The 57,671-nt window shown below is 71.2% G+C and carries 44 protein-coding genes (1 of these 44 running past the window's edge); 21 read left to right on the plus strand and 23 right to left on the minus strand.

What is annotated here, in order from left to right:
• The 7 genes from ACIQPT_RS35600 to ACIQPT_RS35630 all read left to right on the plus strand — a co-directional run.
• Nucleotides 1-368, plus strand: a 368-nt coding sequence (locus ACIQPT_RS35600) for a DUF6507 family protein (RefSeq protein WP_401162222.1), incomplete at its 5' end; no start/stop codon positions are given.
• Complete coding sequence (locus ACIQPT_RS35605; protein WP_401162223.1) at nucleotides 365-3,412, plus strand: hypothetical protein; 3,048 nt, start codon at nucleotides 365-367, stop codon at nucleotides 3,410-3,412. The genes ACIQPT_RS35600 and ACIQPT_RS35605, both read left to right, overlap by 4 nt.
• Nucleotides 3,409-4,263 (plus strand): immunity 49 family protein, encoded by an 855-nt coding sequence (locus tag ACIQPT_RS35610; protein WP_401162225.1) that lies wholly within the window; start codon nucleotides 3,409-3,411, stop codon nucleotides 4,261-4,263. Before ACIQPT_RS35605 ends, ACIQPT_RS35610 begins: the two co-directional genes overlap by 4 nt.
• Nucleotides 4,264-4,398: 135 nt before the next feature.
• Nucleotides 4,399-5,262 (plus strand): immunity 49 family protein, encoded by an 864-nt coding sequence (locus ACIQPT_RS35615; RefSeq protein ID WP_401162227.1) that lies wholly within the window; start codon nucleotides 4,399-4,401, stop codon nucleotides 5,260-5,262.
• Nucleotides 5,263-5,610: 348 nt separating this feature from the next.
• Complete coding sequence (locus tag ACIQPT_RS35620) at nucleotides 5,611-7,122, plus strand: DUF4246 domain-containing protein (RefSeq protein WP_401162229.1); 1,512 nt, start codon at nucleotides 5,611-5,613, stop codon at nucleotides 7,120-7,122.
• Nucleotides 7,123-7,386: 264 nt separating this feature from the next.
• Entirely contained in the window at nucleotides 7,387-8,946 is a 1,560-nt protein-coding gene (locus ACIQPT_RS35625) for a hypothetical protein (RefSeq protein ID WP_401162231.1), read from the plus strand.
• A 114-nt stretch (nucleotides 8,947-9,060) separates the two neighbouring features.
• Nucleotides 9,061-10,512, plus strand: coding sequence for an amidase (locus ACIQPT_RS35630; protein WP_401162232.1), 1,452 nt, complete (start codon nucleotides 9,061-9,063; stop codon nucleotides 10,510-10,512).
• Nucleotides 10,513-10,569: 57 nt separating this feature from the next.
• On the opposite strand, the gene ACIQPT_RS35635 is transcribed toward ACIQPT_RS35630, so the two are convergent.
• A complete protein-coding gene (locus ACIQPT_RS35635; protein WP_401162304.1) occupies nucleotides 10,570-11,517 on the minus strand; it encodes an ArsR/SmtB family transcription factor in 948 nt (315 codons plus the stop codon).
• Nucleotides 11,518-11,874: 357 nt separating this feature from the next.
• Between ACIQPT_RS35635 and ACIQPT_RS35640 the strand changes: the two genes are divergently transcribed.
• Both ACIQPT_RS35640 and ACIQPT_RS35645 read left to right on the plus strand, forming a co-directional pair.
• Nucleotides 11,875-12,300, plus strand: a complete 426-nt coding sequence (locus ACIQPT_RS35640) for a hypothetical protein (RefSeq protein ID WP_401162234.1) — start codon at nucleotides 11,875-11,877, stop codon at nucleotides 12,298-12,300.
• A gap of 97 nt (nucleotides 12,301-12,397) precedes the next feature.
• On the plus strand, nucleotides 12,398-13,321 hold the full coding sequence (locus ACIQPT_RS35645; protein WP_401162236.1) for an aldo/keto reductase: 924 nt from the start codon (nucleotides 12,398-12,400) through the stop codon (nucleotides 13,319-13,321).
• 43 nt (nucleotides 13,322-13,364) lie between these two features.
• On the opposite strand, the gene ACIQPT_RS35650 is transcribed toward ACIQPT_RS35645, so the two are convergent.
• The 3 genes from ACIQPT_RS35650 to ACIQPT_RS35660 all read right to left on the minus strand — a co-directional run bounded on the left by ACIQPT_RS35650 (nucleotide 13,365) and on the right by ACIQPT_RS35660 (nucleotide 16,820).
• Entirely contained in the window at nucleotides 13,365-14,054 is a 690-nt protein-coding gene (locus ACIQPT_RS35650; protein ID WP_401162238.1) for a haloacid dehalogenase type II, read from the minus strand.
• A gap of 65 nt (nucleotides 14,055-14,119) precedes the next feature.
• Nucleotides 14,120-14,677: a hypothetical protein gene (locus ACIQPT_RS35655; RefSeq protein WP_401162239.1), complete on the minus strand. Its 558-nt coding sequence runs from the start codon at nucleotides 14,675-14,677 to the stop codon at nucleotides 14,120-14,122.
• A gap of 121 nt (nucleotides 14,678-14,798) precedes the next feature.
• Nucleotides 14,799-16,820 (minus strand): hypothetical protein, encoded by a 2,022-nt coding sequence (locus ACIQPT_RS35660; RefSeq protein ID WP_401162241.1) that lies wholly within the window; start codon nucleotides 16,818-16,820, stop codon nucleotides 14,799-14,801.
• A 275-nt stretch (nucleotides 16,821-17,095) separates the two neighbouring features.
• Between ACIQPT_RS35660 and ACIQPT_RS35665 the strand changes: the two genes are divergently transcribed.
• Together ACIQPT_RS35665 and ACIQPT_RS35670 are read left to right on the plus strand one after the other, a co-directional pair.
• Nucleotides 17,096-17,689, plus strand: a complete 594-nt coding sequence (locus ACIQPT_RS35665) for a hypothetical protein (RefSeq protein WP_401162243.1) — start codon at nucleotides 17,096-17,098, stop codon at nucleotides 17,687-17,689.
• An 86-nt stretch (nucleotides 17,690-17,775) separates the two neighbouring features.
• Complete coding sequence (locus ACIQPT_RS35670) at nucleotides 17,776-18,975, plus strand: hypothetical protein (RefSeq protein ID WP_401162245.1); 1,200 nt, start codon at nucleotides 17,776-17,778, stop codon at nucleotides 18,973-18,975.
• 48 nt (nucleotides 18,976-19,023) lie between these two features.
• On the opposite strand, the gene ACIQPT_RS35675 is transcribed toward ACIQPT_RS35670, so the two are convergent.
• On the minus strand, nucleotides 19,024-19,461 hold the full coding sequence (locus ACIQPT_RS35675) for a DUF192 domain-containing protein (RefSeq protein WP_401162246.1): 438 nt from the start codon (nucleotides 19,459-19,461) through the stop codon (nucleotides 19,024-19,026).
• A 125-nt stretch (nucleotides 19,462-19,586) separates the two neighbouring features.
• On the opposite strand from ACIQPT_RS35675, the gene ACIQPT_RS35680 reads away from it, so the two are divergent.
• The 3 genes from ACIQPT_RS35680 (at nucleotide 19,587) to ACIQPT_RS35690 (ending at nucleotide 21,809) form a co-directional block, all read left to right on the plus strand.
• Nucleotides 19,587-20,333 carry a prepilin peptidase gene (locus tag ACIQPT_RS35680; RefSeq protein ID WP_401162248.1) on the plus strand — a complete coding sequence of 249 codons (747 nt, stop codon included), beginning with the start codon at nucleotides 19,587-19,589 and terminating at the stop codon, nucleotides 20,331-20,333.
• 67 nt (nucleotides 20,334-20,400) lie between these two features.
• Nucleotides 20,401-21,225 (plus strand): class I SAM-dependent methyltransferase, encoded by an 825-nt coding sequence (locus ACIQPT_RS35685; protein WP_401162250.1) that lies wholly within the window; start codon nucleotides 20,401-20,403, stop codon nucleotides 21,223-21,225.
• 137 nt (nucleotides 21,226-21,362) lie between these two features.
• Nucleotides 21,363-21,809 carry a hypothetical protein gene (locus ACIQPT_RS35690; protein WP_401162252.1) on the plus strand — a complete coding sequence of 149 codons (447 nt, stop codon included), beginning with the start codon at nucleotides 21,363-21,365 and terminating at the stop codon, nucleotides 21,807-21,809.
• Nucleotides 21,810-21,910: 101 nt separating this feature from the next.
• On the opposite strand, the gene ACIQPT_RS35695 is transcribed toward ACIQPT_RS35690, so the two are convergent.
• Together ACIQPT_RS35695 and mgrA are read right to left on the minus strand one after the other, a co-directional pair.
• Nucleotides 21,911-23,116, minus strand: a complete 1,206-nt coding sequence (locus ACIQPT_RS35695) for a winged helix DNA-binding domain-containing protein (protein WP_401162254.1) — start codon at nucleotides 23,114-23,116, stop codon at nucleotides 21,911-21,913.
• Between the two features lie 410 nt (nucleotides 23,117-23,526).
• Nucleotides 23,527-24,576 (minus strand): L-glyceraldehyde 3-phosphate reductase, encoded by a 1,050-nt coding sequence (gene mgrA / locus ACIQPT_RS35700; RefSeq protein ID WP_401162256.1) that lies wholly within the window; start codon nucleotides 24,574-24,576, stop codon nucleotides 23,527-23,529.
• Between the two features lie 263 nt (nucleotides 24,577-24,839).
• Between mgrA and ACIQPT_RS35705 the strand changes: the two genes are divergently transcribed.
• The 4 genes from ACIQPT_RS35705 (at nucleotide 24,840) to ACIQPT_RS35720 (ending at nucleotide 29,974) form a co-directional block, all read left to right on the plus strand.
• Nucleotides 24,840-25,601 (plus strand): isoprenyl transferase, encoded by a 762-nt coding sequence (locus ACIQPT_RS35705; protein ID WP_401162306.1) that lies wholly within the window; start codon nucleotides 24,840-24,842, stop codon nucleotides 25,599-25,601.
• A 362-nt stretch (nucleotides 25,602-25,963) separates the two neighbouring features.
• Nucleotides 25,964-27,286 carry a PhoH family protein gene (locus tag ACIQPT_RS35710; RefSeq protein ID WP_401162258.1) on the plus strand — a complete coding sequence of 441 codons (1,323 nt, stop codon included), beginning with the start codon at nucleotides 25,964-25,966 and terminating at the stop codon, nucleotides 27,284-27,286.
• A gap of 389 nt (nucleotides 27,287-27,675) precedes the next feature.
• Entirely contained in the window at nucleotides 27,676-28,401 is a 726-nt protein-coding gene (locus ACIQPT_RS35715; protein WP_401162260.1) for a transglycosylase SLT domain-containing protein, read from the plus strand.
• A gap of 175 nt (nucleotides 28,402-28,576) precedes the next feature.
• Complete coding sequence (locus ACIQPT_RS35720) at nucleotides 28,577-29,974, plus strand: AI-2E family transporter (protein WP_401162262.1); 1,398 nt, start codon at nucleotides 28,577-28,579, stop codon at nucleotides 29,972-29,974.
• A gap of 108 nt (nucleotides 29,975-30,082) precedes the next feature.
• Here the strand turns inward: ACIQPT_RS35720 and ACIQPT_RS35725 are convergent, their stop codons facing one another.
• Complete coding sequence (locus ACIQPT_RS35725) at nucleotides 30,083-30,616, minus strand: alkyl hydroperoxide reductase (RefSeq protein ID WP_401162264.1); 534 nt, start codon at nucleotides 30,614-30,616, stop codon at nucleotides 30,083-30,085.
• A gap of 12 nt (nucleotides 30,617-30,628) precedes the next feature.
• The gene (locus ACIQPT_RS35730; RefSeq protein ID WP_007452441.1) at nucleotides 30,629-31,183 is read right to left on the minus strand and encodes a peroxiredoxin; all 555 of its coding nucleotides are present in this window, start codon (nucleotides 31,181-31,183) and stop codon (nucleotides 30,629-30,631) included.
• Nucleotides 31,184-31,316: 133 nt separating this feature from the next.
• On the opposite strand from ACIQPT_RS35730, the gene ACIQPT_RS35735 reads away from it, so the two are divergent.
• Nucleotides 31,317-32,303 (plus strand): LysR substrate-binding domain-containing protein, encoded by a 987-nt coding sequence (locus tag ACIQPT_RS35735; RefSeq protein WP_401162266.1) that lies wholly within the window; start codon nucleotides 31,317-31,319, stop codon nucleotides 32,301-32,303.
• A 73-nt stretch (nucleotides 32,304-32,376) separates the two neighbouring features.
• On the opposite strand, the gene ACIQPT_RS35740 is transcribed toward ACIQPT_RS35735, so the two are convergent.
• From ACIQPT_RS35740 to ACIQPT_RS35760, 5 genes are all read right to left on the minus strand, one after another.
• Entirely contained in the window at nucleotides 32,377-34,776 is a 2,400-nt protein-coding gene (locus tag ACIQPT_RS35740) for an FtsX-like permease family protein (RefSeq protein WP_401162268.1), read from the minus strand.
• Nucleotides 34,773-35,459: an ABC transporter ATP-binding protein gene (locus ACIQPT_RS35745; RefSeq protein WP_401162270.1), complete on the minus strand. Its 687-nt coding sequence runs from the start codon at nucleotides 35,457-35,459 to the stop codon at nucleotides 34,773-34,775. Before ACIQPT_RS35745 ends, ACIQPT_RS35740 begins: the two co-directional genes overlap by 4 nt.
• Complete coding sequence (locus ACIQPT_RS35750) at nucleotides 35,456-35,980, minus strand: PadR family transcriptional regulator (protein WP_401162272.1); 525 nt, start codon at nucleotides 35,978-35,980, stop codon at nucleotides 35,456-35,458. Before ACIQPT_RS35750 ends, ACIQPT_RS35745 begins: the two co-directional genes overlap by 4 nt.
• 123 nt (nucleotides 35,981-36,103) lie before the next feature.
• The gene (locus tag ACIQPT_RS35755; protein ID WP_401162274.1) at nucleotides 36,104-36,415 is read right to left on the minus strand and encodes a hypothetical protein; all 312 of its coding nucleotides are present in this window, start codon (nucleotides 36,413-36,415) and stop codon (nucleotides 36,104-36,106) included.
• Nucleotides 36,412-37,383, minus strand: coding sequence for an SPFH domain-containing protein (locus ACIQPT_RS35760; protein ID WP_401162276.1), 972 nt, complete (start codon nucleotides 37,381-37,383; stop codon nucleotides 36,412-36,414). The genes ACIQPT_RS35755 and ACIQPT_RS35760 overlap by 4 nt, the downstream gene beginning before the upstream one ends.
• A 239-nt stretch (nucleotides 37,384-37,622) precedes the next feature.
• Between ACIQPT_RS35760 and ACIQPT_RS35765 the strand changes: the two genes are divergently transcribed.
• The gene (locus ACIQPT_RS35765; protein WP_401162278.1) at nucleotides 37,623-39,857 is read left to right on the plus strand and encodes a transglycosylase domain-containing protein; all 2,235 of its coding nucleotides are present in this window, start codon (nucleotides 37,623-37,625) and stop codon (nucleotides 39,855-39,857) included.
• A gap of 72 nt (nucleotides 39,858-39,929) precedes the next feature.
• Here the strand turns inward: ACIQPT_RS35765 and ACIQPT_RS35770 are convergent, their stop codons facing one another.
• From ACIQPT_RS35770 to ACIQPT_RS35780, 3 genes are all read right to left on the minus strand, one after another.
• On the minus strand, nucleotides 39,930-41,840 hold the full coding sequence (locus tag ACIQPT_RS35770; protein WP_401162280.1) for a SpoIIE family protein phosphatase: 1,911 nt from the start codon (nucleotides 41,838-41,840) through the stop codon (nucleotides 39,930-39,932).
• A gap of 384 nt (nucleotides 41,841-42,224) precedes the next feature.
• Nucleotides 42,225-42,926, minus strand: coding sequence for a DUF402 domain-containing protein (locus ACIQPT_RS35775; RefSeq protein ID WP_401162282.1), 702 nt, complete (start codon nucleotides 42,924-42,926; stop codon nucleotides 42,225-42,227).
• Between the two features lie 79 nt (nucleotides 42,927-43,005).
• Nucleotides 43,006-44,421, minus strand: a complete 1,416-nt coding sequence (locus ACIQPT_RS35780) for a class II fumarate hydratase (protein WP_401162284.1) — start codon at nucleotides 44,419-44,421, stop codon at nucleotides 43,006-43,008.
• A 106-nt stretch (nucleotides 44,422-44,527) separates the two neighbouring features.
• On the opposite strand from ACIQPT_RS35780, the gene ACIQPT_RS35785 reads away from it, so the two are divergent.
• Nucleotides 44,528-46,081 carry a ricin-type beta-trefoil lectin domain protein gene (locus ACIQPT_RS35785; RefSeq protein WP_401162286.1) on the plus strand — a complete coding sequence of 518 codons (1,554 nt, stop codon included), beginning with the start codon at nucleotides 44,528-44,530 and terminating at the stop codon, nucleotides 46,079-46,081.
• Between the two features lie 101 nt (nucleotides 46,082-46,182).
• Here the strand turns inward: ACIQPT_RS35785 and ACIQPT_RS35790 are convergent, their stop codons facing one another.
• The 6 genes from ACIQPT_RS35790 to ACIQPT_RS35815 all read right to left on the minus strand — a co-directional run.
• Nucleotides 46,183-48,765, minus strand: a complete 2,583-nt coding sequence (locus ACIQPT_RS35790; RefSeq protein WP_401162288.1) for an amino acid adenylation domain-containing protein — start codon at nucleotides 48,763-48,765, stop codon at nucleotides 46,183-46,185.
• Between the two features lie 46 nt (nucleotides 48,766-48,811).
• On the minus strand, nucleotides 48,812-49,660 hold the full coding sequence (locus ACIQPT_RS35795; RefSeq protein ID WP_401162290.1) for a mycofactocin-coupled SDR family oxidoreductase: 849 nt from the start codon (nucleotides 49,658-49,660) through the stop codon (nucleotides 48,812-48,814).
• Nucleotides 49,657-50,382, minus strand: coding sequence for a thioesterase II family protein (locus tag ACIQPT_RS35800; protein ID WP_401162291.1), 726 nt, complete (start codon nucleotides 50,380-50,382; stop codon nucleotides 49,657-49,659). Before ACIQPT_RS35800 ends, ACIQPT_RS35795 begins: the two co-directional genes overlap by 4 nt.
• 86 nt (nucleotides 50,383-50,468) lie before the next feature.
• Complete coding sequence (locus tag ACIQPT_RS35805) at nucleotides 50,469-51,770, minus strand: M18 family aminopeptidase (protein ID WP_401162293.1); 1,302 nt, start codon at nucleotides 51,768-51,770, stop codon at nucleotides 50,469-50,471.
• Entirely contained in the window at nucleotides 51,767-57,451 is a 5,685-nt protein-coding gene (locus tag ACIQPT_RS35810; RefSeq protein ID WP_401162295.1) for a MupA/Atu3671 family FMN-dependent luciferase-like monooxygenase, read from the minus strand. Before ACIQPT_RS35810 ends, ACIQPT_RS35805 begins: the two co-directional genes overlap by 4 nt.
• Nucleotides 57,448-57,671, minus strand: partial view of a type I polyketide synthase gene (locus tag ACIQPT_RS35815; protein ID WP_401162296.1) — the end only. 3,037 nt of this gene lie beyond the right edge of the window; only the last 224 of its 3,261 coding nucleotides appear in the window; its start codon lies off the right edge, out of view; the stop codon is at nucleotides 57,448-57,450. Before ACIQPT_RS35815 ends, ACIQPT_RS35810 begins: the two co-directional genes overlap by 4 nt.

Here is a 57,671-nt window from a genome sequence, read left to right on the forward strand (position 1 = left end):
TGGAGAAGGCGCTGAACGCGATGCTGGCGGATCTGGGGGCGGCGGCGCGGGCGGCGGGGACGGTGGCGGTGGGTGGCACGAAGTCGGGTGCGTCGATGGGTCCGGTGGCTCCGGGGCGGGAGCAGGGCCCGGTCGCGGCGATCGCGCCGCCTGCGATGGGTCCGGTGGCGGCGGCGCTGGGTGAGTACGCACAGGCGCGGAAGCCGCAGCTGAAGTCGATGTCGCAGCGGGTCCAGGCGGCGGTTCTGGGTGCGGCGACGGCGACGAACGAGTACATGGAGGGCGACCTCGACACGGCGAAGCAGGCGCAGAACGCGGCGAGGGCGGTCCGGCTGGACCTGCTGAAGGAACTGCGGGGCAAGAAGTGAGCGGCGGCAAGGAGCCGGTCGACCCGTACGGCATACCGGTGTTCACCGGCAATCTGACGGTGCTGGACCAGCAGGTGAGGGCCCTGGCCAAGGACGGGGCGAGGATCGCCACGGCCACGGGCGACATCCACAGCAGCTTCGGCGGCCTGCAGGCCTTCTACAAGGCGCCGGAGGCGGATCAGCTGTTCGCGACGACGAAACCGGTCGCGGACCGCGGGGCAGCCTTGAAGTCGGACCTGGCCACCATCACCGGTGCCCTGGGCGCTTACGCGGACGACGCGCAGCCGCTGGTGGCGAAGCTGGAGCGGCTGCGGCAGGAGGCTTCGGCCTTCCGGGACAAGGCGGACGCGGACGACACGTGGCGCGAGGACGGTGACCTGATCGAGGAGAACAGACGCCGCCGCGACGAGATCACCGAGGCCTGGGCTGCGTTCCAGGCGGTGGAGCGGACCTGCTACAACAAGATCATCGCCCTGGTCCCCCATGGCAAGCCGCTCACCGTGAACGACGGGTCCGGCGGCAAGCACATGCATGGCTGGGACCCCGAGGCCCTGAAGCAGGCCAAGGGCCTGCCGTGGGGTGATCCGGTCGAGGAGTCGACGCGCTGGTACCAGGTCCATGAACACGCCTGGGATTTCGTCAAGGGCTTCGCCGTGGACGGTGTCTGGGCCACGGTCAAGGGTCTGGGCACCCTGGTCGGCACCGAGGGCTGGGACAGCATGAAGCAGGCCTGGGGCGGTCTGACGGACCTCTCCATCGGGGTATCCATCACCTTGCTGACCGCAGGTGCCGGGGGGACGTACCTCCTCACCACACCTGAGGAGGAGCTGCCCTCCTGGCTGCGGGACTCGAGCCGGGCGATGAAGGAGACCGGGAAGGCGCTGATCGCCTACGACCAGTGGAGCGTGAACCCGGCGCGTGCCGGTGGTGCGGTCACGTTCAACGCCCTGACGACCATCTTCACCGGCGGCGCCGGGGGCGGGGCATCCGGTGCCGGCAAGGCGGCCCTCGCAGGGAAGGCCCTCTCCTTCGCGAACAAGGCGAGCCGCGCCGTCGACCCGACCGCGTATCTCTTCAAGGGCGCCGGCGCGGGCCTGACGAAGATCAGCGACGTGATGGCCGGCCTGAAGGGCACGGGCAACGTCGAGATCCCGCCGCTGCCCGCGGGGACGGTCACTCTGCCGGACGGGGCGTACAAGGCGGCCGACGGCACGCTGACCCTGCCCAGGGGTGCGACCGTGCCGGATGCCGCGTTCGAGATCCCGAAGAACTCGGTCAAGCTTCCGGACGGGGCACAGATCCCCACCGGAGCGGTCGACCTCGGCGACGGCATCGTCCATCTCCCCGAAGGCATGACCCCACCTGCGGGATCACTGCCGATCCAGGAGGGCACCCTCAAACTCCCCGAAGGCACCACCGCCCTGCCCGAGGGCACCCTCAGGGACTTCGACGCCAACGGCAACGTCACCCACCTCGACCGCCAGGGCAACATCCTCGGCGAGGACGGCACCCTCAAACAACACCACACCGACGCCCGCAAGGAGAACCCGCCCACCGGCGCCTCCACCAGGACGGACGCGCACAGCCCCCTGCCCCGCACCCCCGCCGAACAGCCAGCCCTGGTCGGCGCGGGCGCACGCGGCGGCAGCAACACGACCCGGCTGGACTCGAACCTGGGCGACACAGGCCGGGTCGGCGACGCCCTCGGCCGCACGGGCGACGGTACGTCGAACCCCAACAGGCCACCGGGCGGCACAGCGAACCACCTGCCGACCAACAGCATGGACAACGGGGCCCCTGGCGACACCGGCAATGGTCAGACCGGCGACAACACACCAAAGGGTGGAGGGCACACCTCCACTGCGGACACCTCGTCCAGCGGGAGAGGCGGCAGGGACCTGCCGGGCGGCTCCACGATTGACAACAGCTCCCGCTCCTCGGCTCCACCCGGAACCGGCGGAACCGGAGATGCCGTCGACCAGGCGACCAATGCAGCGGATGAAGCGAGCCGCGCTGGGAATAGCGCACCGACAACGGGCGGAAACACGCACGCCTCGAGCCGAACTCCCTCACCGCCGAGTTTCATGAGGCAGGGCGACAACCCATACGGCCCGCCCGGCTCTCTCACCGCAGAACAGATAAAAGAAATTCAGGCCTACCGGGCAAACCACGAGGATGGGTACTTCAAAGAGTACTACGAGAAGCGCGGACATCGCAGCTATACAGATGTTCCCGATGAAAGCGGATTCCCACCTCCACAGCTGATTCGGGATCCCGCTAATCCAAAGATCTGGATCCCGAAGGATAAGGCTCCACCGGCATTTCCCGCCAAATATCACCCGGATTGGGAACGCCAGGGAATCGCCCGGGACTTGAGTGGTACGCCAGTTAAGTCGACCATGGACGAAGCTGCCAAACATCGACACGAGGCGATTGAAGCCGACAAGATACTGCATGATCCGCTCACCAAAGCAAAGAAGGAATTGATCGCCAATAAGACGCCTGAAAGTAGAGCGATCTATGACTCTCTGAAATCTGAGCACGCGCCGCTTCATAGTGAGATGACAAAAGCCACCGAGGCATACGGAGAGTCCGTCGCCCGCAACCACCTCATCCCTAAGTATTACGAGGGGGCAAAATGGGAGCCTACAGCCGGGCCAAAGAACGGAAATGACCAGTTCGACCAGGTGTGGCGACTCCGGGACGCCGAGAGCTTTGTCATCATAGAGGCTAAAAGCGACATTAGAACGGCGATTAACGAGCGAACCCTGCCCAGCGGCTACAAGGCTAGACAAGGCTCTCGCGAGTATCTACTCGACATTATGAACGAAATGTGGAAGAGAGCGCAGGGCGGAAACGCCGCTGAACTCCGCCTGTACACTGACTTGAAGAAGGCACTCATCGCAGACAAGGTAGAGTACGTACTCGTGAAGGGAATTTCGGACGGGCCGACTTACGGCGGATTTAAGAGTCAAAAATTTAATATCGGGAAATTCACGGAGGAAGATTTCTTCTTCGAACGCACTAGCAGGAGCGATCCATGATGGTGACAGTGGGACGGCATGCGCTGCCCGAGATTGACGAGCGGGTGACCGAGCGTCTGGGTGAAGAGCTCGAGACGAGCATCCAAAACCTGGACGCTTCCCCTGCGATTTTTGGCATGGCACTGAATGAGGCAGTACTCCAGGCGCAAGCACATCAGGCCCTGAACCCTCGAGGTAATCGCTTCGCAACATGGGACGCTACCGTTTCGGCCATGCAGATCGGAGCAGCCGCCTTTGCCGCCGCAGGCTTCAGCAAGGGGCAGATCGAGGCACGCATTGATCACGAAGTGCGGACCATCAAAGCTACGGGCCCACAGTTCTACGCGAACGCAGGCAATTGGCTGACGACACTCTGGTTCACCATCATCTGTCGGGATCAGCCACGGATGGACCAGATGTGTCGCGTCCCACTCGACCTCCTTCGAGCATCTGAGGCAGAAGGAGATGAGTACATTTTCCATTGGGTGGATGCGTTGCAGACATACTGGCTCGAGCAACCAGGGCTACCGGAAAAGCTAACAGCTGCGATCGAGAAGTCTCACCCTGACATTGCCAATATTACGCCGCGCGACCTGCTCCAATGTGTACTATACCCGCCGATCAACTTGTTCTATAAATTTATCCGCAAAGACCATGCCGGATTCAACGAAGCACTCGCCGAGGCTCTGGAACTCCACAAGGCCTACTGGGGGGCTCCGGAGCGCGCTGGGGACATCGCGGGCTTCCTGGCTCTGGGCCCGCTCGCCATCGCATGTCTTGCCTACGACGCCGGATTCCCGATCGAAGTCGAGTCCGACTACCTACCCATTTGCCTCCTGGATCGCTCCTGGGTAGGCGAGTTCGATACGTGATAGGGCTCCTGATGTTCGTTGAGTGATATCCGGAAGAACCCTGCACTCTGAAGGAAGGAGCGGAAACTCGGCGGGTGCGTCAAGGGGGCGAAAGGATGAACTCTGGTAGTTCAAATTCCTCAAGGATGAAATCCAATGGGCGTCACCGTTAAACGTCACATCATCTCGCGGCAGCACCTTCCCGGGCGAGAGTCATCCCTCTCAAAGCACACGGCACTCCTGCTAACGAGGATCGAGAACGCCTCTTCTGCCCTCGAAAGCGTCATGTCCACCGCTTTGGTCACAGCTTACGAGCGGACTGCCGTCGACCCCACCGCCTCATGGATCGAATCATGGGAAGTCTGGGTCACGGCCATGCAGTCCGGATCGGCAATCTTCGCAGCCGCCACGTCGGCTGAATCCAACGTACAGCGCCTGATTCACCATGAGAAGCGCACCGTTTCGGCATTCACACGCCCTGAGTCATTTGTGAATGCCGGCCACTGGCTCGCAGCTTTCTACCTCGCAGCAATCTGTCGTAACAGTCAACGGCTTACAGAACTTTGTAAAGTACCAACATCCAAGCTGCGCGAGTCTGGGGCGGTGTACGACGAGTATCAGTACGCCTGGATCGAAACGCTGCAGTCCTTCTGGCTCGGCCGTGAAGACTTTCCTGACAAACTCATTGAAGCCGCGTCAGGAACCCAGCCGGGCAACCGGTCCAGTGCCAACCAAAACTACATCTCCCGAATCATGTGGCCCCCGATGGAACTTCTTCGTTGGCGTGCGACAGGCCAACATGAAGAGTTTAACCGCGCTCTCGAAAATGCACTTCTCGCCCACAAGGAGCACTGGTCAACCGAACCAGATCTCGCTGACTCCTGTTATGGCTGGGTAGCCTTGGCCCCACTCGCCATGGCCTGTTTCGCACTGGACGCAGAATTCCCTATCGAAGTCGAGTCGGACTACCTCCCCAAGCACCTCCTTCAAGGCACCTGGCTCGGCGAGTTCCCCACCTGACCGTACCCCCAGGTCTCTGAGGGCATATGCCATGAGGTCGTTGATGAGCCCGGTGATGGGGGCGGCCCTCTTGGCCGCCTTGGGCCGACTGCGTCCTGGCCGTTCTTCGACATTGCCGAGCACGTCGACGCCAACATCACGGCCCCATCTCGAGTGACTGAGATCCGGGAGTAACTCCCCAAGGTAACTGCTGGCTTGGCCCCCGGTCTGGGCTCGCTCAAGCCTGGCGAAGCGCGACTGCGTCGAACCTCTGGTTCTCGTACGGACGGTGGCAGGGCTACGGCCGCGGTGTCAGTCCGCTGACGTATCCTTCCCGCCACCACACGCCGCCTGGGAGGATCAAGAGAATTGACTGGCCTGTCTGCTTTCCCGCTGCCCTTTCGTGTTTCCCGTACCACCTCGTTCGCGACACCCCGAACACTGCGGGAACTGCAGATGATGCAGTGCAGCTCACATATACGGGCGAAGCCGGGGTGGTTCGACAAGGTGAACGATGCCGACATCGTCGCCAGATGGACGCGAGAAGCGATCGCCCAAGGGCTCACCGAAGCGCAGGTTCGCTACGTTCTCGCCGAACTTGTGCATTACGCCGCGCTGCGGGACAGCCGGACCGGTATCGAGGTGTCCGCCGTCGACGGGGTGTGGCAGTCGGACACCCTGGTCGACGACGAGCTCAGATCCCGGCTGTGTGCGGCGGTTCAGGTCCTGGAGCAGGTCCCCGAAGCGGAACGGGACTGGCACCCAGGATCCGACGGCCAGGTGCTGGATCTGGTTCACCCCTCGCTGTTCTGCCTGGTACGAGAGGCGAGCGGCGGACCCGAGGGGGCTTGGCGGAACTCGACGGACCGCCACTCGGCGTACGAATTCTCGGAGCGATTCCAGTGGCTGCCCACGGACGTCGACGTCAGTGCCGAGGGCGATGTCACCTTCCGTTCGTACGTGAACAATGTTCACCCCGAGCGTCATCACGCACTGGTCTCCGTCCTGCCGGACCTGTTCGCGCGCTTTCGCCCTCTGCTGGAGAACGTGCTCACCGATCTGCGCCATCCGCGACCCCTGCGGATCGAGGCCGATCCCTTCGGGTGGTACGGCGATTCGGAGCCGGAGTATCCGGACAAGGCTTCCTACAGCGACGACGAGGCCTACGCGGAAGCCCTCGGTGCGTGGGAGGAGGCCCAGGACGACTGGTGGGAGAACCGCAGCCCGGTCATCCCGGACGCCCCGGCCTACACCCCGCCCGAGTTGCCCGACGAGTCGGCCCGAGTCGACCTGCGCTGCCGCAGCCTCCAAGTCATCGTCAAGCTCGCCACCCTTCACCTCACCCCGGACAAGGCCGAATATCACGGCGGCTCCTGGCATGTGGAGGGGATGCTGAACGAGCGGATCGTCTCGACCGGCATCTACTACTGGGACAGCGAGAACATCACGGAAAGCCGGCTGAGCTTCCGGGCGGCACTCGACGACCCGCGCTACGAACAGAACGACGACAACGGTGTGCGTGAGGTCTACGGCCTGGAGGACGAAGACGCGCTGAACCAGACGCTGGGGTCGGCATCGACCCCGTCCGGCCGCTGCCTGGCGTTCCCGAACATCCTGCAGCACCGCGTCAGCCCATTCCGCCTTGCGGATCCCACCCGCCCGGGGCATCGCAAAATTCTCGCGTTCTTCCTGGTCGACCCGTCGAAAAAGATCGTCTCGACATCCGATGTGCCACCGCAACAACCATGGTCCGAAACCGCGACCATGACGCTTGAACAGGCCAGGAACTATCGCGAACAGCTGATGCAGGAACGCAAGTTCTTCGTCGACGAACACAATGAGCAGCTCTACGAGCGGGAATTCTCCCTCTGTGAGCACTGAACCTTGCAGAGAACGAACAGGATGCCCTGCAGGCTGAGCCCGGTCCGACATCGGCCGAGGCCCGGCGACCGCTCGGGCCACGGTCGAGGAGTCCCGCTGCCTGCGGGGGCGGGAAGTGGTTGCGACCCCGACCATGGCAAGAAACCGGCCACATTCTCACCGAGCCCGTCACCCGAACGGCGGACCGTCGTTTGTGTTGTGGGCTCATGTGGCTGGACTGCTGGGTGCCGAGGGACACATACAGCAGGCGTCGAGGAGGGTGTGATGGGTGTGGAGGCCCACGCGACGAACGAACGGGTGACGGGGCGTACGTGGACGGTGCGGCTGGACCCCGTCGGGCGCGGGCGGGCGGATGTGCGTGTCTCGTGCAGCCGGCCGGCCTGTGCCGTGCAGGCGCTGCCCTCCGCGGGCGTCGGCCGCACGGCGGCGGTCGAGCATCTCAAGGCTCATCTGCGTGCGGGGCCGGCCCCCCGTCCCTCGGTGTACTGCGCCTGCCGCGCCGAGGAGTGCCACACACATATCCGGCCCGTCGGTCCGCGTGAGCGTCCCGCGCCCTGGCGGTGCGGGGGTGCGGTCGTCCTGGCCGTCGTCACGGACCGGGAAGGGCGCTGGTGGCGGGTCATGGAGTGCTGCTCGCGCTGCGCGGCCGCCCACCCCACCGCGAAGATCGTCGCCACCGCTCCGGTTCCTGAGAGGCCTGGTCCGGGTGACGGCTTCAGGGCTGCCGCTGCTCCCGCGTCGACCGCATCGACCGTGTCGGCCGTCGGCCCGCACTTCTCGCACAGCGCCCCCGCGGCCGCCGTCCCGCAGCAGGCGCCGGTTCGCCGGTCCGCGAGGCCGGTGCGGCAGCGCGCCCGGCGAGGGCGGATCGCGCAGCGCTTCGTCCCGCACGACCTGCGGCCCGTCGCGCTGCGGGACGAACTCGCCGAACTCGGCGAGCTCTTCCGCGCCTACCAGCAGCGCGACGAACCCGACCTCGCGGTGCTCGCCGACCTCCACGCGCGTAAGGCGAAGGCCTTCTTCGCCTGGGCCGAAGTCACCGCTGACACCGGGTTGCGCCTCGACGCCCAGCGTGCCGAACAGGCCGCCGCCACCGCCCGGCTCCAGCATCTGCATCGCATCGGTGAGGCTCCGGACGGGAGCGGGCCCGCTGTGGCACGCCTGTTGACCGCTACCGCGCAGTGGGATCACGCGCGGGCCGTCCTCACGCATGTGGCCGACCACGCTCCTCTGCCGGGCCCGGACGCACGCCTGCTGGTGGTGATGCTGACGCTGCGCACCGCGCAGTCCGGTGTCGGCAACTTCGTCGGGCAGGACATCAAGGGGCTGCCCCTGCGGGACCCCGAGCACCTCGTGGGGCAGCTGGTGGAGTGCGGCTGGCTGGGTATCGACGGGACCGTCGACGAGCTGATCGCCTCCCGCCCGGAGAACCCCACCCGGATCAGCGTGCCCTCCCTGACGCCCGACGAGAGCGACCCGGGCCCCTTCACCTTCGGCAGGAAGATGCGCCCCAAGCTCAGCGGATGGGCGCAGAGAGTCGTCGGGGAGAAGAAGCTCCGCAAGGCCAAGACCCCGGCCGAGGTGCGGTTGCTCGCCCTGGCCCTGGCCACCGGGGCCGGCGCCGACGGCCGACTGGGGACCCAGGGGCAGGGAATCGCTCGGGAAGCGCTGGTCTCCTGGTGCGCGATCGAGTCCGGTGAACTGCCGGAGCTCGTGGAGCGGCTGACCTCGGCGGACTGGCTGGCCGAGGCGGATGTCACCGATGCTCTCCTCACTGGCCGGCTGACCGAACGCGTCCTCCCGCTCAGTTGCCCCATGGTCTGAGCAACGGAACGCGGGGTCCCCGCTTCACGCGCGGCCTTCGGGCGGAGGAGTCTTTTCGCCGTTGCGTGAATCGGTATTTCCTGCCCTTTCCCGGAGGCGCATACCTTCGCCGGCATGACGTGGAATTTTCTGACGGCCGAAGAAATCGCGGTTGCCCTGCGTGCCGGTGAAGTGACCTCCGCAGAACTGACCGACGATGCGATCACCCGCATCGAGCGGGACGACCAGGCGGTCAACGCTGTCTGCGTGCCGGACTTCGACCGTGCGCGGGCCGCCGCCCGTGAAGCCGACCGGGCGCGGGCCCGCGGCGAGGACCTGCCTCTGCTCGGGATCCCGGTGACGGTGAAGGAGTCGTACAACATCGCCGGACTGCCCACGACGTGGGGCATGCCGCAGCACCGGGACCATCTGCCCGCCGAGGACGCGGTGCAGGTGTCGCGGCTGAAGGCCGCGGGTGCGGTGGTGCTCGGCAAGACCAATGTGCCGCTGGGGCTGCAGGACATACAGAGCTTCAACGAGATCTACGGCACCACCAACAACCCGTGGGATCACGGTCGTACGTCAGGTGGGTCGTCCGGCGGATCGGCGGCGGCCCTGGCGTCCGGGTTCGGCGCGCTGTCCATCGGCTCCGACATCGCCGGTTCGCTGCGCACCCCCGCGCACTTCTGCGGTGTCTACGCGCACAAGCCGACCGTCGGGCTCGCGTCGGACCGGGGCATGGTTTTCCCCACCACGCCCGCGTTGCCGTTCGGGCCGGATCTCGCCGTCGTCGGTCCGATGGCGCGCAGCGCTCGTGACCTCGCGCTCCTCCTCGATGTCATGGCCGGACCCGACCCGCTCACGTCTGGTGTGGCGTACGACCTGAGGCTGCCGCCCGCCCGCCACGAGCGGCTCGAAGACTTCCGGGTCCTGGTCCTCGACGAGCATCCGCTCCTTCCGACCGGGTCCGCCGTACGGGCGGGCGTGGGCCGGGTGGCCGACGCTCTCGCCGACGGCGGCGCGCGCGTCGAGCGGCACAGTCCACTGCTGCCCGATCTGGCCGAAGCCGGGGAGCTCTACACCCAGGTGCTGGTCTCGGGCTCCGTCGCGCGTTTTCCCGTCGAGGCGTACGAGCAGTTGCGGGACCGGGCCGCCGGACTGGGTGCCGACGACCGGAGTCTCGACGCGGCGCGGCTGCGCGCCATGGTGTTCAGCCACCGTGACTGGATCGCGGTGAACTCCCGCCGTGAGCCCCACCGCCACGACTGGCGGCAGTTCTTCGCCGGCTTCGACGCCGTGGTGTGTCCCATCACGCCCACCCCTGCGTTCCCGCACGACCACCACCCCGATCCGATGGCCCGCCGGATCGACATCGACGGCGTCGAGGTCCCGTACTTCGACCAGCTCGTCTGGGCCGGTCTGGCGACCTTGCCCGGTCTGCCGTCCACCGCCGTACCGGCGGGCCGGTCGCCCGAGGGGCTGCCGGTGGGTGTGCAGATCATAGGTCCGATGTTCGAGGACCGCACCCCGCTGCGGCTGGCCGAACTGCTTGAGCAGCGGATCGGCGGCTTCCAGGCGCCGGTGTAGGGGCGCGTACGTACGTACGGGCGAGGCCGTACACGTACGCGTACGTACGGCCTCGCCCTACGCGCGGGCCGCCTCCAGCACCGCCTCGGCGGTGGCGGAGCGCGCGTAGAGCACCGAGCGGCCGGCCCGGTGGGCGCTGACGAGTCCCGCGCCGCGCAGGGCGTTCAGGTGCTGGGAGACACCGGCGGGGGAGAGCCCGGTGCGGCGTGCCAGTTCGGTGGTAGAGGCCGGGGACTCCAGTTCGGTCAGCAGCAGGGTGCGTGACCGGCCGAGTACGGCCGCCAGGGCGGTGGTGCCGGACACCGGGCGCGACTCCCACAGCAGGCCCACACCCCGGGCCGGGTAGACCAGTTGGGGAGGATCGGGCAGCCTCACCCGCGTACGCGGACTCGGACCCGTGAACACCGAGGGGATCAGCAGCAGTCCGGATCCCGCCGTTTCCCGGGGCATGGGCTTCTTGCGGCCGACCAGCAGCAGCGCGCTGTCGTTCCAGCTCACCGAGGCGTGCAGCTCGTTGAAGAAGTGGCCCGTGCCCCGTTCGGCGACCTGACGGGCCCGGTGGAAGACGTCGGCGTCCAGCACGGTGCGCATCCGCGCCCAATAGGGGGCGAGCGCCAGCTCCGTGAAGGTCTCGATCTCCCTGACGACCCTGGGCAGCCGGGCGCGCGGATCGGCGTACAGGGTGCGCAGCCGTGGACCGAGGCCTCCCTGGTGGCGGGCCAGATGGTCGAGGTCCTGACGTACCCGGTCGACGGGTGCGGCCAGGACGGCGGCCCGCTCCGCCGCCGGTGCGGGAGCCGGCCCGTCGGGTGCGGGGGTGAGGAAGTCGGGGACGTAACCCGTGGGAGGGATGAGTTCGGCGAGCCACCCGCGGTCCAGCCCGGCGGCCGCCCACCGGGGCCGTACCTGTTCGACCCACGGGCGGTGCACGGGGTGTGCGGTACGGGAGTTCAGCAGCCGGAAGCCGGGGGCGACCTCCCACAACTGGGAGACGGAGAACCGCATCTGCGCCAGATCGCGTGCAGAGAACGCCAGTTCCGCCAGGACAGCCACGCACGTGATGCTATCGCGGTCCTTCCAGGAGGCCGTCGGGGTCTATCCGTCGGGATCTGTCCGCCGGGGTCTGTCCGCGCGGTCAACTCCCCTGGTGCGGAGTGTGGTTCGGTCGGCGGCAGGGTGCGTGCGGCAGCGTGGGTGGGGGAGTGATGGATCCAGCCGTTCTGGCGGGAAAGTCTTGTACGATCCTCCCGGCAGGCAGTCCGGGGGGATCGGGGAATCACGGTTGCACGGGGTGTCTGTACCCCCGTGTAGCTGTACGTGTACCTGTACCTGTCCCTGTCCTGATGAACGAGAAGGATCCGCATGAAGCTCGCGAAGACCCGCACGAAGACGCGCGTGGCCCTGGTCGCTGTCACCAGCCTGATCGGCTCGATGGCCACGCTGACCATCGCCGCCCCGCCCGCCGCCGCGGCCTGCTCCGGCACGAACTTCACCGTGACGACCACGGGCGCCAAGGTCACGGGCACGAAGTACAGCGGCTGTACCGGCACCAACTACTACAAGGTGACCGCCACGGTCAGTGACACCAGCTGTGACGGGCGGGAGGCCCGGGCGGAGTTCACCACCGTGAACAGCGACTACTACAAGATGATCAAGGCCAGCAACGGCTGCAACTCCAAGTCGACCGCCACCTTCTCCTGGACCCTGAAGAAGGGGCAGCTCGGCAGCATCTGTATCAGCCGCCATGACTGGCGCGGCTACCAGAACACCAAGTGTAAGAAGTACTAGGCCGGCATCTCTGAGCCGTGCCAGCACGGGTACCGGCAATGATTCAGCTATGACTGAATCATTGCCGGTACCGCCGTCGCCCGGAGATCATCCCGGCATGACATCAGAGACGATCACCGCGGCAGCCTCCGGCACCTGGACCCTCGGCGACCTCGTGGTCAACCGGCTCGGGTTCGGGACGATGCGGTTGCCGCAGCAGGGCGGAGCGTTCGACGTCGATGCGGTGCCGGGCGACCGTGACCGTGCGATACGGGTGCTGCGCCGGGCCCACGAGCTCGGCGTGAACCACCTCGACACCGCCGCGTTCTACTTCTCCCGGCTCCGCTCCGCCAACGAACTGATCAACAGCGCGCTGGCCCCCTACCCCGACGACCTGGTCATCACCACCAAGGTCGGGCCGGGCCGCGATCCCTCGGGCGAGTGGCAGACCCACGCCACGCCGGGGCAGTTGCGCGGGCAGGTCGAGGAGAACCTCCGCCAGCTCGGCCGCGACCACCTCGACGTGGTCAACCTGCGCATCGTGGGCCCCGATTCGATCGCCGAGCGTTTTGGTGCGCTGGCCGAACTGCGCGAGGCCGGGCTGATCCGGCACCTCGGCGTCTCCAACGTCGGCCCCGCGCAGCTCGCCGAAGCCCGCGCCATCGCGCCGGTGGTCTGTGTGCAGAACAAGTACGGGATCGGATCCCCGCCGGACCAGGACGCGTTCCTGCGGGACTGCGGTGAGCAGGGCATCGCCTTCGTGCCCTTCTACTCCATCGCGGGCGCCGGACGTGAGGCGGGCGCCTCCCCGGACGCCGACGCCGACGGCGACGTGCTGCTCGCTGTCGCCCGTACGCACGGTGTGAGTACGGCGCAGGTCCGGCTGGCCTGGACGCTGCACCGCGGACCCCATGTGCTCGCCATCCCCGGCACCGGAAACCCGGACCACCTGGCCGCCAACGTCGCCGCCGGAGCCCTGCGGCTGTCCGACGGCGAACTGGCCGCCCTGGAGGCCCTCCATCGCGCCGGCGAGGTGGGCTGACCGGCCCTGATCGCCCCGGCCCGCCCCTCCTACGACACTCCCCCTACGACACTCCCAGTTGCCCCGCCAGATCCGCCAGGTCCTCCGCGTACAGGTCGAACCGGTCCGAGGCCGCGGGCGGGTCGCCGACCGGGCGGGCCACATAGGCCGTGCGCAGGCCCAGCGCCTGCGCACCGCGCAGGTCCCAGGCGTGGGCGGCGACCATCAGCAGGCGCTCCGGCGGCCGCCCGGCGACGGTGACGGCCAGCCGGTAGACCGCGGGGTCCGGCTTGTAGGTGCGGGCGTCCTCGGCGGACAGGGCCTGGTGCCAGCGCAGTCCGGCGTGGGCGTTCAGTTCCAGCAGCGCCGTCCGGCTCGCGTTGGAGAGGCCGATCAGCGGGAAGTGTCCGGCGAGCCGGGCCAGCCCGGCCACGGTGTCGGGCCACGGCGGGAGGCGGCGGGCCGACCGGGCCAGTGCCTCCACCTCAGCCGGATCCGCGACCCCGGCCGCCTCCGCGACGACCCCGGCCGCCTCCCGGTCGAGCGCGTCGCTGGGGAGGTAGGGCCGGTCGCCGTCGAGGATCCGGCGCTGCTCGCGCTCGATGTGCTGCTGCCACAGCAGCAGAAGCCGTTCGGTCCCGGCGGCATCGAGGGACGGACCGAGGGCGCGGATGCCGGCGCGGAGTCCGGCGGGTTCGTCGACGAGTGTGCCGAGCACGTCGAACACGAGGGCGTCGATCTTCAGCTCTGCCATGGCGCGGTCTCCTCCAGTGGGTGGGCGGCAGAGCGAACAACACCGCAACGGCGTCCTCCCATGCCCTACTTCACCGTGATCGACCCCACGAACGCGTCCAGGTCATCCGCGTCGACCGCGTCCTTCACCGCGTTCAGGCGCACCACGAACGGCACGCCCTTCGCGTCCACGCCCGCGACCAGCACCCCGGTCATCGGCGTCCCCGCGTTCGGGGTGTCCTCCTTGCCGTCCGCCGTGAAGTCGTAGTCGATCCGGCGGGCGTCGCGGGCCTCCCCGGCGCTGTCCGGGCCCGCGAGGCGTACGTCCTCCGTGGCCTTCCGGGTGGATCCCAGGCCGATGCCGGCGCCCGCCGCCGCTGCCGCCCCGGCCGCGTCACGCACGCCCGTGGCGAAGTCCAGCTGGACCGAGACCATGCCGGTGCGGATGCCGTCCTTCTCCTGGAGCGCGACGGCCGCGTTGGCCTTGGCGCGCTCGGCCGCGGGCTGTTCCGCGTACCCCGCGCTCTTCGGGTAGCCGACGCGCAGGCTCTTCGTGTCCAGCGTGCCCCAGCCCTCGGGCACGGATGCGGTGTCCTGGTCGCCGCCGCATCCGGTCAGCAGCACGGTCGCTGCCGCGACGGCCACCGCGGCCGCCGTCGTCCGCCGCCAGGCCGTTTGCGTCCTTTGCGTCCTTTGCGTCCTCTGCGTGTTCCGCGTCTTCTGCGTGTTCCGCGTTCTGGTACTCATCGTCTCTGTCACCGCCCGTTCAGTTCGCGCAGTAGCTGTACGGAAGATACGTGCGCGCGTCGCCCTGCGGGGCCCCGAGGAACCGCGCGTCCGCCAGCGTCTCCTTCTTCTCCTCCGTGGAGAGCGAGAACCCGAGGCTCATGCCGAGCGAGATCTCGAAGCCGAACTCCTGGGCGTCGCTCTCGCCGGTGTACCGCAGGGAGCTGGACAGTCCGTCCTCGAACATCAGCTGCTGGAACGGGTCGTTGCCCTCCGGGCGGGTCTCCATGCCGTGGTCGCCGAAGAGGTACTCGAACGGGGCGGTGTTGTTGCCGGAGCCGCCCAGCCACTGTTCGGCGACGGCCCGGTTCGCCTCGGTGGCCGCGTCCGTGTCCTTGCCGAAGACGATCGAGTTCGTGACCACGTCGATGCCGGTCTCGCTCGAGGAGTCGGAGGCGCTGCCCTTGCCGCCGCGCTTGTCCTGGCCGCTCTCGCCGTTGTCGCCGCCGACCTCGACCTTGCCGGACGTCGAGCCGTTCTCCACGGTCTGCGTCATGTCGATGCGGACGATCTTCCCGGTCTTCTGGTCGCGGGTGACGGTGATGGCGCCGGTGCGGTTCTGCTTGCCGCCGACCGTGCCCTTGACCGGGCCTACGTTGCCGCCGACCTTGCCCTCCAGTTCGAGCTTGGCGGTGTACGTGTACGACTCGTTGCCGTTCACGTCGTCCTTGGTGATCGTCACCTCGGGCGAGAACTTCGCCTTGCCGCCCAGTTTGGCGCCGAGTTCGCCCTCGTCGCCGCCCTTGAAGGACAGGCCGCCGTCCGCGTAGGCGTTGAGGCCGACGGTCGAGTAGGAGATCTTCTTGTCGCCGATCTTCTTCTCGATGTCCTCCTTCTTCTCCGCCCACTTCATCGCGGAGTACCAGCCGCCGCCGTAGCCGCCGCTGTGCTTGGTGGAGGTCTCCCACACCTTCATTTCCTCGATGTCGTCCCGCATCTTCTCCGCCTCCTCCTCGCTGGAGAAGATCCAGGTGTCACCGTTGGTGATCTTGATGCCGCCGCCGATGTCGACGTCCGCCTTGCCGAGGCTCCCGAGCTTGACGCCCGGGGTGCTGGCGGTGGCCCCGGCGGAGGCGGCGTCGGTGAACGTCATGGAGACGACCTTGTCGTTGCCGTCGACCTTCCCGTCGCCGTTCACATCGGTGTTCGCCTGCGAGACCTTCTGCTGGAAGCCGTACTCCTCGCCCCACTCGAACCAGCCGATCTTGACCTTGCCGCCCGCCGTGTCCGAGATGCTGGAGATCTGGCACATCTTGGGCTCGTAGTCCGCGTCCGTCTTCGGCTTCGCCTCGGGATCCGGGCCGCCGGAGGAGCAGGAGCCGCCGCCCCCGGCCAGCGAGCTGATCGCGCACCGCAGGCGCTCCCCGATCTTCCCGCCGACCCCGGCCATCGCCATCGCGCCGATCAGCAGGGTGACGAGGACGACGACACCCAGGTACTCCGTCGCCGTCGCACCGCTGTCCCGCCAGTTGTACGAGTAGTGCGGCGGGGGCGGCGGCCGGGTGGCGCGCTCCTCCAGCAGCCGGTCGACGGCCACCCCCGAGGCCGCGCCGGCCGCCAGCGAGACGGCCGGCATGAGGACGCCCTCGATGCCGACGACGTCCCCGGCGACGGCGAAGCCGTACAGCAGACCGGCCAGCGGTATGGCCAGGGCGGCGAGCAGATACAGGGTGCGGGAGGACTCGCGGTGCTCGTCGGGGAGGATCCGGGCGGCGGCCAGGACGGTTAGGAGCGTCACGAGGAGAGCGGGCAGGTGGAACAGTGCCAGCCGCCAGCCGAAGCTCTCCAACCGTGCCTCGGTGCCCAGCAGTTCGACCAGGACCCGGCTCGTGACGAATCCGGCGGCGAGGTAGACGAGCGCGCCCGTCACCCAGCTGCGGGTCAACGCGAAGAAACGGCCGCCCTGTTGGCCGTGACGTGGGGCGCCCGACCCTGCGATGCCGTGGCGCCCCGGCGGTATGTGCCCCGCGCTCCGGTCTCCCCAGCCCCCGCCACCGCTCACGGTGCACCTCTCCTCAGACCTCGCGCGTGTTGCCCGACGGCTGAGAGCGTACGGCCGAAAAGCTGCCCCCACCCGGGCCCCCGGTCCCAAAGCCGGGCCCAAGTGCGGCTGCCGGGAGCCGTGTTGCTTCGGCGGGGCGCGGCGGCCGTTCCGCTTGGGGCCGCCCGTGGGTCCGTGGGCCCACGCGGCCCGGGCCGCCGCTCAGTACGCTCGGAGGTGCCGGGGGCCGCCGACCACGACGCCGCCGCGATGCAGAGCGATGGGGGTGGGCGTCGATGGGTGCCGGATTCTTCTACTCGTACCACCTGGGCTGGACCCGGCTGGACGCCCGGACCCTGCTGGGCGACCTGGAGGCCGAAGGGCTCCGCCCGGCGCACCCGGTGACCGGCCGCGTGGCGCTCGTGAACCTCGACTCCGCGTCTCTGGGGGCCCGTTCACCCGTCACCCGCGAGCAGTTGCTGTCCATCGCCGGCCTCCAGCGGCTGCGCGAGGTCGGATTCCGGTTGTGGGCCGACGACGGCCTCGACCTCCTGGTCCGCATCCGGCGGGCCCGGGCCGGTGTCGTCGCCGTCGAGTTCTCCGTCGGGGAGCTGCCCGAGCCGGAGCGGGAGTGTGCGGTGAACGCCATCCGGCGGACCGTGGGACGGGCCTCCGTGCTGTGCATCGGCTTCGTCGTCGACCGGAGCGGTGCGACGGCCGCCACCGACTGGGACGGTGTCGTCATCGACGGCGCCGCGCACCTCGACGCCTGGCCGGACACCGTCGCCGTACGGGACGAGACGGCGGCCCGGCACCCTCAGCTGGCGGTCATGGACGCGGTGGAGATGTCGCCGTGGAAGGTCTTCGGGAACGAGGTGCTCGGCGTCTGAGCCGGGCCGCCCCGACCTCCCGGGCACAGCACCGCCCCGGCCGCCCGTGGCGGGGAGAGCCCGCCGCCGACGTCATAATCGGCCGTATGTCCGATCACCAGCTCCGCACCCGGACGGCCGCCGGTCCGGCCCCGGGCCCCCGCACTCCCGGGCCCCGTGCCGCCGCCGCGCTCCGGGCCGCCGCGCCCGCGCTCGCGGTCTACGCCGCCGCCCGGGCCCTGGGGCTCCTGGCCTTCTGGGCAGCCGCGTCGGCCGCCGGGAAGGACCCCTTGGGGCCGCTCAGCGGACGCTGGGACTCCGTCTGGTACCAGCGCATCGCCGAGCACGGCTACCGCTACACCGCCACCCTCCCGGACGGCTCCGTCCACTCCGACCTGGCGTTCTTCCCGCTCCTCCCGGCCCTGGAACGCGCCATCTCCGCCGTGACCCCGCTCACCCTGGGCGGGGCCGGCCTCCTGGTCTCCTGGACGGCCGGGCTGCTCGCCGCCTGGGGCATCTTCGCCGTCGGCTCCCATCTGCGCGGACGGCGTACGGGCGTGGTGCTGGCCGCGCTCTGGGGCGTCCACCCGACGGCGTTCGTCCAGTCGATGGCGTACACGGAGACCCTGTTCACCGCGCTCGCGGCCTGGGCGCTGTACGCCGTCCTCAAGGGCCGCTGGATCGTCGCGGCCGCGCTGTCCGTCCTGGCGGGGCTCACCCGGCCCACGGCGGCGGCGCTCATCGCGGCCCTGGCGATCACCGCCGCCGTCACCCTCGTACGGGAGTACCGCGCCGACGGCGGCGTCGGCCCGGTCCTCCGCCGCAACGCCCGGATGATCGCGGGCGTGGCCCTCGCACCGCTCGGCTGGCTGGCGTACGTGGTGTTCGTGGCCGTACGCGAGGGCAGCCCGTTCGCCTACTTCGACGTCCAGGCGCAGTGGGGCAACAACATCGACGGCGGACGCGCGCTCGCCGCCTTCATCGCCGGCCTCCCGTGGCCCGCCGCCCTCGGCCTGTGCGCGGCGCTCGGGCTGCTCGGGTGGCTGGTGGTGCTCTGCGTACGGCAGCGGCAGCCGCTCCCGGTCCTCGTCTACGCGATCACGATCGTCGTCATCTCGCTGATCGGCGCCGGATACTTCGGTTCCCGGCCCCGCCTGATGATGCCCGCGTTCCCGCTGCTGCTCCCGCCCGCCGTCGCCCTGCTGCGGCTGCGCACCACGGGACGCACGGCCGCCGTGCTCGCCGTCCTCGCCTGCGCGTCCGCCGCCTACGGGGCCTGGACCCTGCTGGGCGCGGGCCCGCCGTAGGGAACGGACACGCCGTAGGGAACGGACACGCCTCGTCGCGGGCGCGCACTAAGCCTCGGACGCATCCGACGGCTCTGGTGCGGGGGCCGTCGCCCGCAGTTCCACCCGTACGCCCGGCCGCACCCCCCACCGCTCCATCGCCCCGGCCTCCGCCTCCACCACGTGCCGGGACCGCAGCCGGGGCAGCCCGAGGCGGCCGGGCTTCATCGTGCGGACGGCGAGGACCCGGAACTTCCGGTCCAGGTACGCCACATCGATGGCGAACCGCATCCGGAAGGTGTGCACGCTCCCGGCCGGCGTGAGCAGCAGCGCCCCCTCGATCCCGTCCCGCCCGAGCAGCCCCCGGGTGCGGGCCCGGTACGAGGCCGCTATCCGCAGCGGCACCTCCAGGGCCCCTGCCCCGACTCCGGCCCCTGCCCCGGCCCTGGAGTCCGTGCCGACCGTGCCGACCGTGAGCGTCCCGTCGCCATCGCGCCATGTCCTCATGGGCACCGACCGTAGCCCCGGCCGGACGCCCGTGGTTCCCGAACGCCGACGCCTGGGCCCCGAACGGTCATTCCTGGGTCCCCGGGCCCAAGACCCCTGTTCCCGCGGCCCGTTAGGGTCGTTCCGTGGACGCCGCGCTGCTCGCCGTCGCCGCGGTCTGGGGTGCCGTCACCGGACTGCTGATCCCGCGCGCCGCTTACCGGTTCGCCGTCGAGCCGGAGGAGCCCTGGCGTACGGCGTGCCCCGCGGGCCACCCGCTCACCGGCCCGGTCCGCGGCTGGCTCGGCCCGGCCCGGTGCGCGCCCTGCGCCGCCCCGGGAACGCCGCCCGGCTACGCCCCCGGCGTCCTCGCCCCCCTGGTCACCGCGCTCGCCTGTGTCGCGCTCGCCGCCGCCACCGGGGCCAGGCCCGAGCTCATCGGGTGGCTGGCGCTGACCCCCGTCGCCGTGCTCCTCGCCGTCGTCGACCGGCGGGTCCACCGGCTGCCCGACCCGCTGACCCTGCCCCTGGCGGCCGCGGCCGTCCTGCTGCTCGGCTGTGCCGCGCTGCTTCCCGGGCACGCCGGATCCTGGACCTCCGGGCTGCTGGGCGGACTGGCCCTCGGCGGCTTCTACCTCCTGCTCTTCCTGATCAACCCGAACGGCATGGGCTTCGGCGATGTGAAGCTCGCCCTCGCCCTGGGCGTCGCCCTCGGCTGGTACGGCTGGACCGTGCTGTTCCTGGGCGGGTTCGCCGGGTTCCTGTTCGGGGCGGTGTACGGACTCGGCCTCGTGCTGCTGCGCCGGGCGGGGCGCAGGACCGGCATCCCGTTCGGCCCGTTCATGATCGCCGGGGCGCTGACCGGCCTGCTGCTGGGGGCTCTCGCCGCCTGAGGCGGGGCCCGCCCGGGTGCACCGGAATCCATTCGCGTGTCCCGGGCCCGCCTGACACGATTCCCGTATGTCCGAACCATCCGCTCCCGCCCCCTTGCCCCTCCCCTCGGAGGCCTTCGACTCCGCGGCCTCCCACGACCGCTTCGAGGCCCTCGTCGCCGAGGCCGACGCCGTCTCCGTGGACGGATGGGACTTTTCCTGGCTCGATGGCCGGGCCACCGAGGAGCGCCCCTCCTGGGGGTATGCCCGCGCGATGGCCGACCGGCTCGGCCGGGCCCACGCCGCGCTCGACCTCCAGACCGGCGGCGGCGAGGTGCTGGCCGCCGCCCCGAAGCTCCCGCCGGTCACCGTGGCTACGGAGGCCTGGCCGCCGAACGTCGCCCGCGCCACCGCCCTGCTGCATCCGCTCGGGGCGGTCGTCGTCGCCGACGCGGACGAACCGCCGCTGCCCTTCGGGGACGCCGCCTTCGACCTCGTGGTCAGCCGCCATCCGGTCACCACGTGGTGGGAGGAGATCGCGCGCGTCCTGACCCCCGGCGGTACGTACTTCTCACAGCAGGTCGGCCCCGCCAGCGTCTTCGAGCTCGTGGAGTACTTCCTCGGACCGCAGCCACCGGAGGTCCGGCGCGGCCGGCACCCCGAGGACGCGCGGGCCGCCGCGACGGCGGCCGGTCTCGAGGTGGTGGACCTGCGCTCCGAGACCCTGCGCACCGAGTTCCGCGACATCGGTGCGGTGGTCTACTTCCTGCGCAAGGTGATCTGGATGGTGCCCGGCTTCACCGTTGAGCAGTACCGGCCCCAACTGGCCGCGCTGCACCGGCGGATCGAGGCGGAAGGGCCGTTCGAGGCCCGCACCGCCCGCTTCCTGATCGAGGCCCGAAAGCCCCGGTGACGGTGGCCGGATCCCGTCTCTCCGGTCAACCCGCCTATTCCGTACGCCAGTTCAGGCTTGCCCCGGAGGCAACGGGATCGCGCGGGCGACCGTCCTACTCGGTGGGAGGCACGCACAGCGAAGGAGTGGGAGCCGTCATGACCGTGGAGAGGGAAGACTGTGCGGGGCCTGCCGGGCGCACGCGGCACGGCAACGCCGACTGGCTCACGGGGGCCAGGATCACCGCCGTCCTCGGGGTCTACTACCGGCCCGAGGGCCGGGCGGGCGAACCGGAGGCCGTCGAGTTCGTCCTCGCGGACGACCAGTCCGTCCTGCTGACCTGCGCCTCCGACCGGACGCTGCACGTCACCCCGGGCACCTGGCCGAGGCTGCCCGACTGGTGTGTACCGGCGAGCCGGTGGCAGCACGCCCCACCCGCCCTCCTGCCGCCGGTGCCGTACGGGGGAGCGTGGACGGTCGTGGGCACCCAGGAGCTCAGGGACGCCGGCGGTGAGGTGCTCCAGGCCGTGATCCGGTGCGAGGAAGGGGACTTCGTGGTGGTCGCCGGGGACACGATGGCGGTCCGCTTCGAGCCCCGCCGCTGACCCGCGTACGCCCGGTCCTCGACCCGTACGCCCGGTCCCCGACCCGCACGCCGGTCCTCGACCCGTACGCGCAAGCCCGCCCCTGACCCGTACGCCCCGCCCTACGCGTGCGGTCCCACCGTCACCGGGCCGACCGTCAGTTCCGCCGTCCCCTCCATGACCGCGGCGACCCGCTCCACCTGCTCCTCCAGGTCCCGCAGCCCGGCCGCGGGCAGGGGCTCCAGCGGCTCCACGGTCACCGCGATCCGGCGGCCCGAGCGGCGCTGGTGCCAGACGCCGGCCACCATGCCGTCCACCAGCAGCACCGGGAAGTTCCCCGCCTGCCCGCCCGCGAGGGCCCGCTCGTACGACGCCCCCGGGAACAGCTTCTCGCGGGGCCACGAAGCGATGCCGAACGCGTCGAAGTACGGGAGCAGCCGCACGCCCCGTACCTCCGCCGCCGGGAAGTCCGTGTCGCCCGCGACCACCCACGCCGGCCCCTCGTCCGCGAACGTCACCTCCTCGATCGCCCCCGACGCGGCCAGCTCGGCGAACCGCTCGGCCGCCCAGGCCCTCGGCGCGGCGAGCCAGCGGGCGAAGTGTGCGGGGGTGGCGGGCCCGTACGCGTACAGGTACCGCTCGATCAGGACCGCCAGTGCCCCGGGGCCGGGCAGCGGGGTGCACCCGGGGTTGGTGTACGTCGCCTTCCGGCCCCGGTTCGGGGCGTAGGCGAGGGCGCCCCGGTGGCCCGCCAGGTGCAGGACCTGCCGCCAGCGCGGCCACATCGTCTGGAACCCGGGCATCACCAGGTCCCCGGCCCACGGCCCGGTCCGTGCGACGACCTCCTCGGAGAGTTCGTCGATCGTGAGCTCCGTCCCGGTCAGCGCCGCCGCGACGGCCGCGACGACCTCCTCCACCTGGTCCGGGGTCATCCGGGCGTCCTTGGGGAAGGGGTTCGTGCCCGCGGGCACCGCGGACAGCGCCCCGGTCCACAGGGGCAGGTCCGCCGCGGGCAGCAGGTGGACCGTGCCACGTGGCCCGAACGTCTTGACCAGGGTCCGGTCGCTCCACAGCGCCGTACGGACGTCCGTACGGGTCAGCCCGTCCCCGCGCAGCCCCACGGACAGCTCGGCCGCCGATAGCACCTGGGCGTGCGCGCCGAGCATCGCGGCCACCGCCGTGCCGGGGGAGGTGAAGGGCGACGCGGTGCCGGAGGGGTCCGGGTGGAGATGCTGGCGGGCCAGCCGTCGGGCGTTCGCCCCGGTCCAGGTCACGGTCGTGGTGGCGGTCGCTGCCGCTGTCGCCGCCGCAGGGGATCGTCGCGTCATGGATCGAACCTAGAGCGTCCAGAGGTCAGGTTCTGTCCTCTACCGCGCCCGGCGGCGTCAAGGCGACGGTGCCCGACGACCCCTCGATACGGGGGCCGATATCAGGGTCGGCACGGGGTCGGCACCGGGGCCGGTACCGGGTGTCCGGCCCGGGTGCGGCCTGCTCGGAACGCAGTCCGGCGAATTCGGAGAGTAATGGTGGAGTGGCGTGGCACGCGGCAGCACTTACGAAGGGTTATGGTGGAAACCCCCCCTCGGGCCGGTCCGTATCCCCCCCCACGGACCGGCCCGTTTTTTGTGGGCCGGGGCGGGCACCGGTCTCCGGGCTCCCGCCGCCCCGTTCTTCCCGTACGGAAGTCCGGTTCGGCGGAAGCCCTGTTGAGCTGAGCGGCAGCCCTGGTGAGCCGACGTCAGCTGCGGCCGGCCCAGATGTTCGTGCCCGCCGTGTCCACGGCGAAGGCGTCGATCTCCTTCAGCTCCTCGGCGGTCAGCGCCGGACCCGCGAGGGCCGCCACGTTCTCCTCCAGCTGCTTCACGCTCGACGCGCCGATCAGCGCCGACGTCATCCGGCTGTCGCGCAGCACCCACGCGATGGCGAGCTGGGCGAGCGACTGGCCGCGGCCCCGCGCGATGTCGTTGAGTCCGTTGAGGCGGCGCACCACCTCGTCGGAGAGCAGACCCGGGTCGAGGGACTTGCCCTGGGTGGCGCGCGAGCCCTCCGGGATGCCCTTCAGATACTTGTTGGTGAGCAGGCCCTGCGCGAGCGGCACGAAGGAGATGCAGCCCATCCCGGCCGCCTCCAGGGTGTCGAGCAGCCCGTCGTCCTCGATCCAGCGGTTGATCATGGAGTAGGACGGCTGGTGGATCAGCGCCGGCACACCCATCTCCTTGAGCAGCCCGGCCGCCTCGGCGGTCTGCTCCGCGTTGTACGAGGAGACACCCACGTACAGCGCCTTGCCCTGCTGGACGGCGGACGCCAGGGCGCCCATCGTCTCCTCCAGCGGGGTGTGCGGGTCGAAGCGGTGCGAGTAGAAGACGTCGACGTAATCGAGGCCCATCCGCTTCAGGGAGGCATCGAGGGAGGACAGCAGATACTTCCGCGAGCCCCACTCCCCGTACGGGCCGGGGTGCATCAGATAACCGGCCTTGGTGGAAATGAGCAGTTCGTCACGGTACGGGGCGAAGTCCTGGGCGAAGAGCTTGCCGAAGTTCAGCTCGGCCGAGCCGGGCGGCGGGCCGTAGTTGTTGGCCAGGTCGAAGTGGGTCACCCCGAGGTCGAAGGCGCGGCGCAGGATCGCCCGCTGCGAGTCCAGGGCCCGGTCGTCGCCGAAGTTGTGCCACAGGCCCAGCGAGAGGGCGGGCAGCTTGAGGCCGCTGCGCCCGGTCCTGCGGTACTCCATGGAGTCGTAGCGCGAACCGGCGGCGCGGTAGTAAAGGTCGGGGGAGAGGTAATCAGTCACGTTTCATTCCTTATCACGGAGTTGTGACAGACCGGGTTGGGCCCCCGTGACCCGGTCGCAGTAATGTGGCGGCTTCGGGGAATGCCGATGTGCGGCGCGGCGAAGGCCCGCGTGGCCCGTGCCAGTGGTAGAGGCGCGGACCGCCGAGGGATCGCGCGGGCGGCGCAGGTCGTGCGGCGATCCCCTGCGGGGGACGGCCCCCGGACCCCCGGCGACGGGGAGGACGGGCCCCGGGCCCGTACGGAACCGAGAGGGTGAACGCAGTGAACTTCCGCGACCTGGTGTACAGGCTCTACGCGCGCCGGGTGGGAGGCCGCCTGGACCACGACCAGGTGCCGAAGCACATCGGGGTCATTCTCGACGGCAACCGGCGGTGGGCCAAGGCGTCCGGCGGATCGGCCGTACAGGGCCACCAGGCCGGTGCGGACAAGATCTCCGAGCTGCTCGGCTGGTGCAGTGAGACCGATGTCGAGGTCGTCACCCTCTGGATGCTGTCCACGGACAACTTCGACCGGCCCGAGCACGAGCTGAAGCCGCTGCTCGGCATCATCGAGAACACCGTGCGCAACCTCGCGTCGGACGGGCGCTGGCGCGTCCACCACGTCGGCACGCTCGACCTGCTTCCGGCCGAGACGCAGATCGTTCTCAAGGAGGCCGAGGAGTCGACGTCCGGAATAGACGGAATAATCGTCAATGTCGCGGTCGGCTACGGCGGCCGCCAGGAGATCGCGGACGCGGTGCGCTCCCTGCTCCTGGAGCACTCGGAGAAGGGCACGAGCTTCGAGGAGCTCGCCGAGGTCGTCTCCACCGACCTGATCTCCGAGCATCTCTACACCCGGGGCCAGCCCGACCCCGACCTGGTGATCCGGACGAGCGGCGAGCAGCGGCTCTCGGGCTTCATGCTCTGGCAGAGCGCCCACTCGGAGTACTACTTCTGCGAGGTCTTCTGGCCGGCCTTCCGCAAGGTCGACTTCCTCCGGGCGCTGCGCGACTACGCCGCCCGCCACCGCCGCTACGGCGCCTGAACGGCCCCCTCACCCGTACCGCCCGATGACTCCTCTATATAGGGGAGTCATCGCGCGTCCACCGGGACTTCTCCACACCGTGTCATATGCGGCGGCATGGCTTCGCGCGATAAAGGGAATACCCCTGTCAGGTCGACGTCCGGTCATCAACCAGGCGGATGTCGCATCCAAGTGAGCGGTGCCAAGACCGCTCGCCCGGGAGGCCCTTTGCACACGAAGGACCGTACACAGCGTGCGGCCGACGCGGAGGCCGTGGTCCGGCCCGCGCAGTGGGGCCCGATTCCGGTCCGTCCTCTCCCTTCGGGAAGCTCCGCGACCGTTCGTCGCACTCCCCGACCTCGTCCGAGGGGGTACGTCCTTCCGTGGTGACCAGCACTAAGCGCCGCATGCCCGACAGGCGCACCTACGTTCTCGACACCAGCGTCCTGCTGGCCGACCCAGGCGCCATGGCCCGCTTCGACGAGCACGAAGTCGTGCTGCCGATCGTGGTGGTCACGGAACTGGAGGCCAAACGGCACCATCCCGAGCTCGGCTACTTCGCCCGGCAGGCCCTGCGCCTGCTGGACGACTTCCGGGTCCGGTACGGCCGGCTGGACGCCCCGATCCCGCTCGGGGATCTGGGCGGGACGCTCCGTGTCGAACTCAACCACTCCGATCCCGGCGTCCTGCCCGCCGGCTACCGGTTGGGGGACAACGACTCACGGATTCTCGCGGTCGCACGCAACCTCCAGGCCGAGGGGTACGACGTCACGGTCGTCTCCAAGGACCTGCCGCTCCGCATCAAGGCGTCCTCCGTCGGCCTCCTCGCCGAGGAGTACCGCGCCGAGCTCGCCATCACCGACTCCGGCTGGACCGGCATGAGCGAACTGTCCCTCGCCGGGGAACAGATCGACCTGCTGTTCAGCGAGGAGACGCTGTACGTCCCCGAGGCCGCCGAACTGCCCGTGCACACCGGCCTGGTCCTCCAGTCCGAGCGCGGCAAGGCGCTCGGCCGGGTGACGGCCGAGGGCAATGTGCGGCTCGTGCGGGGCGACCGGGAGGCCTTCGGCATCCACGGGCGCAGCGCCGAGCAGCGGATCGCCCTCGATCTCCTCCTCGACAGCGATGTCGGCATCGTGTCGCTCGGCGGCCGGGCGGGCACCGGGAAGTCGGCGCTGGCCCTCTGCGCGGGCCTGGAGGAGGTGCTGGAGCGCCGGCAGCACAAGAAGGTGATGGTCTTCCGCCCGCTGTACGCGGTGGGCGGACAGGAGCTCGGCTATCTCCCCGGCAGCGAGGCCGAGAAGATGAGCCCCTGGGCGCAGGCGGTCTTCGACACGCTCTCGGCGGTCGCCGGGCGCGAGATCATCGAGGAGGTGCTCGGGCGCGGGATGCTGGAGGTCCTGCCGCTCACCCACATCCGCGGCCGCTCGCTGCACGACGCGTTCGTGATCGTCGACGAGGCGCAGTCGCTCGAACGGAACGTCCTGCTGACCGTGTTGTCCCGAATCGGGGCGAATTCGCGTGTCGTGCTCACTCACGACGTGGCCCAGCGGGACAACCTCCGGGTCGGCCGGTACGACGGAGTCGTCGCCGTCGTCGAGAAACTGAAGGGCCATCCGCTGTTCGCCCACGTCACGCTCACGCGTTCCGAGCGTTCACAGATCGCCGCGCTGGTGACCGAAATGCTGGAGGAAGGCCACATCTGACCTGCATGCCCCATTGATGCCGCCCGGCGAGCCAAGGAGCTTAGCCGGGCGGCATTGTGCTGCGCCGTCATTTCCGGAAAACCAGTGGCCCAAACGGGGTGTGACCTTTCCCACGCAACACAGAATTGCCTCCTGGCGTCCCCGTCCGGCAGAGTCTTGCTTCCGTCAGGCCCCGCATACGGCACTTGGGCACCTCCAGAGGCGCCACGCACCACACAACTCAACACGAGACGCCCGTATGCCGCCCGCGAGCACCACGCGGCAGCCTCCTCACCGGGGTTGCCCAACGGGCCCGCGCCTCCCGTGACCCACGCAGTAGGGAGGCCAGTGCCAGGGGCACGATTGCGCCCGCGAGGTCACCTAAGCGGGCGATGCTGGAAGGACACCATGTGAGCCGGATCTCGGTCCGGGGGTTCGCCGTGGCATCTGCCACCGCGGTCACCACCGTAGGCGCCGTCGTAGGCGTTGCTGCGGGCGGCACACCTGCCGCCGACGACAACAACTTCGAAGCGGCCGCAGCCGACACCACGCTGCTCGCAGACATCCCCGCGGGCCAGCAGGCCGCGGTCCAGACCGCTTCGCTGACGCAGCAGGCCGATGCCCAGGCATCCGCCGCCGACGCCGCCGCGAAGAAGTCGGCCGAGGAATCGGCCCGCATCCAGGCCGCCAAGGACGCCAAGTCCAAGAAGCAGGCGGCCGAGGACCGGGTCGAGGCCGAGCGCAAGGCTGCGGAGCAGGCCGAGAAGGAGAAGAAGGAGGCCGCCGAGCGCGCCAGCCGTTCTTCCGTCCGCGACGCCTCCTCGTTCTCCGCGCAGGGCTCCTACAGCGTGGCCGACGTGCAGGCGATGGCCCGTCAGATGGTCCCCGCGGACCAGTTCCAGTGCTTCAGCAACATCGTGAACCACGAGTCGACCTGGAACTACCGCGCGACCAACCCGTCCTCCGGGGCGTACGGTCTGATGCAGGCGCTCCCGGGTCACAAGATGTCGTCCGCCGGCGCCGACTGGCAGACCAACCCGGCCACCCAGATCAAGTGGGGCCTCAGCTACATGGACAGCCGTTACGGCAGCCCGTGCGGCGCCTGGTCCTTCTGGCAGGCCAACAACTGGTATTAGAGGGAGCGGGCGAAGTCCACGGACCGCGCTCTCAACCTCGCGAGGCCCCTCACCGTCCAGACGGTGGGGGGCCTCGCGCGTGTACGGTCGCATCCCGGCGAACCCGGGGGCGTCGCGAGGCGCCCGGACGGGCCGAGGAGCGCTGGGTGGCGAAGATGGGGGAAGGAAAGCAAGCATGTCGAAACTGCCGGGCTGGCTGGGCCGCTTCGGGTCCGAACTGACGGAGCTGGGAGCACGACTGGACGAGCGGCGGGCGCGCGCCGCCGCCGACGAGGACGAACCCCCCGCGGCGCGGGGGGACTCCGCCGTCCCCGAGGCCGACGACCCCGGGCAGGTGCCCGCGCCGCCCTCGTACGCCCCCTCGGTCGCCGCGAAGCCGGATCCGGTGGCGGCGCTCCCGTGGGGGATGCGGGTCGCCGCCGAGGCCGGCTGGCGGCTCCTCGTCCTCGCGGGGACGCTCTGGGTGCTGATGCAGGTGATCAGCGCGGTCCAGCTCGTGGTGCTGGCCTTCGCCGCCGCGCTGCTCGTCACCGCGATGCTCCAGCCGACCGTCGTCTGGCTCAAGCGGTTCGGGCTGCCCCACGGGCTCGCCACCGCCGTGACCGCCGTCCTCGGGTTCGTCATCATCGGCCTGGTCGGCTGGTTCGTGGTGTGGCAGGTGATGGAGAACCTCGACACGCTCTCCGACCGGGTCCGCGACGGCATCGACGAGTTGAAGCGCTGGCTGCTCGACAGCCCCTTCCACGTCACCGAGCAGCAGATCAACGACATCGCCAAGAACCTCAACGACACCATCGGCACCAACACCGAGGAGATCACCTCCGCCGGGCTCCAGGGCGTCACCGTGATGGTGGAGTTCCTCACCGGGCTGCTGCTGGCGATGTTCTCCACGCTGTTCCTGCTCTACGACGGCAGGCGGATCTGGGAGTGGTCGCTCAAGCTGGTGCCCGCCGCCGCCCGCCCCGGGGTCGCCGGCGCCGGACCGCGCGCCTGGCGCACCCTGACCGCGTATGTGCGCGGCACGGTGCTCGTCGCCCTGATCGACGCCATCTTCATCGGATTCGGCCTCTACATCCTCAATGTGCCGCTCGCGGTGCCGCTGGCCGTCTTCATCTTCCTGTTCGCCTTCATCCCGCTCGTCGGCGCCGTGGTCTCCGGAGCGCTCGCGGTGGTCGTCGCACTGGTCACCGAGGGGGTGTGGACCGCCCTGTGGGCGCTGGTGGTCGTCCTGGCCGTACAGCAGATCGAAGGCCACATCCTGCAGCCGTTCATCCTCGGCCGCGCGGTCCGGGTCCATCCGCTCGCGGTGGTCCTCTCGGTCGCGACCGGCGGGCTGGTCGCGGGCATCGGCGGCGCGGTGGTCGCCGTACCGCTGGTCGCCGTGATCAACACGGTGGTCGGCTATCTGCGCTCGTACGCGGCGCCGGGCGGCCCGGGCGAGAGCGGCGGGCACCACGGGGCCACCGCCCTGTCGATGACCCCGGCGCACGCCACGGCGGCTCCGGCGCCACCGGGCCCGCAGGACGCCCCGGGCGAACGCGCGCCGGAGAACAGGCCGCCGCCGCAGGAGTAGCGGAGCGGAAGCCGCGGGCGGAAGCGGTGGGCGGAACGCAAAAGAAGAGCCCCGGGGACGGTCGGTCGTCCTCGGGGCTCTTCTCGTATCAGGGGTGGTGCGGTGTCACTACTCGGCGAGTACGGCCTCGGCGTCGAGGGTCACACCGACCGCCTGGATCACCGAAGCGACCTTGACGGCTTCCTGAATGGTCTCACGGTCCACGCCGGCCTTGCGCAGCACCTGCTCGTGGGAGTCCAGGCACTGGCCGCAGCCGTTGATCGCGGAGACGGCGAGCGACCACAGCTCGAAGTCGACCTTCTCCACACCCGGGTTGCCGATGACGTTCATCCGCAGGCCCGCGCGGAGCGTGCCGTACTCCGGGTCCGACAGCAGGTGCCGGGTCCGGTAGAAGACGTTGTTCATCGCCATGATCGCGGCCGCCGACTTCGCCGCGGTGTACGCCTCGGCGGAGAGGTTGGCCTTCGCCTCGGGCTCCAGCTCGCGCAGCACCTTCGGCGAACGCGAGGCGATCGCGCAGGCCAGCACGGTGCCCCACAGCTGCTGCTGCGGGAGGTCGCTGTTGCCGATGACCGAGCCGAGGTTCAGCTTCAGGTCCTTGGCGAAGTCCGGCAGGGCGGACTTCAGTTCGTCGAGAGCCATGTCGGTATCAGCTCACTCGCCCGAGAGGAGCGCGACCGGGTCGAGGGTGTTCTCGCCCTTGGTCCAGTTGCACGGGCACAGCTCGTCGGTCTGCAGGGCGTCGAGGACCCGCAGGACCTCCTTGGGGTTACGGCCCACGGAACCGGCGGTCACCATCGTGAACTGGATCTCGTTGTTCTGGTCGACGATGAAGACGGCGCGCTGGGCGAAGCCGTCCTCGCCCTCGATGCCGAGGTCACGCATGAGCTCGTGCTTCGAGTCGGCCAGCATCGGGAAGGGCAGGTCGGTCAGGTCCGGGTGGTCCTTGCGCCAGGCGTGGTGCACGAACTCGGAGTCACCGGAGAAGCCGAGGACCTGGGCGTCACGGTCGGCGAACTCCTCGTTGAGCTTGCCGAAGGCGGCGATCTCGGTGGGGCACACGAAGGTGAAGTCCTTCGGCCACGCGAAGACGATCTTCCACTTGCCCTCGTAGGTCTTGTGGTTGATCTGCTCGAACTCCTTGCCGCTCTCCAGCGAAACACAAGCGGTCAGGTCGAACTCGGGGAACTTGTCACCGACAGTGAGCACGCGCTCTCCTTGCAACGTCTGGAATTCCCTTTTTGAGGGTCTTCCTGAGGGTTGGACGAGCCCCACCATGGCACAGAGTGCATTGATCACGGAAATAGCTACACTCGGTCCAGATGATCGGAGGTGCCTATCAGTGGCGCAGGTAAATCACGGCATACGACCCAAGCAGTCCGGTAAGTCGCCCGGCAAACAGCCGAGCCTGTCGCAGCTGCGCGCCTTCGCGGCCGTGGCGGAGCATCTGCACTTCCGGGACGCGGCGGCAGCAATCGGGATGAGTCAGCCCGCACTCTCCGGAGCGGTGTCCACCCTGGAGGAGGCACTGGGTGTCCAGCTCATCGAGCGTACGACGCGCAAGGTGCTGCTCTCGCCCGCGGGGGAGCGGCTCGCGGTGCGGGCCGGGGCGGTGCTGGAGGCCGTCGCCGCGCTGATGGAGGAGGCGGAGGCGGTCCGCGCCCCGTTCACCGGAGTCCTCCGGCTCGGCGTCATCCCGACCGTCGCCCCGTATCTGCTGCCCACCGTGCTCCGGCTGGTCCATGAGCGCTACCCGGACCTCGACCTCCAGGTCCACGAGGAGCAGACCTCCTCGCTGCTGGAGGGCCTCGCGGCGGGCCGGCTCGATCTGCTGCTGCTCGCGGTGCCGCTCGGGGTGCCGGGCGTCACCGAGATCCCGCTCTTCGACGAGGACTTCGTGCTGGTCATGGAGCAGGAGCACTGGCTCGGCGGCCGGGCGGACATCCCGCGCGACGCGCTGCGCGAACTGCCGCTGCTGCTCCTGGACGAGGGGCACTGCCTGCGCGACCAGGCCCTGGACATCTGCCGCGAGGCCGGCCGCACCGAGGGCGCCCCGGTGACCACGACCGCCGCCGGGCTCTCCACCCTGGTCCAGTTGGTCGCCGGCGGGCTCGGGGTGACGTTGCTGCCCCGGACCGCGGTGACGGTGGAGACCGGCCGCAACGAGGCGCTGGCCACCGGGTACTTCGCGGACCCGGCGCCCGCCCGGCGCGTGGCGCTGGCGATGCGGTCCGGGTCGGCGCGGGGCGGCGAGTTCGAGGAGTTCGCCGCGGCGCTGCGCGAGGCGATGCGGCCACTGCCGGTGCGGCTGGTGGCGGAGGGCACCTGAGAACGTACGTGGGGCGTGTCCGGCCGGGGCCCTGTTCCCAGGAGCCCCGGCCGTTACGCGCGTCGTGCGGGTGTCACTCGGTGCGCAGTCCGTCCGGGCGCATCATGCGCCACAGCGGCGGCAGCGACAGCAGGGTCACCAGCAGGATCAGCGCGCCCCCGATCCCCGCCAGCGGCCAGAACAGCCACCAGTCGGCGACCTGCTTCTCGATCAGCCAGGTGAGCGCCCCGCCGAGCCCCAGACCGCCCACGACCGCCACCGCCAGACCGAGCACCACCGGCACGGCGGTCTGCCACAGCACCGACCAGCCGAGCGTGGAGCGCCGGGTGCCGAAGGCGACCAGCACCGACAGCAGTCGCCTGCGCTCACGCAACTGCTCCAGCTGGGAGACCAGCATCGACGCGGCGATCAGCAGCAGCACCGCGGAGGCCCCCACCTGGAGCCCGGTCTGGATGCTGGCGTACTGGCGGTCGCGCTCCACCGAGTCGAGCGTCACGAAGCGCATCCCGGGGTCGACCTTCGCCGCCGTGTTGCGCACGTACTCGGCGACGTCCGGCACGCTCCGGTCGACCCGGATCTGGACGCTGAACGTCGCGCCGGGCAGCTTGCCCGCGTCGACCGCGCCGGTGGTGGCCATGATCCCGTAGTGGGTCTCGCCCATCGGGTCCTTGCGGCCCTGCACGGTCGCGGAGTCCGCGGGCAGTGTCCACCGCACCGTCCTGCTCCCGGATTCGATCTCGACCTCCTTGCCCTTGCGGGCGGTCTGGTCGACCCAGGCGCTCATGTCCTTGTCGCCCGGCGGGTGGACGACGAAGACGTCGCCGTCCGCGCAGGCGTCGATCCGGGCCAGCTCGCGCAGGGTCGCGCAGGTGCCGACGGTCAGCGAGGTGGTGGGCGGGACGTCCTCCTCGGCGTAGTCGCCGGGCTTGGACGCGTACGCCGCCACCGATCCGATGACCACCTCCACGCCCTTGGTGGCGCGGAACTGCTCGATGGCCGAGGTGGCCGCCTCGCCGGTGACGTCCTCGGAATACCCGGCGAACTGGGCCCGGGTGGGGTCCTGGCCGGTCATCCGGTTGAAGTCGGCGTTCATCGCGGCGAACATCATCTGCAGCGCGATCGCGCCCGCCACCGCCACGGTGACCCCGCTGACCGCGCGGGACGCGGCCCCGCTGCTCAACTGGAGCCTGCGGGTGGCGAGCTGCCAGGGCACCGGGCCGCCGCGCAGCCGGTTCACACACGCCTCGACCAGCCAGGGCAGCAGCAGGGCGAGCCCGACCAGCACCAGCACGGCGCCGGCCGCGATCCCGAAGGGCTTCTCCGGCGCGTACTCGTACGCACTGATCTTGCCGGTGAATCCGAACACCGCCAGCCCCGCGAGCGGCATCAGCAGCCGCCACCAGAGCCGGCGTCCCCGCTCGCGCCCCCGGCGTACGACGCCGAGCGGCTCGATCACCACGGAGCGCATCGCCACCAGGGTGACGAGGACGGCGGTCAGCGGCACCGCCACCACGATCAGCAGGGCCAGCCGGGGATCGGGGACCAGGTCGGCGGGGAACGCGCTGACGTCCCAGATCTCCACCGCGCCGATGAACCGCCGGCCCACCAGGAAGAACGCCAGGCCGAGCAGCAGCCCGAGCAGCGCACCGAACAGCGCCTCGCCTGCGGCGATCCGCCGGGTCGTCCGGATGTCCGCGCCGACCAGGCGCAGCGCGGCCAGTCGGCGGTCGCGGCGGTCGCCGCCGAAGCGCACGGCCGTGGCGATGAAGATCGCGACCGGCAGCAGCAGTACGACGCAGACCATCACGACGAGCACGGTCAGCAGCGGCGGGAGGGGGTCGCCGCCGCGCTCGTCCCCGTACCCGGCGATGCGGTGGCCGCCCGAGGCGGGCGTCAGGGTGTCGCTGCCCGCGTAGTAGAGGAGCTCGCCGGGGGAGCGCAGCCCGGCGTCCCCGATCGTGCCGGTGATCCCGTACGGCAGCCGCTCGCGCAGCAGTTCGTTGCCCGGCTCGGCGAGCAGCTCCCGCAGGGCGGGGGAGACGATCATCTCGTCCGCCCCGGGGAAGCGGGCGACTCCCGGCGGGAGGACGGGCGTCGAGCCGTCCGCGCGCATCAGATATCCCGCGACGGTCCGGTCGTGGTACTCGGTGGTCGTGTTGATCCGCAGCACCGAGCTGTCCGACTTCGGGGCGTTCGCGTCGGGCGAGTCGGAGATCCGCGCCTCGCTGCGGGCCTGTTCGCGGGCGTTCCGCTCGTCGAGCAGATGCGGTACGGAGGAGGCGAGCAGCAGCAGGGCGACGCCGAGGCCGACGCCGACGGCGGTCAGCAGCGTACGGATCCAGCCCTCGCGGCCCCCGGCGGCGGCGAACCGGATGCCGAGGCCGAGGTCGCGGAGGGTCACCGCGCCCCGTGAGGGCGGTGCCGGGCGGGGCGCTTCCGCCACCGGGGCCCGGCTTTTGTCGAGCAGTGTCATACGGCGTGCTCCATGTCGCGGGCCCGGCCGTCGCGCACGGTGACGTCACGGTCGGAGTAGGCGGCGACCCGGGCCTCGTGGGTCACCAGGACCACGGCGACGTTGGCGGAGCGGGCGGCCTCGGTGAGCAGCTCCATCACCCGCTCGCCGTTGAGGGAGTCCAGCGCGCCGGTCGGCTCGTCCGCGAAGATCACCTTCGGCGACGCCGCCAGCGCACGGGCCACGGCGACCCGCTGGCCCTGTCCGCCGGAGACCTCGCCGGGGCGCTTGGCCCCGAGGTCGTCGACCTCCAGACGCTCCATCCACTCCAGGGCGGTGCGCTCGGCGGCCTTGCGCTTGAGCCCGTTCAGCCGGAGCGGCAGGGCGACGTTCTCCACGCAGGTCAGCTCCGGGACGAGCTGGCCGAACTGGAAGACGAAGCCGAAGTCGCTGCGCCGCAGGGCGCTGCGCTCGGCGTCCGACATCGCGGACAGCTCGCGGCCCGCGTAGGTGATGGTGCCGGAGTCGGGCGTGATGATCCCGGCCAGGCAGTGCAGCAGGGTCGACTTGCCGGAGCCGGACGGGCCCATCACGGCGACGACCTCGCCGGGGTGCACGGAGAACGAGGCGCCGTCCAGGGCGGGCGTCGAACCGTAGGTCTTGCGCAGATCGTGCGCGGCGAGCAGGGAGCCTTCGGGAATCACGGAGCCACCACCTTGGCGAGCTGGTCGAGTCGGGCAGTGGTCAGTTCCAGCCAGCGCAGATCGGCTTCGAGGTGGAACAGGGCGTGGTCGCAGATCAACTGGTCGGCGAGGTCGCCCTTGCGCTTGCGGTCGGTCAGGATGCGCATCATCCGCAGATGCGCCGAGCGCTGGGAGTCCAGCAGATCGGCCGCGCTGCGACCGGTCAGGAGTGCGAGGACGACCTTGGTGTAGAGCGTCGACTGGAGGTAGGGCTCCGGCTTCTCGGGCTGTGCCAGCCACTGCGAGACATCGGTGATCCCGGCGTCGGTGATGGCATACCGCTTGCGCTCGGGGCCTCCTTCGCTCTCGACGCCGTCGACCTCGACGAGTCCGTTCTTCAGGAGCCGGGACATCGTCGAATAGACCTGGCCGTAGTGCAGCGGGCGGTCCTGGCCGAACTTCTCGTCGAAGGTCCGCTTCAGGTCGTAACCGTGTCGGGGGCCGGACTCCAGGAGCCCGAGGAGGGTGTGACCGATAGACATGAGGAGCACTCTACACGGTGTGTATACCCGCTGTGTATACGCGTCTGGAAAGCGACCCCGGCCCTTGGGGCGGGCCGGGGTCGCGGTGTCGGGAGTGTGACGGGAGTGGGCCGGGGAGCGCCCTTACGGAGTGCTCCGGGCGTCGGGACCGGGCGGGGATCCGGGCGGGGATCCGGGCGGGGTCCCGGGCTCCTCCGGCGGCTGTTTGGGGGGCCGTCCCCGGCGGGCGATGGGTCGCGCCGCCCCCGGCAGCCGGCCCGCCTCCGCGAGCGCCCGCCGCAGCAGGAACTCGATCTGCGCGTTGGCGCTGCGCAGTTCGTCGGAGGCCCAGCGGGCGAGCGCGTCGTGCACCGCGGGGTCCAGCCGCAGCAGCATCTGCTTGCGCTGTCGCGACCGGGCTGCCGGTGTCCGCCGGGGAGGCGTCGGGTCGGTCACTGGTAGAGGGAGCCCGTGTTGAGGACCGGCTGGGCCGCGCGGTCACCGCACAGCACGACCATCAGATTGCCGACCATGGCCGCCTTCCGCTCGGGGTCCAGCTCCACGATGTCCTGTTCGGCGATCCGGGCCAGGGCCATCTCGACCATGCCCACCGCGCCCTCGACGATCTGCTGGCGGGCCGCGACGACCGCGCCGGCCTGCTGGCGCTGGAGCATCGCGGAGGCGATCTCGGGGGCGTACGCGAGGTGGCTGAAGCGCGACTCGATGATCAGGACGCCCGCGGCCTTCACCCGGGCGGTCAGCTCGACGGCGAGCTTCTCGGTGATCTCCTCCGCGTTGCCGCGCAGCGAGAGGCCGTCCTCCTCGTGGGCGTCGTACGGGTACTCGATGGCGATGTGCCGCACGGCCGCCTCGGTCTGGGTGGCGACGAACTCCAGGAAGTCGTCGACCTCGAAGAGTGCCTGGGCGGTGTCCTCGACCTTCCAGACGACGATCGCGGCCAGCTCGATCGGGTTGCCGTAGGCGTCGTTGACCTTCAGGACGGCGGTCTCGTGGTTGCGGACGCGGGTGGAGATCTTGCGGCTGGAGGTCAGCGGGTTGATCCAGCGCAGCCCGTCGGAGCGGATGGTGCCGACGTACCGGCCGAAGAGCTGGATCACCCGGGCCTCGCCCGGAGCGACCATCTTCACACCGCTCATGCAGAAGAACGAGGTGATCACGAGGAGCACCCCGAGGATGAAGAGCGGGACGCCGACCGCATTGTTACCTCCGGCCCCGATCACCCCGCCGACGATGGCGAGGCCGATCCCCGCGAACACCCCGAGCACCGTCAGAAGCAGTCCGACGCCGCCCGGTATGGAGTGCGCCGTGACCTCCCTGACCTGCGGTGCGGGCATGTCGGGTGCGTCGATCGTCAGGCCCTCCGCCGCGGTCTCCGGTCGGTGGTCGTCGTGCTGTCCGGTCATGGGATCCCCCGTTCGGCGCGGTCTCGCACCGCGCTAGCAATGTGATTACACATTAATGGTTCTCGCAACCTTGTCCACCCCTGAGGAGTCGGTTCCTAGGGAATGGGTGCTGATTGTCACGTCCGTAAAAGACCGGATCGCTTGCCTTTTGTCCCTGTCGGCGGTGTTAGCTGGCAGGTCTGAGCGAACTGAGGAAACCGAGCGAGCCGGTCGAGCAGAGAAGCGGGAGCAACACACCAATGGGTCGAGCGGATGCGCGACGAGCCCAGGCGCAGGAGTCGCGCCGGGCGCCGAAGAGCGGCGGCATACGCAGACTCTTCACGTGGAAGAAGCTGCTGGGCACGTTCTTCGGGATCGTCCTGCTGGGCATGGGCGCCTTCGGAGCGCTCTATCTGTACGTCGACGTCCCCGCCGCCGCCAACGCCATGGCGGAGCGGCAGAGCAACGTCTACAAGTACAGCGACGGCACGGTCCTCGCCCGGACCGGCAAGGGCGTCAACCGCCAGATCGTCGACCTGGAAGAGGTGCCGAAGAAGGTGCAGCACGCCTTCGTCGCCGCCGAGAACAAGACCTTCTACAAGGACCAGGGCGTCGACCTCAAGGGCACCACCCGCGGCCTGTTCAACACGCTCAGCGGCAAGGGCAAGCAGGGTGGCTCGACCATCACCCAGCAGTACGTGAAGAACTACTACCTGACGCAGGACCCCACCGTGAGCCGCAAGCTCAAGGAACTGGTCATCTCGCTCAAGGTCGACCAGCAGGAGTCCAAGGAGACGATCCTCGCCGGGTACATCAACACCGCCTACTACGGACGCGGCGCGAGCGGCATCCAGGCGGCGGCCCAGGCGTACTACGGCATCGACGCCCAGGACCTGAACGTCACCCAGGGCGCCTATCTCGCCTCCCTCCTCCAGGCCCCCAGCCAGTACGACTGGGCCACCGCCACCGACACCGGCAAGAAGCTGGTCAAGGACCGCTGGGCCTACACGCTGAGGAACATGGTCGAGATGGGCTGGCTCACGGAGTCCGAGCGCGCCCAGCAGGAGTTCCCCGTCCCGAAGAAGCCCAAGCCCGCCCCGGGCATGGAGGGCCAGACCGGCTATCTCGTCGAGGCCGCCAACAAGGAGCTGGAGAAGCAGGGCGTCTCCGCCGCGGACCGCGAGGCCGGCGGCTGGACGTTCACGCTCACCGTCGACAAGAAGCGCCAGAAGGCGCTGGAGAAGTCGGTGGACGACCAGCTGGAGTCCAAGCTCGACCGCGAGGGCAACAAGATCGACGCCACCGTCCAGGCCGGGGCCACCTCCGTCGACCCGAAGACCGGCAAGGTCGTCGCGCTGTACGGCGGCGAGGACTACGTCAAGCACTACATCAGCAACGCCACCCGCCAGGACTACCAGCCCGCCTCCACCTTCAAGCCGCTGGTGCTCGCCTCCGCCCTGGAGAACGAGTCGAAGACCCAGGACGGCAGCCTGATCGGGCTCAACACCATCTACGACGGCACGAGCAAGCGGCCCGTCGTCGGCAGCGACACCCCGTTCAACCCGCAGAACGAGGACGACCGCAGCTACGGGCCGATCTCCGTCCAGAAGGCGATGAACAGCTCGGTCAACTCCGTCTTCGCGCAGATGATCGTGGACGTGACGCCCGCCGCCACCAAGGAGACCGCGCTCGCCCTCGGCGTACCGGACAACAACTTCCCCGAGCGCCCCGCCGTCTCGCTCGGCACCATGAACGCCTCGACCTGGGACATGGCCGGCGCGTACGCCACGCTCGACAACCACGGTCAGAAGGTCACCCCGCACATCCTCCAGTCCGCCGAGCACCGCGACCGCACGGTGAACCCCGAGAAGCCCAAGCGGGAGCAGGCCATCAGCCGCGCCTCGGCCGACACCGTGACCAAGGCGCTCACCGGGGTCGTCGACGCCGGGTCCGGCAGTGCGGCCAACACCTCCGCCTACGACGCGGCGGGCAAGACCGGCACCTCCGAGGACAACAAGTCCGCCTGGTTCGCCGGATACACCCCGGAGCTGACCACGGTCGTGGCCCTCTTCGGCGAGGGCGACGGCGGCCGCAAGCAGGTCTCCCTGACCGGTACGGCCAACTCCGGCCGCGCCAACGGCGGCGGCTTCCCGGCCAGGATCTGGGCCGACTACACCCTCGGCGCCCTCGGCGGCGGGTCGGACAAGACGTTCGACCTTGAGGACGTGGAGCGCGGCGAGGTGCCCGCCCCGCCGACGCCGTCCGACACCCCGTCCGACGACCCCACCCCGTCCGAGGACCCGACCCCGTCGGACACGCCCTCCGAGACGCCGAGCGAGACGCCCAGCGAGGACCCGACCACGCCGGCCCCGCCCACCAGCAGCGCCCCGCCCGTCACCCCGCCTCCCACGACCCCGGAGATCCCGCCGCTGCCCGGGGACGGCGACGGCCAGCCGGGCGAACGGCCCGGCGGCAACGGACAGGCCGGACAGTGAGCGCCTGAACGCATGAGCGCATGAGTGAGGGGCGGACCCGGCCGGGTCCGCCCCTCACGGCTTCGTGCCGCCCTACTGCCCCCGGGGCGCCATCTCGAACCAGACGACCTTGCCCGTCGACAGACGCGTCGCGCCCCACCGCCGGGCCAGCCGGTTGACCAGGAACAGCCCGCGGCCGCCCTCGTCCGTCTCCCGCGCCCGGCGCTGCCTCGGCAGCTGCGGGGAGTCGTCGCCGACCTCGCACCGCAGGATGTCGGTCCGCAGCAGCCGCAGCGCCACCGGCCGCTCCGCATAGCGCACGGCATTGGTGACGACCTCGCTGACCAGCAGCTCCACCTCGTCGGCCAGCTCCTCGAGACCCCAGCGGTCCAGCGCCCGCCGGGCCAGCCGGCGCGCCCGGCGCGGGGCCGCGTCCTCCGGTTCCAGATACCAGTACGCCACATCGCTCGGGGCGATCCCGTCGAAGCGGGCGGCGAGCAGCGCGATGTCGTCGTCCCGGTCACCCGGGCCCAGCATGTCCAGCACGTCGTCGCACAGGGCCTCCAGCGGAGGCGCGTGGTCCGGGCCGGTGAGCTGCGCGGTCGCCGCAAGGCGCTCCCGCAGCTGCTCGATGCCCGTCCATACGTCCCGCAGCCGCGACTCCACCAGACCGTCGGTGTAGAGGAGCAGCGTGGCACCGGCCGGGGCGTCCAGCTCGACGGCCTCGAAGTCGACGCCGCCCACCCCGATCGGGGCGCCCGGCGGCACCCGCAGCACTTCGGCCCGCCCGCCCAGATGCAGCAGCACGGGCGGCGGGTGGCCGGCGTTGGCGATGGTGATCCGGTGCGCGACCGGGTCGTACACCGCGTACAGGCAGGTCGCCATCCGGTCGCTGCCCAGGCGCTGCGCCTGTTCGTCCAGGTGGTGCAGCACCTCCTGCGGCGGCAGGTCGAGCTGCGCCAGGGTCTGCGCCGTCGTCCGGAGCTGGCCCATGATCGCCGCCGAGGTCATGGAGTGCCCCATCACATCGCCGACGACCAGCGCGACCCGGCTGCCGGGCAGCGGGATCGCGTCGTACCAGTCGCCGCCGACCCGGGCCGTCTCGGCCGCCGGGAGGTAGCGCGAGGCGAGGCGTACGCCGGTGGGCTGGGGGAGCGAGTCGGGCAGCATCGTGCGCTGCAGCTCGTCGGCGATGTAGGCCTCGCGCCCGTACAGCACGGCCTTGTCGATGCCGAGCGCGGTGTGCGTCGCGAGCTGCGCCGCGACCAGAAGATCACTGGCCTCGAACGGGGTGCGCTCGGTGCCGCGTACGAAGACGGCCGCGCCGATGACCCGGCGGCGGCCGCGCAGCGGGGCCAGGATCGCCCGGTGCCCGGTGGGCACGGACCGGCCGGGGCCGAGCAGCTCCGGCAGGGCCGCCCGGGCCGCCGCGGAGTCGCCGAACACCGGCCGCACCCCGCGCAGCACCTCGGCCAGCGCACCGCCCGCCCGCACCTCGCACAGCTCGGCGGCGGGCATCAGGTCGGCCTGCGGGTCCAGGACCAGCGGACGCAGCCGCTCCGTCTCGGAACCGGCCGCCGCATCGCCGCCCTCCTCGTCGCTGACGCGCAGCCGGTCGCTGCGCCGCAGCCGCAGCACGAACGGGCTCACCGGCCGCTCGTCGCCCACCGGCAGCGGGTCGCGCAGATAGACCAGGATCGCGTCGGAGAACGTCGGCACGCTGGCCCGGCACAGGCCGAGGACGATCTCGTCCAGGTCTATGCCCCGGGCGATCCGCCGGGTCGCCGCGCCGACGAAGCGCAGCCGGTCGCCCTCGCGGCGGGTGGCCGCCTGCGCGTCGGCGACGGCGGCCGCTCCTGGACCCGGGTTCGGCGCGGCGGCCGGAGCCGGTACCGCGGCAGCGGCGGCCGCGGCCGCGGCGTCCTGCTGCCGGGGCCGGGTGCGCTCCTGCTGCCGGGCCGCCAGTGGCTGCCGGCCTTCGTGGGAGGTGGGGTGCTCCGTCACGCGTGGGATTCCGTCCGTCCGGGCCGGTTGTATGAGGCAGTCACCTCGTGGGGCGCTACTGTGCCCCGGCAAGCGCGGGAAGAACAACGGCTGTCACCGGATGCCCCCGATGAAGGGGCCGAAACCGAGCGCCGCGGAGATGGCCGACAGGCGACCCCTCCGGCGACGGACGCGGCGAGCGGGCAGCGGACAGCGTGCACGTCTCCACCCCCTCGTAGTGGCTCCCGCGACCGAGCGGAACGTCCGGGTCCGTGGCCCGTCCCTCCGCACGACCGGTGTGATGACTTGTGGTCAGTTCCGGTGTGGTGCCCGCTGGTTGCGGCGATCAGCCCTCCGTGTGCCCGGACCTGCCGACCGGACCGCCCGAAGGGTCTCTCCAGGGTCTCACGACGGCATACGGGCAGGGGTGCGGTCCCAGTCATCCGGCAGCGGCGGCACCTGCCACCGCGGATCGGGCCGCCAGTGCTCCCAGCCGTCCCGGAACGGCGACCCCCAGCCCGTGATCACCTCGACCGCCGCCAGGCCCGCCTCCCGGACCCGCCGCGCGGTCCGCCGGTCCATCAGACCGACGTGCTGAGCCTGCGCGAACTCGTCCTCGTCGAGCCATTTCCAGCTCCGGTCGGGGTTCACGGAGATGTCGAGAAAGTGATCCTCGGAATCCACCCCTCCGGACCACCGGGTGAGGGGCTCCTCCAGGTTCACGTACCAGTTGCGGAACATCCAGCCCCGGTCCCAGAACAGCCACACCGACCACGGGTCCCCCGGCCGGGCCAGCTTCAGCACCCCGGAGCCGAACCACGTCGAGCGGGCCGTGGTGCGCGGCGCGGTGTAGCGGGTGGCCAGCGGCTCGGCGTGCACCTGGGTGCCGTCGGCCAGCACCGGCCGCACACATTCGGTGCCGGGCGCCATCCAGACGGCCAGCAGCTCGTCGGTGTCCTGGACGACGGTCACCGGACGGCAGATGTGCACGGGCGGGGCGCCGGCCGTCCGGTGGGCCCGGCCGTTGTCGCGGTAGCGCCAGAGGATCCGGTCCCCCGGCGCCCAGCGCGCGCACTCTCCCGTACCTGCCCTGTCCGTACCTGTCATGGAGAGATCTTACGGAGCGCTCCCACCGGCCCGCTGCGACTCAGGTCACCCGGTGGTCACCGGGCGCCCCGCCCGTCGTTCACGGACGCGTCATCCGCAGCACGTCCAGCGCCTCGTCGAGCTGCTCCAGCGTCAGATCGCCGCGCTCCACATAGCCCGAGGCCAGGACCGTCTCGCGGATCGTCGTCCCGTCCTTGAGGGACTTCTTGGCGACCTTCGCCGCCTCCTCGTAGCCGATGTACTTGTTGAGCGGGGTCACCACGGACGGCGAGGACTCGGCGTAGGCGCGGGCCCGCTCCACGTCGGCGGTGATGCCGTCGACCGTACGGTCCGCGAGCAGCCGGGAGGCGTTGGCCAGCAGCCGTACGGACTCCAGCAGGTTCTTCGCGATGACCGGGAGCATCACGTTCAGCTCGAAGTTGCCCGCCGCACCGGCCGTGGCGACCGTCGCGTCGTTGCCGGTGACCTGCGCCGCGACCATCAGGACCGCCTCGGGGATCACCGGGTTGACCTTGCCCGGCATGATCGACGAGCCGGGCTGGAGGTCGGGCAGCGCGATCTCGGCGAGACCGGTGCGCGGGCCCGACGCCATCCATCGCAGGTCGTTGCAGATCTTCGTCAGTGAGACGGCGATGGTCCGCAGCTGGCCCGAGGTCTCCACCAGACCGTCCCGCGCACCCTGCGCCTCGAAGTGGTCGCGGGCCTCGGTGAGCGGCAGCCCGGTGGCGTCCGCGACCTCCGCGATCACGGCCGCGGAGAAGCCGGGCGGGGTGTTGATGCCGGTGCCCACCGCCGTACCGCCCAGCGGCAGTTCGGCGAGCCGGGGCAGGGAGGCGCGCAGCCGCTCCACGCCGTAGCGGATCTGCGCCGCGTAGCCGCCGAACTCCTGGCCGAGGGTGACCGGGGTGGCGTCCATCAGATGCGTACGCCCGGACTTCACGACCTCCGAGAATTCGGCCGATTTCCGCCCCAGGGATTCCGCCAGGTGGTCAAGGGCGGGGATCAGATCGGCGGTGACGGCGGCGGTGGCCGCGATGTGGATGGAGGACGGGAAGACGTCGTTGGAGGACTGCGAGGCGTTCACATGGTCGTTGGGGTGGACCTCGCGGCCGAGGCGCTCGGTGGCGAGGGTGGCGATCACCTCGTTGGTGTTCATGTTGGACGAGGTGCCCGAACCCGTCTGGAACACGTCGACCGGGAAATGCTCGTCCCAGCGGCCCGACGCCACCTCCCCGGCGGCCTCCTGGATCGCGGCGGAGATGTCCGGATCCAGTACCTTCAGCTCGGCGTTGACCTTGGCCGCCGCGCCCTTGATCCGGGCCAGCGCCTCGATGTGCGCCCGCTCCAGACGCTGCCCGGAGACGGGGAAGTTCTCCACCGCCCGCTGGGTCTGCGCGCGCCACTTGGCGTCCGCGGGAACCCGCACCTCACCCATCGAGTCGTGCTCGATCCGGAACCCGGTATCGCCCGACGTGGCACCTGATGTGTCGCCCATGGTGTTTAAACCTCCTGAAAAAGATGAGCACTTCTCTTGTTCTACGTATTCCCAAGTCGCCTACCGGCCAGTAAATACCGGGGGTAACCACTTACCGGGAGGCGCAATGAGGCGCACCAGCACCAGACTTCGAGGGCTCCGAAGCCTTCGCCGGCTCCGCTGTACGGTCGCCGCCACCGTCGCTCTCGCGGCGGCCGTCGGCGGTATGGCCGCCGCCGGACCCGCGGGCGCGACGGAGTCGGGTACCAGCTCTATCGCATCCACCCCTCTCCCGCCCGCACTGGAAGCCGTCCGGGCCGCCGAGGCCACCCAGCTGTACGGGAGCCCCGACGAGCGGCCGCTCGGCGACCGCAAGACCGGGCTGATCTCGCTCGGCGACAGCGAGATCTCCGGCGAGGGCGTCGGCACCTACGACCCCGGCACCAACGGGCCGGACAACTGGTGCCACCGTTCCCCGGAGGCCGCCATCCACCGGACGGGCATCGCGGCGGACGTCACGTACAACGTCTCGTGCTCCGGCGCCTATACCGGGAACATCAAAATCGGCGGAAACCAGCAGTACGCCGACGAGCTCGTGCAGAGCGACAGCCTCGCCATCAAGGCCCGCAACACCCGCATCAAGATGATCGTCCTGGTCGCCGGGGCCAACGACGACCTGCAGTTCGGCCCGGTCATGACCGACTGCGTGGTGCGCTACATCAGCCTCCAGGGCCCCTGCGAGCCGAAGTACGCGGACGGCTGGCAGGCCCGGGTGGACGCCCTGGTCCCCAAGGTCGAGGAGACCGTCCGCGACCTGCGCACCGTCATGACGGACGCCGGGTACGCGAACGACGACTACCAGCTCGTCCTGATGGGCTACCCGAGCCCGATCGGCCCGGACTTCCGCGACAACCCGAAGTTCCCCGGCAAGCTGATCTGCGGCGGACTCGGCTACGACTCCGACACCGTCTGGGGCCGCAACACCGCCGTGCCCGCCTTCCAGGTCGGCATGCGCAAGGCCGCCACCGCCACCGGGGCCACCTACCTCGACAACTCGCGGCTCTTCCACGGCCACGAGGTGTGCACCGAGAACACCTGGGCGCGCGGGCTCTTCATCGACCTGAGCAAGCCGGGCCTGCCCGACGAGAACTCCGTCCGGCAGTCCTTCCACCCCAACGCGGCCGGTCACCGGGCCTTCGCCTCCTGCCTCACCCAGCTGTACGACTCCGGGCTGCGCGAGGCGAGCTGCGCCGACCCGGCGAGCACGGGGAACCCGGTGCTGACGGGGGCGGCCTGGGACGACCTGTTCACCCCGCTGAAGAACGAGGCGACCGGCTCCTGTGTGGACGTGCCCGCCTCGGTCACCCGTAACGGCACGGCCGTCGGCGGCTGGGACTGCCACGGCGGGCGCAACCAGAACTGGTGGTACGACGCCGGTACGCAGACGGCCCGCACCGCGCTCAGCCACGACCGCTGCCTGGACGTGCCGGGCGCGAAGTACGACGCCGGCGCCACGCTCGTCGTGTGGGACTGCTCGGGCGCGGCCAACCAGAAGTTCGTCCAGCAGGCGGGCACGATCCGCCCGGCCGCCGCGACCGGCCTGTGTCTGACGCTGGCGGGGGCCAAGGACCCACTCAGGCTCCAGACGTGCGACGGCGGCGCGAACCAGCGCTTCGTGTAAGCACGGTGGGCGAGGGGGCGGCCGGGGTGTTCCCCGGTCGCCCCTTCGTCATGCCTCCCGCCGCACGCCTTCCGCCCTTCCTCGCGCCTCCCGCCCTTCCTTCACGCCTCCTGGGCCAGCGCCTCGGACAGCGCCCCCAGCGTCGGCGTCAGATACAGCTGACGCAGCGGCACTCCGGGCAGCCCGCGCTCCCGGGCGAGCGTGCCGATCCGGATCGCGTACAGCGAATTGCCGCCCAGGTCCCAGAAGTCGTCGTCCGGGCCGACCGCATCGACGCCGAGCACATCCCGCCAGATGGCGGCGAGGACGGTGACGGCGTCTTCGCCCACGGCTGCGAGAGCTGTGGGAGCTGTGGGAGCTGCGGGAGCTTCGGGAGGTGCGGGCGCTGCGGCAGGGGTCCGGCGGGTGCCGGGCGCGGGCAGCCGGGCCGGGTCCAGTTTGCCGTTCGCGGTGAGGGGGAGGGCCGGCAGCACGGTCACCGTCGCGGGCACCATGTGCGGGGGCAGCAGCCGGGCCGCCCGCTCCCGTACGGGGCCGGGGTCCTCGCCCGCCCCCGGGGCCGGGACCACATACGCGTCGATCCGCACGGCCGCCGCGTCCCCGCCCCCGCCGCCGGTCACGGCGACCGCCGCCGCCGACACCGCCGGGTCCTCCAGCAGCACGTGCCGGATCTCGCCCGGCTCGATCCGGAAGCCCCGCACCTTCACCTGGTCGTCGATCCGGCCCAGGTGTTCCAACGTTCCGTCGGACAGCAGTCGTCCCAGATCACCGCTGCGGTAGAGCCGCCGCCCCGCCGGGTCCAGTACGTCGGGGACGAAGCGTTCGGCGGTCAGGGCGGGCCGGTTCAGATAGCCGAGCGCCACACCCGCCCCGCCCACATGGATCTCCCCGGGCGCACCCGGCGGCACCGGCCGCCCGTGCGCGTCCAGCACCCGCACCGACCAGCCGGGCAGGGCCCGCCCCACCGACCGGGAGCCGGCGAGCGCCTCGCGGCGGGTCACCGTGGCCGCCGTGACATGGACGGTGGTCTCGGTGATCCCGTACATGTTGACCAGCCGGCAGCGGTCCTCCGGGTGCCGGTCGAACCAGTCCAGCAGCGGGCGGGCGTCCAGGGGTTCGCCGCCCAGCACCACCAGCCGCAGGGCGGACAGGTCGCCGCCCGTCCGGTCGGCCGCCGCGAGCTGGGTGAACGCGGAGGGGGTCTGGCTCAGCACGCTCACCCGCTCCCGTACGAGCAGGGCGTGGAAGTCCTCCGGCGCGCGCGTGGTCCAGTGGTCCACGACCACCAGCCGCCCGCCGGTGAGCAGCGCGCCCCAGATCTCCCACACCGAGAAGTCGAACGCCGCCGAGTGGAAGCACGTCCAGGTGTTGTCGGGGGAGAGGCCGAAGTCGTCGCGGACGGCGTCGACCAGAGCCGTGACGTTGGCGTGCGGCACGAGGACCCCCTTGGGGCGGCCGGTCGAGCCCGAGGTGTGGATGACGTAGGCCGGAGCGTCGGCTGTCTGTCGTTGTGCGGCGGGGCGGGGCGGGTGGCCGGTGAGGGCGGCCGGGTCCTCGACGGTCAGCCGGACCCCCGCGTCCCGCGCGGTGCGCTCCCGCCGGTCCGCCGGATGCTCCGGATCCAGCGGTACGTGGACCGCGCCCGCCTTCAGGGCGCCGAGCATCACCGCCACCAGGTCCGTCGAGCGGGGCAGACAGAGGCCGACGAGGTCACCGGGGCGGACACCGTGGGCGTACAGCCCGTCGGCGAACTCCTCGGCCCGGTCGTTCAGTTCGGCGTACGAGAGGGTGGTGGGCCCGGCGGTGAGCGCGGGGGCGTCGGGGCGGGCGACGGCCTGGGCGGCGAAGGCCTCGTCGATACGGAGGGGAGCGGCCGGGGTCGCCTTCGGTGCGACGCCCAGGGTCAGTTGCTCCACCGACTCCGCCTCGCTCAGCGGATCCAGGGCCGAGAGGGGCGTGTTGGGCGGGAGGTTCAGCAACTGCGCTCGTACGCATTCGACCTGGTGCGCCGGTACGGGGAGGGCGTCCGGGGCGTCCGACAGGGCGACGAGATCGCCCTGGTCGCCCTCGGCCGGGTCCGACAGGGCGGTCGGCTCGGTGGCGAGCAGGTCCGCGACCGTGCGGCCGGGCGACAGATCCGCCGCGAACACCGCGTACCCGTCGAGCGCCCCCAGCGCGTACGGCGGCCGGTCCCGGGCCGGTGCGGGGACGGCGACGCGCACGGAGGCCGCGCCGGTGTGCCGCCCGACGGTGAGCGCGAGCGCGGAGGCGTGGAGCCGGGTCTCCTCGTCCAGGCGCAAGTCCCGGGGGAGCGGCCCGTCCAGCGGCGTCACCGCGTCCGCAGCCAGCTCGCCCAGCAGCACCCGGGCGACGAGCCGCAACGCGTGGGCGTCCAGCGCGGATCCGTCGGCGGTCAGGACGACCTCGGGAGCGTGCCCGTCCGCGTACCGCAGCAGCACCGCGCGCAGCCGGTGGCCGGGGGCGACCGGGCGGCGGGCCTCGGCCTCGCGCCGCCGGGCGGCGGCGTCGGATCCGGCCGGTGCGGGCACCCGCTCCGTCCACAGCCGGGGGCGGCGCTCCTCGGGCCACCACAGCTCCGCCGCCGTCGTGAGGGCGACGGCGAGCGCGGTGTCGGTGACGGCCGGCGGCAGGCGGACCGTCAGGGCGTGATGGGCAGGCGGCACGTGCACAACTCCTCGTCCACGGGAAGGGAAGCGGGTGATACGGCTGTCAGCGGGCGGTGAACCCGCCGTCCACGGTGATCACGCTGCCGGTCACCTGCCGGGACGCGTCCGAGGCCAGCCAGAGCACCGCCTCCGCCACATCCCCCGGCTCCACCAGCGCGTTCATCGGCTGGTCCCGGACGAAGGCCGTCTCGTGCCCGGCGACCGGCACCTCCAGCGAGCGGGCGATCTCCGCCAGCATCCGGCCCTCCATCGCCTCGTCGTCCCGCACCGAGCCCGGACACACCGCGTTGACCCGGACCTTCCGGGGCGCGTAGTCCAGGGCCACTGCCTTCGTCAGGCCGACCAGACCGTGCTTGGCCGCGACGTACCCCGCGAAGTGCCGGTAGCCCACCAGGCCCGCCGTCGAGGCGATGTTGACGATCGAACCGGACCCCTGAGCGACCATCCGGCCGCCCACCGCACGGATCGCCCGCCACGCACCGCCCAGATCCACATCGATCATCAACTGCCACTCGGCCTCGGTGATCTCGTGCGCCGGGCGGCCCGAAGGGGCGGCGATCCCCGCGTTGTTGACCAGGACATCGATCTGCCCGAAGCGCTCCTCGGCCGCCTCCGCCACCGACTCCAGCGCCGCCAGGTCCCGGACGTCGGCCTGCCGGGTCAGCACGGCGGACCCCGCCTCGCGGCAGAGGCGCGCGGTGTGTGCGAGCTGCGAGGCCGAGCCGAGCGGATACGGCACCCCGGGCAGCTCGCCCGCCACGTCCAGCAGCACCAGGTCCGCCCCCTCACCGGCGAGGGCCAGCGCACAGGCCCGGCCGAGACCGCGCGCCGCACCCGTGACCAGCGCCGTCCGCCCGGCGAGCCGGCCCCCGCCACCGGTGACGCCGTTCATCGGCCGCGCGCCGCGCGCATCCCGGCGGCCACCAGCTCCAGCAGCTCGCCCGGCCGTTCGGTGAGATACATGTGCCCGCCGTCCAGCTCGGCCACGGTCAGCCCGCCCGTCGTCGCCCGGCCCCACTCGGCCGCCTGCGCCGCCCCGACGAGGGTGTCCTCCCGGCCCCGGACGGATAGGACGGGCACGCCCAACGGCCGGTCGGAGGACGGGGTGTACGACTCGTGGAGCCGGACGTCCGCCCGGAGCGTCGGCAGCAGCAGCTCCCGCATCTCCGGGACCTCCAGCGCCGGGTGGTCGTACCCGGCGAACGTCCGCACCCGGACCGCGAACTCCTCGTCCGGCAGCCCGCCCGCCCGGTCCGTGCGCGGCGTCCAGGGGCCGGGCGAGCCGCTGACGACGAGGGCGTCCAGGCGGGGGGCCGCGCCCGCCCGCTCGATCCGGTGCGCCAGTTCGTACGCGAGGACCGCGCCCATGCTGTGCCCGAACAGCACGACCGGGCCGCCCGCCTCACCCAGCTCCGCCGTCACCTGCGCGTACGCGTCGTCGACGGCCGGGGCCGCCGACGTGTGGGCGGGCTCGGGGAACCGCTTCTCGCGGCCCGGCAGGGACACCGGGAGGATCCGCAGACCCTCCGGCGCCAGTTTCTGCCAGGGCGTGAAGAAGGAGGGGCCCGCCCCGGCGAAGGGCAGGCAGATGAGGACGGTCTCTTCGTCGGCCACGGTCGTTCCTGTTCTGTTTCTCTGCTACCGGAGTCTTCTGCTACCGGAGTTCTCTACTGCCGGAGTTCTCTGCTGCCAGAGTTCGGTCAGTCCCCGACCATGATCGTGGTGAGGACGGCGGCGAGATAGCCCGGGTCGTGCACCCCGCACAGTTCGCGCGCCGAGTGCATCGACAGGCCCGGCACCCCGACGTCCACCGTGGTGACGCCGAGACGGGCCGCCGTGAGCGGGCCGATCGACGTACCGCAGGGCATCGCGTTGTTGGAGACGAACGGCTGCCAGGGAGCCCCGGCCCGCTCGGCGGCCGCCGTGAACAGGGCGATGCCGGTGGAGTCGGTGGCGTACCGCTGGTTGACGTTCACCTTGACCGTCGGGCCGCCGTTGGGGAGCGGGCGGTGATCGGGGTCGTGCCGCTCCGCGTAGTTGGGGTGCACCGCGTGCGCCATGTCGGCGGAGACGCAGAACGCGCCCGCCAGCGCCCGCGACCAGTCCTCGTCGCTGCCGCCGCGCGCCGACACGGAACGCGACAGGATCCGCTCCAGCAGCGGGCTCTGGGCGCCCGTCTCGGAACCGCTGCCGACCTCCTCGTGGTCGAAGGCGGCCAGCACCGGTACGAAGGAGGGCTGCGTGCCCCCCGTCGCCGCGTCCACCAGCGCGGTCACCCCGGCGTGCACCGAGACCTGGTTGTCCAGCCGGGACGCCACCACGAACTCCCGGTCCACGCCCAGGTATCCGGGCGGCTGGATGTCGTGCAGCATCAGGTCCCAGCCCAGCACGTCCGCCGGGTCCTCCCCGGCCGCCGCCGCGACCCGGCGCAGCAGCTCGCCCTCCCGCGGGTCGCCCAGCGCCCAGATCGGCGCGATGTGCCGCTGCCGGTCCAGTGCCACGCCCTCGTTCACCGAACGGTCCAGGTGGATGGCCAACTGGGGGACCCGCAGCAGCGGTTTGTCGATCTGGACGAGCCGGCTGCGCGGGACGCCGTCGGGGCCGCGCAGGGCGAGCCGGCCGGAGATGCCCAGGTCCCGGTCGAGCCAGGTGTTCAGCGGGACCCCGCCGTAGATCTCCACCCCGATCTGCCGCCAGCCCGAAGTCCCGGTGTCCGGTGCGGGTTTGATCCGCAGGTTCGGGGAGTCGGTGTGGGTGCCGACGATCCGGAACGGGGTGTGGGCGGGCGCGCCCTCGGGGACGTACCAGGCGATCAGCGCACCGGCCCGGCTGACGAAGCAGCCGCCGGTCGCCCCCGTCCAGTCGTCCGTACCGCGCAGTTCGCGGAACCCGGCCTTCTCCAGACGCTGGGCCGCACTGGCCACCACGTGGTACGGGGAGGGGCTGGCGGCGATGAAGGCGAGCAGGTCGTCGGTGTGGCTGCGGTGGGGGGCCGGAGTCATACGGCGTCCGCCTTTCCGGTGTTCGGCAGTGACTGAGAGGGGTGCTCCTCAAGGAGTTCCCGCACCGGCCGGTCGGGCCGGGCGCAGAACTTCGCGAGCAGGTCGGTGTACGACGAGAGAAGGGCGTGGGCGGTCGTGCGGTCCCACAGGTCGGTGGAGAATTCCAGGAACGTTCGATAACCCTTCGCGGGGTCCCGGCGCGGCGCAAGCCCGAAGCACAGTTCGCTGCGGGAAAGCGGCGGTGCCAGATCGGCCACCTCGACCCGGAGCCCGGGAATCTCGATGTCCGTGTCGACGGAGTTCTGGAACGCCAGGACGTGCGGCACCCGGTCGGGGACGCTGACAGCGCCCGCGTCCCGCATCGCCTGCATGATGCGCGCGGTGGGCAGCACATGCGCCATGGCGCCGAGCGCACCCGCGCCCGTACGGACCGCGAGCTCCCCGCAACTCTCGTCAAGATTGGCTGAATCCAGTCGTACGCGGACCATCACCGCGGTGGACGTCATCGCCACGAGCGACTCCGAAGCGGTGCCCTCCCGGTTGGCGTACGGCACGCTCAACAAGGTGTCCGACTCCCCCGAGAGACGGGTCAGGAACACCCCGAGTGCCGCCGCCGCGACCGCGAACGGGGTGGTACGCCGCTCGGCCGCCAGCTTCTCCACCGCCGCCCGCACCGCACCCGACGCGACCCCGCGCACCGTGTGCCCGTGCCCGCTCAGCTTCTGCGGACGCGGCCGGTCCGTCGGTACGGGGACGGCGGACGGCACCCCGTCCAGATAGCGGGCGCAGAACGCGGCCCGCTCCGCCTCGGCCCCGGGATCGTGGTGCTCCCGCTGCCACCGGGCGTACCCGGGCGCCTGCATCGCCGGATCGGGCAGACCGTGCGGGACGCCCGCCGCGGCCGCCGTGTACAGGGCCGCGATCTCCGCGAGCAGCACGGACAGCGACCAGCCGTCGGCGCAGACGTGGTGCAGGACGAACATCAGCTCCCAGCAGTCCTCCTCGACCCGCAGCAGCCGCACCCGGGGCTGGAGCGACCGCCCCAGCTCGAAGGGGGCCGCCGCGTCCGCCCGGCTCAGGGCGTCGGCCCGGGGGCGCCGCTCACCGGCCGGCAGCCCGGTCAGATCCTCCACCGGCAACGCCACCGGCTCCGCCGCCAGCACCTCCTGCCACCAGGGCCCGTCCGGCGCACCCTCCTGCGTGAACCGGGTCCGCAGAGCGTCGTGCCGGGCGATCACCTCGGAGACGGCGGACCGCAGGGCCGCCGGGTCCAGCGCCCCGGTGAACGTGATCCGCGTCGGCACGTTCCACACCGCGGGGTCGGGCATGGCGTGGTGCCCGGCGATCATCCGGGCCTGCTGGTCGCTGACCGGGGCGCGGTCGACGACGGCCGCTTCCGCCGTCACGGGATCCTCGCCCGCCAGCTGCTCGGTCATGGCCCGCAGGGTGGCGTCGGCGAAGAAGTCCGCCAGCGGGTAGTCGACGCCGAGCGTGTCCCGGACCCGGTTCACCAGGCGGATCGCGGCGATCGAATTGCCACCCAGGTCGAAGAAGTTGCCGTCGGCGGGGGCGTCGCGCACGTCGAGGACGGACTCCCAGACCTCGCGCAGGCGGGAGGCGGTGGTGGTGGCCTGGTGGTCCGTGCCGGAGTGGTCCGTTCCGGAGTGGTCCGTGCCCGGGTCCGTCGAGGCGTCCACCTGCGGGTGGGTCAACGCGTCCACCTGCGCGTCCAGCTCCGCGAGATACCCTTCCGCCGTCGCCGCGTCGAACAGGTCCGCGTCGTAACGCAGCCGCAGCCGCAGGCTCCCGTCCCGGCCCTGGGTGGCCATCAGCGCCAGCTCCAGGGGTGCCGACTCCGTCCCGGCCGCCACCTCCTGCGCCCGCAGCCCGGGCAGATCGATTCCGGCCAGCGCCGCGCGGTCCAGATCGACCGAAACCGTCACCAGCGGACGCGGATTCCCCGGGTCCGGATGGACGGCTGCCAGCAGCGCGTCCAGGTCCACCCCGCTGTGCTCGTCCGCCGCGAACAGCGCCCGGCCGGTCGCCCGTACGGCCTCGGCCGGCGGGGTCGCGTCCGTGGCGGACAGCCGCAGCGGCAGCAGCGCCACATGGAAGCCGACCGCGTCCGCCGTCTCCGGCCGCCGCCGCCCGAACGTCGTGCCCAGCAGGAACGCGTCCTGCCCCGACCGCCGCCGCAGCACCAGCTGCCAGGCCGTGCACAGCGTGGCGAACAGGGTCACGCCCTGCTGCCCGCTCCACTCCCGCAGCGCCTCCGCCCGCTCCCGGCCCACGGTCCGGGCCACCGCCCCGCCGCGCCCCGCCACCCGGCGGCCGCGCGGCCGGTCCGTCGGCAGGGCGGCCACCGGCGGCTTGTCGCCCAGCAGCGCGCGCCACCAGTCCAGGTCGGCCGCGTCGTACACGGGCTCGGGCGCCCCGACGGTCGTCCCGGCGGGACGTTCGAAGACCGGCGGGCGTCCGGCGCGGGCCGCCGAGTACAGCTCCCGAAGGTCGTCGGCGACCAGCGCGGCCGAGTGCGCGTCCGTGATGATGTGGTGCATGCCGAGGACCAGGACGTGATCGTCCTCGGCCAGCCGGAGCAGCCGGGGCGTGAACAGCGGGCCCTCGGCCAGGTCGTAGGCCCGGCCGCTCTCCTCGGAAAGCAGCTCCTCGATCACCCGCTCGGCGTCCGGCTGCACGGCGTTCCGCTGTCCGGCGTCCTGCGTCCCGGTGTCCTGCCCGCCGGCGTCGGTGACCGTCAGCGGGATCCGGAGCCCTTCCCGGACGACCTGGACGACACCGGCCTCCTGCTCGCCCCGGAACACCGTCCGCAGCCCCGCGTGCCGCTCGACCAGACCGTCGACCGCCGTCCGCAGCGCCGCCACGTCCAGCGGTCCCCGCAGCCGTACGGCCTGCGTCTCGTTGTACGCCGCCGGGTTCTCCATCAACTGCGCGGCCAGCCACAGCCGCCGCTGCGCCGAGGTCGCGGGCGCGACGGTCTCCCGAGGCAGATTCCGTGCGCCCCGCTCCCGCGTCCGGCGGCGCAGCACGTCCAGGCGCTCCAGCCCCGACCGCAGCCGCTCCCGGTCCATCCCGAAGTCCACCAGCGCGGCGATCTCGTCCACGCCCGCCCCGTGCAGCGCGTCGACGAACGGGGCGACGCTCAACGGCGTACCGATCAGGGCCCGCTGGTCGCAGTAGCGGTCGTAGGCCCGGCGGAACAGATAGTCCAGGTCCTCCTCGCTCGCCGCCGCCACGTCCTCCCGCCGCTGCCCCGCCGCCGTCGCCGCCGAGCGCATCAGCAGCGAGGACCGCAGGTAGCGCACCATCGGCTCCAGCGCCTCGGCCCGGGCGGTGGCGTGGTCGTCGCCGAGATACGTGTGCACCAGCACCGTCACCCGCCCGGCCGCCGGGTCCAGCCCGCACGCCGCACGCGTACGCCGGTAGTGCGCGATGTTCGCGGCCAGCTCGTCCACGGTCTGGCTCATCAGGTTGGTGACGACACCCAGCCCGCGCCGGGCCGCCTCCTCGTACGAGGCCCGCTGCCCGGAGGTCGCCAGGAAGAACGGCGGCTCCTCCTGCACCGGACGCGGCCGGATCCGGATCTCCGCCTCCGCGCCCTCGCCCGTGCGCCGCCGCACCGCCTCCCCGCGCCAGAGCCGGCGTACCTCGTCGAGGTGGTCGAAGGCGATCCGCCGCCGGTCCGCGAACCGGTCCGGGTGCAGGGCGAAGTCCCGGGCGTGCCAGCCGGTGGCGCAGCCGATGCCGACCCGGCCGCCGGAGAGGTTGTCGACCACCGACCACTCCTCGGCGACCCGCACCGGATCGTGCAGCGGCAGGACGACCGAGCCCGCGTTGATCCGGATGCGCTCGGTCTCCCGGGCCACGGCGGAGGCGAGGACGGCGGGGTTCGGGAAGATCCCGCCGAAGGAGTCGAAGTGCCGCTCGGGCAGCCAGAGCGAGGAGAAGCCGTGCTCGTCGGCGAAGCGCGCGGTCTCGAAGAGGGTGTCGTACGCCTCCGGAGTGCCGGTCCCGGACGCCTCACCGGCCTCGGCGGTCTCCGGGTAGTCACCGAAGAAGTAGAGGCCGAAGTCGGGTGCGGGGCGCGGTACTTCAGGCTTATGAGCAGCAGCAGCCGGGTGGGTGGACCGGGGGAAGAACCCGCCGTCGCGCAGCTCGCGCAACGAGCCCTCCACCGCCTCCGCGACCCGGTTCACGTCCTCCTCCGTATGGGCCGTGGAGAGGTAGAAGCTGCGCCACTCCCATACGTACACACCGCGCAGTTGGAGGTGGTGGTAGAGCAACTCCAGGTCCGCGCGGTGCTTGAAGCGGAACATCGACCCGAAGTGGGCCAGCTCCAGCGGGAATTCCTCGTCGCGGAAGAAGGCGTTGAGCCGGTCCGCGAGCGCCTGGGTGCGGGCGTTCAGCCCGCTCTGGAGCCCGGGACCCTGCTCGGTGAGGTGGGTGAGCACCGCGCGGGCCGCCGCCATCGACAACGGGTGCTGCATGTACGTGCCGCCGATGAACGTGGTCTCGCGCGAGGGCCCGCCGGGCTCCCCGTACCGCCAGAACCCGCCGTCCACCCCGTCGAGCAGATCCGCCCGCCCCGCCACCGCGCCGATCGGGAAGCCGGCCCCGAGCGCCTTGCCGTACGTGGCCAGGTCCGGCACCACCCCGAAGTGCTCCTGGGCACCGCGCGGGTGGGGGCGCAGCCCGGTCAGCATCTCGTCGAAGAGCAGCACGATGCCCCGGCGGGCGGTGAGTTCACGCAGCGAGCGCATGAACTCCACGGGCCGCAGGCCCGGGTTGCGGCACTGCACGGGCTCGACGAGCACGGCGGCGACCGTGTCCCCGAGGGCGTCGATCGTCTCCAGCGCCTCCTCGCTCCCGTACTCCAGCACGATCAGCTCCGCCACCGCGCTGGCCGGGATGCCCCGCGACACGGGCACGGCGTGCGCGCCGGGACCGCCGGGGCGGCCGAGGACGGAGTCGATGTGCCCGTGGTACGAGCCCCGGAACATGACGACCTTGTCGCGCCCGGTCGCGGCCCGCGCCAGCCGGATCGCCGCCGAGTTCGCCTCCGTACCGGACGAGGCGAAGGCGACCCGCTCCATGCCGGTCAGCGAGGCGAGCAGGGCGGCGGCCTCCCCGGTGTCGGGGGACCGGGGGCCGAAGCGCAGCCCGTCGGAGAGATGGCGGCGCACGGCCTCGGTGACGGGCTCCGCCTCATGGCCGAGGAGCAGGGCGCCGAAGCCCATGGTGATGTCGGTGTAGGTGTTGCCGTCCACGTCGGTGAGCCGGGAGCCGTGCGCCGAGCGGGCCGCGACCGGGTAGAGCATCTCCTTGGTGGCGTCCCGGAACCCCACGACGGCCCGGCTGTCGGCGAGCACCGAACGGTGCTGCTGGGCCAGCTCCTTGGAGGTGCGGGTCCGCTCGGTGAACCGGCGGATCAGGGAAGCGGTGTGGGCCCGCTGCGCCGCGTCGGCCCCCGCCCCGGCCATCCCGCCCGCCGCGTCGACGACGAGGCGGGGGCCGTGCGCGCTCTCCTCGGCGGCGGGTCCCGCGTCCTTTGCGGGGACCTGGCCCCGGGCCGCCGCGAGCTGGTCGGAGAGCCTGCGGGACAGCTCCGCCGCCCTGGCCACGGCGTCGGCGGAGCCATGCGTCGTCGCGCTCGTCGCGCTCATCGTGCGTCCGTCCCGGTGCGGGCGGTCAGCAGCGCGACGGCATCGGAGAGCTGGGTGAGCATCGCGGCCTGGGTCTCGGCCAGTTGGCGTATCTGCTCGGAGAGGGCGGCGACCTCGGCCCGGGTGGCGTACGCGGCCTCGTCGACGACCGGCGCGGGTACGTCGACGACCGGCGCGGGTGCGTCGGCGGCGGGCGTCGGATCCACGGATACGGATGTGG

The sequence above is a fragment of the Streptomyces sp. NPDC091289 genome (assembly GCF_044757365.1).
In the GTDB taxonomy this organism is placed as follows: domain Bacteria; phylum Actinomycetota; class Actinomycetes; order Streptomycetales; family Streptomycetaceae; genus Streptomyces.

Coding starts and splice junctions, on each gene's coding strand:
- ACIQPT_RS35795 (WP_401162290.1), bottom strand. CDS start 49,660: ATGAACGGCGTCACCGGTGGCGGGGGCCGGCTCGCCGGGCGGACGGCG.
- ACIQPT_RS35760 (WP_401162276.1), bottom strand. CDS start 37,383: ATGACCGGACAGCACGACGACCACCGACCGGAGACCGCGGCGGAGGGC.
- ACIQPT_RS35780 (WP_401162284.1), bottom strand. CDS start 44,421: ATGGGCGACACATCAGGTGCCACGTCGGGCGATACCGGGTTCCGGATC.
- ACIQPT_RS35805 (WP_401162293.1), bottom strand. CDS start 51,770: ATGACTCCGGCCCCCCACCGCAGCCACACCGACGACCTGCTCGCCTTC.
- ACIQPT_RS35765 (WP_401162278.1), top strand. CDS start 37,623: ATGGGTCGAGCGGATGCGCGACGAGCCCAGGCGCAGGAGTCGCGCCGG.
- ACIQPT_RS35635 (WP_401162304.1), bottom strand. CDS start 11,517: ATGCGGTTCTCCGTCTCCCAGTTGTGGGAGGTCGCCCCCGGCTTCCGG.
- ACIQPT_RS35725 (WP_401162264.1), bottom strand. CDS start 30,616: ATGGCTCTCGACGAACTGAAGTCCGCCCTGCCGGACTTCGCCAAGGAC.
- ACIQPT_RS35665 (WP_401162243.1), top strand. CDS start 17,096: ATGGGTGCCGGATTCTTCTACTCGTACCACCTGGGCTGGACCCGGCTG.
- ACIQPT_RS35775 (WP_401162282.1), bottom strand. CDS start 42,926: ATGACAGGTACGGACAGGGCAGGTACGGGAGAGTGCGCGCGCTGGGCG.
- ACIQPT_RS35750 (WP_401162272.1), bottom strand. CDS start 35,980: ATGTCTATCGGTCACACCCTCCTCGGGCTCCTGGAGTCCGGCCCCCGA.
- ACIQPT_RS35610 (WP_401162225.1), top strand. CDS start 3,409: ATGATGGTGACAGTGGGACGGCATGCGCTGCCCGAGATTGACGAGCGG.
- ACIQPT_RS35650 (WP_401162238.1), bottom strand. CDS start 14,054: ATGGCAGAGCTGAAGATCGACGCCCTCGTGTTCGACGTGCTCGGCACA.
- ACIQPT_RS35625 (WP_401162231.1), top strand. CDS start 7,387: ATGGGTGTGGAGGCCCACGCGACGAACGAACGGGTGACGGGGCGTACG.
- ACIQPT_RS35675 (WP_401162246.1), bottom strand. CDS start 19,461: ATGAGGACATGGCGCGATGGCGACGGGACGCTCACGGTCGGCACGGTC.
- ACIQPT_RS35720 (WP_401162262.1), top strand. CDS start 28,577: ATGTCGAAACTGCCGGGCTGGCTGGGCCGCTTCGGGTCCGAACTGACG.
- ACIQPT_RS35810 (WP_401162295.1), bottom strand. CDS start 57,451: ATGAGCGCGACGAGCGCGACGACGCATGGCTCCGCCGACGCCGTGGCC.
- ACIQPT_RS35695 (WP_401162254.1), bottom strand. CDS start 23,116: ATGACGCGACGATCCCCTGCGGCGGCGACAGCGGCAGCGACCGCCACC.
- ACIQPT_RS35685 (WP_401162250.1), top strand. CDS start 20,401: ATGTCCGAACCATCCGCTCCCGCCCCCTTGCCCCTCCCCTCGGAGGCC.
- ACIQPT_RS35645 (WP_401162236.1), top strand. CDS start 12,398: ATGACATCAGAGACGATCACCGCGGCAGCCTCCGGCACCTGGACCCTC.
- ACIQPT_RS35640 (WP_401162234.1), top strand. CDS start 11,875: ATGAAGCTCGCGAAGACCCGCACGAAGACGCGCGTGGCCCTGGTCGCT.
- ACIQPT_RS35615 (WP_401162227.1), top strand. CDS start 4,399: ATGGGCGTCACCGTTAAACGTCACATCATCTCGCGGCAGCACCTTCCC.
- ACIQPT_RS35690 (WP_401162252.1), top strand. CDS start 21,363: ATGACCGTGGAGAGGGAAGACTGTGCGGGGCCTGCCGGGCGCACGCGG.
- ACIQPT_RS35785 (WP_401162286.1), top strand. CDS start 44,528: ATGAGGCGCACCAGCACCAGACTTCGAGGGCTCCGAAGCCTTCGCCGG.
- ACIQPT_RS35670 (WP_401162245.1), top strand. CDS start 17,776: ATGTCCGATCACCAGCTCCGCACCCGGACGGCCGCCGGTCCGGCCCCG.
- ACIQPT_RS35630 (WP_401162232.1), top strand. CDS start 9,061: ATGACGTGGAATTTTCTGACGGCCGAAGAAATCGCGGTTGCCCTGCGT.
- ACIQPT_RS35740 (WP_401162268.1), bottom strand. CDS start 34,776: ATGACACTGCTCGACAAAAGCCGGGCCCCGGTGGCGGAAGCGCCCCGC.